Genomic DNA, 57671 nt, shown 5'->3' with positions numbered 1-57671 from the left:
TCGTCCCATTTGCTTTCAACTTGTCTGAAATAACTTTCAACTATGCTTGTTTCCATCGTCTTGTCTTCGTCGTTACTTTATAATTTTACGTTGATAGTACTCTTGTTGCTCAAGTAGATTCTATATTGAATAATTTTCTATGCCGTTGCTTGTGCCGGTTTGGCCTTCATGATTTTCTTTTGGTACAGGAGGCTCAGCCCGATGTAAAGCAGTGCTGCAATAAACCAACCCGGTAATCCAAGGAAAAAGATTTCAATACCGATATAGAGATTGATAAAGAGGCAGAGCAGTAGCGTAATGCCCCAGGTCAGGCCGGCTGTCCAGTTGAAACTGAGACCAATTTTTTCGGCAAGATTGCTTTGCAGGTTCATTTTTTGAAAAACCATGACATCCAGGAAAATAACCGCGCCCATTGGCATCAGCACCAAACCATAGAGGGCCACAAAATCGAGTAATTGCATTACCAGGGCAGGGAAACAAGCGGCAATGGAAGTAACCATACCGGTGAACAGGGTAACCTTCCAGCGTTTCCAGTTAGGGGTTACCGATTGAAAAGCGAGTCCTGCACGATATATAGTGGGGTTGGCAGTAGTCCATCCCGCAATAACCACACAGATGGCACCAGCCACACCTGCGCCATTATAAGCAATGATACCAGGCGCAATGGCGCCAGCGGCTGCAGCTGTCAAAATACCTGAAGCCATCCAGGCTATAAAATGGCCAAAAAACATTCCTGTGCCTGAGGCAAAACCATGCTGCCATTTTTTAGCAAATCGTAAGATGGACATATCCGCCATCCCGATGTGCATAGCCATGTTGGCAAACCAGGCAAAAAACATTACGTGCCAAAAAGTAAATTTACTTTGTCCTTCTGCCGGAACCCCTGTCCAAATTTTTTCCTGGGCCACCGTCCAAAAATCAGAAATGGAAGTTACTCCCAATTGAGGAAGGGTAGCCAGTGCGGCAGCAATAAATACCAACAGCATCCAAGGGAAAGCAACGTTGGCAAACCAAGCCACGTAATCGTAACCTAAAATAGCCACTACGGTAATCACCAATCCAACCAGAAAAACCGTAATAATCCAGCCGATACTTGTTGGCATCCAATCTCCCAATTCAGGCATGGGTATACCAAAAGGCAAGCCAATGGCCGTAGCAGCTACCGCTATCATGGCACCGGCTAAAAAGCAAAACATCAATGCATTTACCACATTATAAATCAAAGCCAGCTTTGAGCCGCAAATTTTCTTCATTTGCCAGTACAGGGTAAGCTTGGTCTTCACGGCTACGGGAGCACATAAAAAAGCCCAGCTTAATACGGCCAGGATATTACCCAGAATAAGTCCCCAAATTAATTCACCTGTAGCCACACCATGTGCTACAAATAAAGGACCAATCACAAACTCGGTGCCTGCAGTATGCTCTCCGGCATACATCCCTATAAAACCTTTCCAGCCTTTACGTTTATCATCCGGCACTGGTCGCCGTTCATATTCATCAATGTTTTTGAGGCGGGCGTCTAACCGCTGGAGAATATTATTCATACAACATAATTTGAACGAAACCCTTCGGTTTCTTTAGATTATTTAGCTGCCTGTGAGAGCAATGGCTCTTATTGGAAATTAGAAAGCCCTTTGGCCTAAACCAGACGTCAGGATGCTTTTTCTGCCAAACAAGACTCTTTACATCATAAGAGACAGCCAAAATTGGAATCTACTATGCAGATATAACTTTTTTCTGAAAAGAATTTGAACCCGTTTTGGGGGCGAGAACTGATAGAAATGTTCATCGTTTTTTCTTCATCCAAAATTCCAGCTTTGGCCCTATTTTATAAAACCCGAGTGGGTGGAACACGGATAATACTAATCTTGCAGATTTTGAAGATTACGGGCTGGGCTGCTTCCTGCTCGCCTGTTCAGAGGTATATAAAATGAAAGATGACTAGTAGTAGCACCTTTTAAGCCGTTTAATTTTTTAACTTGCCTTCGAGATAAGAATAGGTGAAACAGATAAATAGAAGTTTGTAAAGTCATCCCTACGAAAGCAGGGATCTAACTGTCGCGTTGAATCCAACTATTGATATCTGGCAAGCAATAAGATTCCGGGCCTCACCGACAAGTTTGTCGGGACATGTACGCCGCGGAATGACCAAAAAGCATATTCTATATCTATTCAAATATTGAACTGACGGTTATTTAGAAATAGTGACGTTTATATCCTCTGCACTGCTACCGGAAAGCCTGACAAATAGCTTACCTGACTCTTCGTCAAAATACCAGCCGTCTTCCTGCGATTCTTCTTGGAATACTTCAAAATTGGATATTTTACTCAATACTCGAGAATCCTCTTGCACCGATTCAGGAGCCTGCTTCGTGTGGATAAGCAGCTTATATGAACGCTCCGGAACCTGATATGAGCCTTCAGGGGCTTGAATATTCACAGTTGTTTTTAGGGATTGATCATCTACCGTTACGGTTGTGATGGCATATTCCCCGCTCTCATACTCCCTGCTTTTGCCGTCATCATCATAGATTTCATAAGAAGATTGACCATGCGGAAAAATTTCCAGGCTAAGCGTATCGGCCGGCTGTTCGCCCAGGTTCTCGATGCGGTTGCGCTGCGGAATGATTCCTCCTGCTTTTACAAAGATCGGCAGTTTGTCGAGCGGAGTCAGATACGCTACATGTTGCTTGCCGCTGTATTTTTCGCCATTCCAGTAATCATACCAAGTGCCCTCCGGCAGATACACGGTTCGGGTCTTGGCACCTTTGGTGGTCACCGGGGCCACCAGCAGGTTATCGCCAAACATATATTGGTCATCGATATCATAGGTATTGATGTCGTCTTGGTATTCAAGCACCAGGGCCCGCATAATCGGCTTCCCGGTGTTGTGCATTTTCCAGGCTTCACTATAGATGTATGGAATCATCCGGTAACGCATACGGTCATATTTTTTGAAGATGCGCTCTGCCTGCTCGCCATAACTCCAGGGTTCTTTGTAGCCAGGATGATCCATACCGAATAAGTGTGCGATAGGACTGAACATGCCAAACTGTACCCACCGGATATATAGCTCGGGGTCTGGCACGTGTTCAAATCCTCCCATGTTATGCGACCAGAACCCAACTCCTGAGAGCCCTATGTTCAGCCCGGCCCTTATGACAGGTTCAAAATACTGCCACTCGCTGGACCAGTCTCCCGCCCAAATGTAGGGGTAGCGTTGAATACCTGCATAGCCTTCGCGCGTGAGGTTGAAGCCGCGCATGTTGTTTTCATCCTGGAAACGCGTAAAGGGAGCTGATGTATAGGCAAGAGGAAACAGGTTATGCAGACGCTTAGCTTCGGGGCCGGTGGGACCTGTTTTGTCGCTTTCATTGGCTTTATTTCCAAAGGCACTGCCCTCATCCGTTTTAAAAAACATAGCCCCCTGCTCGATCACGATTCGCGCGCCATGCTCCCACCACCAATCCACGGCCACAGAATCAAAAACGTTAACAAATTCGCCGCCACCGGGTTCGGGATATACCACTCCGGCTTCCCTGGCCTGGTCAAGCAGGTTATATTTGTTTCCGTTGTCGTAACGTGGACGGACGTGCACCCCTACCATATTGTAGTCCATGGCATATAGACTGTCGAACATAGCTTCAGGGTTTTTGAAGGTATTGCGCCACTCAAAGGTGGTTGAACCATATCCGTTAGGACCGAATATGCGCCAGGTGGAATCGAGATGCAGTACGTCGGCTGGAATTCCTTTTTCTTTGAACTTTCTGCCCAGGTTAATCACGTAATCGTCTGAAGTATTTCCCTCATGACCCCAGGTTCCGCCGCTATAGGTTCCCACATTAAGTCCCAGCGTAAATTCGGGTACAAGTGGCGACTTTCCCGTGAGATCCGTGTATTGATCGAGTATGGCAGGAAATTCAGGACCATACATGAAGAAGTAATCGATCTGTCCGTTCTCCGCTTTAAAAGAGTAGACATTTGTATCGCTGTTTCCCATATCCCAGTGCGTAGTGTAGGGAGTGTGGAAGAAAATGCCGTAGCCTCTTGTACTCATAAAGAAGGGAACCGGTGAATAGTTGGCCTTCAGGATGTTGTATGCCCCAACGGTATGCGTAGGTCCGGTACCGCGTCCCACATCCAGCTCAATTTTTTTACCTCGTTGATCCACGAAATCCATCCTTTCTCCAAAACCAAAGAAATGCTCTTCCGGCAGGAGTTTTTTCTCAACCCAGACGGCTTCACCTTTTTTCATCATCCCACCACTTGATTGGGAAATCTCTTCTGTATTCAGTACTGTCCCACTCGGGGTCAAAAATGTTAGTTTCAGGGGCTCTTTTTGCACGCTAACTACTAAATCATCGGTTTTAAAACGGACTTCCTCCCCAGCTTCTTCAACACTCACATCTACCTGCGGCCAGTGGTTATCTACCAACATCCATTCCTTACCCACGGTCTCGAAAGATCGATCCCAACTGGTTTGTACCCGAACCATGGAGGGGGTATAAAATTCAAGTTGTAAGTCTGCATTCTCTCCGGAAAAAAGGACCGTATTTCCATCCCGTTCAAACTGCGACTGCAAGTTACCTATCGGGGTCTGGGCGCTGAGATTGGATGCCATTAATGCAACTATTACGATGAGTAGTAATCTAATCCTGCTCCTAAAACATGTTGAATGCATACAGCTGTTTATCCTTTTGTTATTAAGATTAAATGATGGCAATGTGTTTACCAGTTATCAATGTTCCCCCGCCTACCGCCCCGAATTGTTCGGGACACCAGCCGGTTGGTGTTCATTTAAGCGTGATAGCTAGCCAAGCTATTTAAAGCATCCCTCCCGGACAGGTCAATCCATATGGAACACTTCTTCCAAAGACTTTTCTACTGGAGAGTTGTCGGGGTTCACTTCCATAATGTCTTTCATATAGTCCCACCATTTTTTCATGATTGGCAGTTCCCGTAGCGACTCACCATCGAAATCATCTTCCAGCTTCTGCACGGCAAATAACGTGTTGGTTTCTTCATCCAGAAAAATGGAATAATCATGGATGCCGGCTTCGGTGAGGGCTTCTTCCAGCTCCGGCCAGATCTCATCATGGCGTTTTTTGTATTCTGCTTTAAAGCCGGACTTAAGTTTCATTTTAAAAGCGTTGCGGTACATGTGTTTTCTTTTTGGAGTGATAAATTTGTTACAATGATGATAAAATGGTAATAGTTTGGTAGGTAATAAGTAACCGCCCTTTGGCACGAACACCCTCCGCCGGTTTTGACAAGTCAAAACCAAGGCACCTTCCTCAAGGAAGGACTAACTGATATGGAATTCAATCTAAAAAACTTTTGCAGGCAACGTAGCTGTAATTCCTCCCCGGAAAAAGTCTCTCCTTGAGGAGAGTACGGCTTTAGCCGGGAGAGGTGTTGGCCCCATGGGTAATCCTCGTTTAACGTTGATACTTATAATTTTCGTGATGTACTTTGATAAAATTCATTGTTGAATATTCAATGTTCGATATTCAAATCCTTAGCGCACCGCCACGTCCCATACTTTCGAAAGCCGGTCTTTGCCTTCAGGTCCTTCTACCTCCAGCACTACCACATACAACCCGGGCTCCTCGTATTGATGAATCGGATGTTGTTCTGTGGATGTATTACCATCTCCAAAATCCCAATTCCAAGAGGTAATCTCTCCCTCCGATTCATCTTGAAAGGCCACCATACGCCGATCCATATCAATCACTTTGAAATCCCATGCGGCTTCTACCGGTGCTTTGAATTCAGGCTCCATCGTCATCAGGCGAAACATCACCAGCTCAGATGCCTGCCCGTACATAGTATGCTCGGCCGAGAGATTCCAAAAGCCATCCTGACCACCACCTTCGTCATAATCCAGCACGGCCCAGCTTAAGCCAATGAGTTTGTTCTCATACAGTTTGGATTTCACCGCGCGCCCTGGTCCTTCGGCACCGGCATAATCAAAGGGCGTGATCCAGAATTCAAGGGTCAGTTTACCGGAATCCCCGTGCTCAAAATTGAAATCATAGGCCGCATTGGCGTAGGGTAAGTCTTTAATCCAGGACTGAGGCCCCCACGCCAGCGTCCAGTCTTTGTCTACTGGCGGAGTGAAAATGTGATAGTTCTGGGCATGTACGCCGTGAAAGGAAAAGTAGGCATCCCATTTGCCAATGCGTGTGTTGGGGTGAAAGCGATCGATGAGCGGTCCGCCGGAAAGATCGGCATCCACTACAATTTCATAGGTATCGTTTTTGAGGCCGGTTTCATTGAAATGCCAAAAATCATCCTCGGCTTCATATAGAAAATACAGTCGGTTCATCCCTTCTACCCAACCCACTTTTACCTTTACAGCCAGAGTGCTGGAATCTGGTTCCGTGTAATTCCCATTGTCATCTACCAATTGATCGGTGCCAATCTCATAGCTGGCGGGCACCATATCCCAATCCGAAACATCACCATCAATCCGTGGAATCTGATCGGCAGGAAATTGGAAAATTTTAAAGGTGGTATCCGGCCGGCTTTGAGCCATCAAGGTGGTTTGCAGGACGGCTGCCAGAACCAGAAGTATGGGTAAAATTCGTTTGTGTGTCATAGATTTTCTTTTTTGCAGATGGCAATATAGCCTTTGGCACGAACACCATCCGCGTGTTTTGGCCAGCCAAAACCTGGCACCTTCCTCAAGGAAGGACTTATTCGAAGTGGAATTCAATCCCAGGGGTCTATGCATAAGTTTCTAATCTGTAATACATCCCCCAGAAAGTCTCTCCTTGAGGAGAGATCCATTCAAAAAGTTGTTCCTTTTTGAATGGTGAGAGGTGTTGGTGCCAAGGACAAACTGTTTCCATTAATCTCATTCCCATCAAAAGGAAACTTCATTCCGCCCCAACAACGGGACGAAATGAAGGTTGACCGCACATATAATTGTACTCTTTGTAAAGCTCAGGTTCGCCCTGCCCTTTGTAATAATCGAATGGAACGCTGATGACGCTGATTTAGCGGATGGCTATTGATTTTTGTGATACAATGAGATAATCATCATGAGACCATCTTCAGTTACATCACTCATATCACAATTAAACATTTTGCCCAACCTCCGGTATCCATTTGGTCTTTAAAAACATCCGGGCGGAGGTTCTATCTGGTTGCATTCTTTACCCCCGACTAAAGTCGGGGGCTATTATCTGTCATCCCTACGGGATTTTGGACTAACCCTCACTTCAACATTCAATGTTCTTTGTTGAATGTTCGATGTTCATCATCCAACCTACTTCTCGCCGTACACCTGCAGGCCGCTGTCGTTGATGGCAATATCGTGGTTGCGAGTCAGCTCCAGGATCTCGGCACCGGCCAAAATTACGGGACCATAGCCATGAGCCGCGTATACATTAATCGGACGGTGGTAATAGAACGCAGGATCAAAAGCCATACCGGTACCCACACAGGTTCCTTCTACTTGGCCAATTTCATTCACTTGATTGCTTACTGAATTCCAGGCCAACAGAACCATCGGACCGTAGGATTTTTCATCCACCCAATCGCGGTTAATTGCACGGGCGATGGAATAGGCATAAATGGCAGAAGCGGAAGTTTCCAAATAAGAGTCGGTTTTATCCAGCAGCTGGTGCCAGCGGCCTTCACCGGACTGATATTGTGCAAGTCCTTTAATGTGCGCCTGAAGCTGTTCCAGCACATCATCATATCCAGGGTGATCTTCCGGCAACACCGACAACAGCTCTACTTTAGCCATCAGCGCCCAACCATTAGCACGTCCCCAGTGGAAACGTGGTTTGTCTTCCATTGCCTGTACCCAGCCGTGGAAATAGATGCCTTTTTCTTCATCAAACATACGCTCCGCAAACTGGCGCACTTGCTTAACAGCATCGTCAAAATACTTTTGCTCGCCGGTGTGGTGGCCCATTTGTGCCAGCGCCGGAATACTCATGAACATATCATCCAGCCAAAGGGTATTGTCCTGTGGGCGGTTTCTTGCAAGCGTACCATCTTCCAATCTAAACTGTTCGTTGTGAATATAACCCACCAGGTTATTGACCAACCAGTCTAAATGCTCTGCATCGTTGTAACCGGCATCCATAGATTTAATCATGGCCGCACTCATTGCTCCTGCATCATCCAGTGCGCCGGGATGGATAAGTGATTCTACAGGTGTTTCCAATGTTGGATTTGCTTCCAGCTTTTCGCGATGGGCATTCACCACATCTGCTAAAAAATTAATCCGCTCGGTGGAGTATTCAGTGAAGGAATCATCCCCCGTTACTTCTCCGGCCAGCTGCATTCCGGCGTAGGTAACGCCCCACTCATAGCTCACGAGTCGGAAATCACCGGCTTCAAATTCGGTATCGCCGGTATACCCTTTGATATCGGTTACCTCATTTTCGGTGCCTTCTTCCAGTAACACCATGGGGGTGTTGGCATCCAGGTAATCGCGTACGCGAGTCAGCGTTTCTATGATTTGTTCTTCTGATGCCGCCTCATACTGCACCGGATAATCAGGTTGCAGCGCATGTAAAGGAGCCGTGGTATCGGTTAATGGTTCAGATTCCTGTTCTTCTTCTCCGGATTGTTGCCCGGTACATCCGGCCGTAATTCCTGCTACTAAGAACAGCGTTAGAATGGCCTTCCAAGTTGAATGGGATAATGAATAGTGCATGTTTAGCCTATTTTGTATTGATTAGTTTAAAAGGATTTGATGCGAAAGTACTACCAGGAAACGTCAGGTAAATCAACACCTTCAGGATGCAGCGGTACCATCATGATATCGCTGCTGGTTAACATACTGGAATTAAACAACAACCACTTGCCATCGGGACTGATGGAGTGATGGGAATGTGCCTCCCTTGTAAAAGGGCTTGGACCATTGGGTCGATGCCCTGCCGTAAGTAATTTCACTTCTTTCGTTTCCAGGTTGATACGATACAGATTTCCGTCAAAAGTATCACCTACGGCCCATTTCAGGTCTTCGGTGGCATCGGCATGCCAGTATCCGCCCTTGCCGGCCTGTTCAAGCCGTGTGACTTCATTGGTGCGAATATTCATCATAAAAATACCGGATGGCTGCTTTTGCAAGCGATCCAGGTGTCCCATCACATTAAAAATAATATGATCTTTATCGGCAAAAACTTCATGCGTTACCCACTCTTCTGCATTTTCTTCGTACAGAGGGCGGTGAGTTACTTCCCCATCTTCATCAACACTAACCGACCAAATTCGCTGTGGGGCATCGCCACCGGTTTCCCAGGAATACATGATCTCCCCTGAAACCCATTCATTGGCTTGCAGGTGATTGGCCCACATAGGCACTTCTAAATGTTTTGTGGTTTCCCCTGTTTCAAAATCAATACTATAAATAGCAGATTGTTGCGGTCCAAGTCGGGAAGCAAAAAACAGGCGATCCTCATCGGCATCCAGGCCCATTCCACCCGACTCGCGCACTCTTGGAGGCAAGGAAGCAACTACGGTTTCATAATGAGCCGGATCAGGGTTCACCTCATCGTTTTCACTGTCTTCAAGTAATCTTCCGAGATCAAATTCAATGAGTACGCCTTCCCTGATCTGGTAAGCATTATTCTTGGTCCAACCCAGATGCAAAAACTGGTTGTTATCGCCCGTGGTAATCTGCACAATTTCGAAGTTGTCCATAGACATAGCATAATACTGCCCCTCGGCCCTGCTGGAACGAAACACGAGGTATTCGCCATCCGGAGTCCATTGGGGATGATCTTGGTAAATCTTCGAGTTATGATGCCTTGAGGTAGTGAGTGCGATAATATCTATCCCGCTCACCTCATCTTTTATGGTAAGATGTTCTGACGGAAAGCGCTGCCCGAACACATCCTGCCCGGCCATATCAAAAGTATTATCCACATGGGCACGATCCGAATAATCGGTACCGGCTACTACCTGCGCGTTCAGGGATGAAGTAGCGGCCACAGCGAACCAAAGGCCCAGCAACAGGGCTCCCCCAATTTTGAGGACATCATTAAACCAACAATGGAATGAAGAAATGGGAATAGCTTGTTTTTTCATTATATATAAATTTTTGGGTGATTAGGCTTTGGTGACGTCCAACTTTATAATTATTGGTGTTATATCATAAGAGACATGCAGCTTGATATTCTACTTGTAAAAAATTGATACAACCGGCTTCCGGTGCGCTTGGTGCAATTCGATTACCACAAAGGAATCCCGGTGGGAAAACGCGGGCGACGGTGATCTGGTGGATTTTTCGCTGAATCAATTTAACCGAACGAATCAAATACCTACCCTTCCGCGATGATCTGTTTAATCCGTGTTATCCTCGTTCTAATCTGATATTCATCTTTGACAACATTTTGCCCAACCTCCAGTGAGCAAAGGTGCTTTTCGATCATTTGGACGAGGTTTGCATTCTCTGTTCATCTCACCCAGGGTTGAAACCCGGGGCTATTCATGGTGTTATCCCTCCGGGATTATTTTTCTAATCACAATTCAATTCATTTGGTCTCAAGCCTCGTTATGGAGGTCTTCCTTCTTTGAACTCGTTCCCAACGTCGCGTTGGGAACGCCTGTCAGAACCTCTGGTTCAAAATGGAGGGTTGATTTTATTTTTTTGTGGTTAACTTTCTATGAATTCCAGCATAAGCCCCACATTATCCACAAAATCCTGGGAATCTATTATCGTTGGAGTTTCCTTTTGTTGGCCAAATTTCAAGTGATAAAAATCCAACGTTTCACCGGACATTTGCTTTGTCCAAAGCCCGTTTTGTTTCTGTTCTGATAAGATCATCTGTATTTTATGAGATAAATTTTCATCACTTTTTTGTTCGTAGGTAGCATACAGCTTAAAACGATCTTCTGCACTTCCTTCAATCAATACCTCATAACGTTTCATTAAATCTGAGTCCAGGTAATCACCTTGCCAGCTGTAGCCTGAATGATATTTTAGTGCTTCATCCAAGTCAGAGGTTGTATTTCCAGCTCCCCCCATATACACCGGTTGATTTGTATGCGGATTATAAAACCGAGCCCAATTTCCATTTGGTAAACGAATCTCATTCAGCCATTCTATTGCGGCCATGCCTGACTTTAAATATTTTTTATCTCCTGTGGCTATGTACACTTCAATTAAAAAGTCAGTAACATCCACTGTTTCGGCAGCAGAAAGAGCAGCCGGTTCCCAGGGACGTGCCCCAACGGGCTCCCCATCTAATGTATATTGCTGAGCCCATCCCGTTTCTTTATGCTTTTTTTGAATATCGAGTAAATAATAAGCTCCCCGAATGCCCGCCTCATAATAAGTGCTATCTCCCAACACTTCTGAAAAGGTAAATAAAGTGCTCATCACGCTGGGCATGGCTGCGTCATTCAGCGTAATAAAACGGGTATAATTTTCCTGCAACGGGTATTTTTGAGGCCATCCTCCATTCGGGTACTGAGCATCAAGCATAAATTTAGCTGCTTTCCGAGCCGCATCTTTAAATCTTGAGAGATCTGTTTTCTGCCCTAAATCCAACAAGAAAAGTGCCGCTGACTGAGTAGTTCTGTCATCAAAAGTACCAGATCCATTTTCGTTTATATAAATATCTGCGCCTTCGATATTAGGTGGAAACCATGCGCCTCCCGATGAATCGTAATGCTGAAACCACGATGTATCTTGGCTAAAACGTCCCGGATAAAATTCCTGAGGAAACCCGCCATGAGAAAATTGTCCTTGAAGTAATGCATCCCCGGCCTGAATAGCTGTTTGTAAGTAAGATGAATCCTCCAAAACCTCAAAAGCTTTCAAAAACACTGAACCAATGGCCGGTGTGCCGGGTGGTTGTATGGTAATGATATCATCTTTCCGAAGTAACCACTCTCCAAAAGTAGCAGAACCATCGGTTGTCCAGGCCATTGCCCATCCCCCGTTCTTCTGTAATTTCTGCATTGCTTCCAGGGCTGTGCGTACCGATTTTTCCGTTTCGTATTGAGTAGTTCTGTCTACTTTCGTACATGACATAACGCAGAAGAATACGATTTGAATAATCAGGACATGCCGAATCCATTCGGCATTTTTACTATTTCCCATCATATTCACCTGCCTCAACCTCTTCCAATTCCGGGATCCATTTCCCGGCTAATTCCAGGGTTCCAATAACATTTAAAGCCCATTGGCTTAAATGACCGGTAGCCATATATTTTGGTATCTCATCGGTGGGATATGGCACTCCGGCCTCGTTGACTCTATCAAACTTCTCCGGAAAACGAATCAAACCCGTTCCATCTCCTCCTTCTTTAAACATTTGTTGCCACGCCAAACGGCCAAGTTCCGCGTCATTCTTTTTGTATGCGGCATAGGCAATCGCTCTAGGGGCAGCCATATCACCACCTCCGGTTCTCGCCCATTCTTCGCACAACTCTAACCATACTTCCCAAAATTCTGGTAGATCCAATAATGTCTCTAACTCAAAAGCCACTTCCGCACCGCCCATAATCATCACAAACTGCCCAACCGGCAACCGCTGATCCGGATCGTCATACAGCATCCCGGTTTCCGGATCATAGCCAAAGCTGATAGAAGTCAGTAAGCCATCCGGCATATTGGCCAAAGCCTTCATTCCGGTTTTTATTTTATCACGGTACTTAGTATTCCCGGTTCGTTCCCACTCGGTCATCCAGTTTCCGGCGGCAGCCAGCCAGTCAGGCCCGCTCCGTATATGTGTGGGATATGGGCTCTTCGGTAAAATTTTGCGAAGCGGATCCACTTCCAGAAGAGCATAATCAGCATCTTTAACTTGTGTCAATAGATCCCCTGTACGCTCATCGGTAGTGAGGTAGTAATAAAAACGTTTTAGTAGGGCCTGACTAATTCTCAGTTCTTTTGCGCTATCACCCCAATGACGTACATTATGCCGGGAACCAAGTCCAGCAAATCTCCCCAAATGATACACATCAACTTCTTGTGTATGACGAGTCATGGCTTCGGCCATTTTAAAAATGTCAGCCCGGCCCTTACGCAGGAAACTATACCAAAGCCAGACATCCGGACATTCTTCACTATTCATCCAGGCAAATCCCCCTACATCGTACTTCCACGTATTGCGGAACGGATCATAGGTATGCATAATGTCTCCGTAATCCCAAAAGCCATACCAGCGATGTTCCTCTGCCTGATTTTTGTAGAACGAAAACATCATATCCAACTGATCTTCTAACTTTCTCTTTACAGGATTCGAACGATCCGGAAGACTCCAATAACCAAAAGTGTTCGTTGAATAATAATATTCCGGTGTGCTTACTAATCTTGGGGGGTTGGAGAATGTATCTTCTAATTTCAACAGGCTTTCATTATCCGGCAGGTGATTAAATGCCATGAGCGTAATTTCTGTAGTACGGGCTACTCCATGCGCTTTGCTAAAGCCTTCTTCGTAGTCTTCATAAGATGCCGAAAGTCCGTGTCCCTTGGTATCATAATGCCGAAGATCCATAGCCGGGGCATCTGGCGACCACAACCAAACCATGAGTTTTGCTTCCTCTTTTTCTAAGTCCGTGACTTGCAACTGAGTGGGTGAGAGTTCCCAAAAATTCCTCATGCTTACAGCCAGTCCTCCTTTGGTATCTCCGGTAAAAACCATACCGCTTGAGCGTTCTCCTCTTGCAGATTTCACCCACGCTCCTTCCTGCCCGGTTCGCTTGGAAATAGTGTAGGCACCGTCATTTAACTGTGTAAGTTTAAAGTCATTCCAGATAGCAAGATCATCGATAAGTTTTCCATTGGGGAGCTCCTCTTTATTTGCAACCGTATTTCCTGAAACGTGGCGGGAATAAATACCTTCATCATTCGGCCTTCTTCCTGCTATCAACTGTGCCGGTTCAGAAAAGAGTCCCGTATCACCGGTAAACTTCGCCCAGCGATTATGTGTCTGTTCACGCATGGGCACCGAAAATTCTACTCCCAAACCTTTAATAAAGTCTTCTTTCTGATCTCCATCAAAAACAAAAGAATGAACCATTTTTACGGAACTTTGTCCTGCATAGAAATAGAGCCTAACCACAAATGGCAACCATTCTCTGTCTGACTTCGGCGCAACATGACTTCCTTCAACTTTAACTACCGCCCGAACCGGCCCGGATTGCTCAAGCGTAACCTCCTGGATTCGGCTTACGAATCGTTTCTGTTCAAGAATACCTTCACTCTCTAATCTTGAACGATCCTCATTAATGGCTATAAGCTGACCGTTTTTGCCAACCTGTTGTCCGTTTATTTTTAATGAAGATAAAAATGAAGACCCGTTTTTAGGGATGATGGCTTGTATGACACCAGTATTGATCTCAATTCCAGCCTTTGTTTCCTGGGCCAGAACGAGAGACTCACTCGTGGCAGAAGTACCCACAGATAGTTGAAATCCGTTGCCGGATGAGGGTGGGACTACAGCCGCCAAACCCGTCCATTTAATGGAACCATCCGGCCAGTAAGCCATCGGCCAGTTTTGTACCGGAATTTTTGTACCTGTGTTGTCGGTCAATGAAAAAGTATCACCTGGTTGTACTTCTCCTTTAGTGAAGGGCACTCCCCAGCTTACGCCGATATCTGTTTCAAAACTATTGTCCTCCAGCCATGTAAGTGGAACGCTCTTGCTTTGAGCTATAAGCTGACCATAGTTGCCAGCAAAAAATAAACAGACCAGCACAGAAAGAACTCTGACAGCTCTTTTCTGCGCCTTCATTTTTTTTGAAATTTTCATTAATAAATAACTAAGTAATCAGGTTCATTTAGGGATTCGGACGGGTAAATAAACGGTCATAATCCATCCATTTACTGTTCATGATATCGATCTTTTTCTTAAGCTGATCCGGTAGTTCCGGTGATAGCATCATGATCGTTTCTCATTCCGGTGTTGCTGCTGTATGAACCAATGGAGTGTCCGGCCTCAAGCAGCGCATGAATCTTATGACGATCTTGTAGGTCAAGGTGGTTGTATTTTTGCATGATAACTAAAATATACCACGCTTGACCAAAGACCATGTGGGGCATGCCCAAAGGTTATTTAATCGTGTTGTACTTATTACTTGAACTCAGGACTTTAATCCATTTTATATACTTCGGTACCAGCCAAAAGAAACATACCAAGGCCAAAATCTTCAAAGTCAGGCACAGAGTTATATGTTACTGGCTGACCGGCTGAAGGTTTATCTCCGGTCCCTTGTACATATCCCAGGAATCCATTGGGATGCATACAGTCTTCCACCAGGGTGTTCCATCCTTTGTAAATGGCGGATTCATATTTCTCAGCATCAATGAGCCCATTATTTACTCCCCAGGCCATTCCGTAAATAAAAAAGGCAGATCCGGTTAACTCTTTACCTCCATAATTTGTTGGATCGTGCAAGCTCACATTCCAGAGACCGTCTTCCCTTTGTACCTTCAGCAGTGCATTGAACATTTCCTTGAGCACACTTTTATATTCATCGCGATTTGGAGCGTCCTCTGGTAAATAATTCAGAGTGCGTACCAGTGCACCCACAACCCAGCCGTTACCACGGGACCAATACGTATTTTCACCATTGGGCTCTGTGTGTGGGGGTTTAAAAGAAGCATCCCGCCACCAAAGACCATCTTCCGGGTTGTAAAGTCCACCACCAACTTCATTTTTCATATGCAAATATAGCTCGTGCATTTTTTCATAATAGGCATCGTCGCCGGTTAAAGCGCCAAGCTGGGCAAAAAGTGGCATCGCCATGTAGGACGCATCGATCCAGTTCCAATCACTACCAAACCTACGCCCCTGTGTATCACCTTCCTCAATAAAAGCATCGATGGAGGTCTTCACATCGGCAATGTATTCTGTTTTGGTGGTATCGATTTTATATAAATCGATGTAGGTTTGTCCTGCAAGATGATCATTCCACATCTCTTCAGTGGGCAGTGTCCAGTTTTTCTTTTCTCCCCACTCTATAAGGTATTCAAGATGTCTTTGTTCATTTGTAGTCTTATACAAAGTCATTAATCCTGTAGCGTAAGTACTAAATGTCCATATATTGCTCTGCCATCTTCTTCCATCCGGGAAATCATCATCTTTTCCTCGAGGTGGTTGAATCAGGTCTGCGCCAGGATCGGGAAATTTATTCATAAAATAATCGTTGGCGGTGTTCATCGCAGTGACGATTTCTTCCTTGGATGGTTTTTCAGGAGTTTCGGTTTGCTTGGAATTACACGAAAATATCAAGAAACTTAACAGAAATAAAAATAATGACTTAATCATAGTTATAATTTTAATTGAATTTTTAATCTTTAGTGAATTTATCCATTTTAGTCATGTTTGGAATCATTATATAGAACCCTTTATGTTGTTTCATATATAACGTTTAGACCACGTTCTATGCCCTTTTAAAAAAAACCGTTGGTCTAATTTTACCACAACACAAACCCTTCCAATCAAGTACGTTTATCAACGAACCATTATTATGGATTTGGACGGGTAAACAGGCGGTCATAATCGGTCCATTTACTGTTCATGATATCGATTTTTTTCTTCAACTGATTGGGAAGATCCGGCGACAACACCATGAATGATTCTCCCTCAGGTGTTGCTGCTGTTTCAATGAGAGGAGCGTCTGTACTCATCAGGATTTCTCTTAACTGTACCGCATTATCAATTTCGTTTCGCGCGATGCGCATTAGCTCCTGACGCTTCCAGGAGTTTTTTGCCCCGAGCACAGGATTGGGCTCTGGCTCATTATCATCGTTTTTAGCCAATTCAAGTAATGCCTGGTAGCCTACCATATTGTCTACTGAACGGGTAAAGCTTTCAACTACCGCCAGTCGTTTGTCCAATAGTATCCATTCTTCCCTCTTCGACTCACTTTCAGCACCTTCAATTAACCTCGAAGCTGCCTGTCGGGCTTTATCTAAATCCGACCTCATCAGTTCCGTCACCCGTTGCACCAACAGGTGAGCCCCATATCCCTCATACATGAGCATGGCCTGAATATCGATCAGGTTATTGGCCTGTTCCTCCCCTTTGGCCTGAAATAAATACGGTTCGTAATAACTTTTTTCTTCTTTGGTCAGGTCTTCAGGAAAGGGAACCATCGGCCGGTTTACCCATCGGGCCAGAACATTTCCCATGCGAAAAACGGGACCAAAGTTCAGACTGGACAGGTGCTCTTCCGCATTATGGATGCTTTCCCATATGGTCATCAAATCATCTGCATGTTCTTCTCCGGCCATCTCACTGGCAAACTCCCTCAGGGTAACCATTATCTCAGCGCTATTTTGCGGAGAGGACTCCATCAATTTTTTCTGAAGCTTAAATTTGAAATCGAGTCCTGGCGCCTGGGGAAACTTGGCTCCCAAGGGCCAGCCCGCTTCTGCATTCTTCAGATCATTTATGATTCCTTCTGCAATGCCCATAGGATTTGGAACCCCTAACAGTGGCGGGTTGAAAGCATAGCCATCACTGGGTCGACGCCATCTTATACGCTCACCGTTGTTTCTATATCCTTCAACTGAAAAGCCATCCGGAAAACCTTTTGCAATTTCTTCAGGGTTATCAAAGGTATCCTCCATCCACTGCCGTGGGGGAATCCCGTACATATTCAATACAATGTCTTCGCCGGCTGCTTCCGCTCCTTCATTCAGGGCATGCATAAAATCACGAACGCGATCTTTCATCGGACGGTGTTTGCAAAATGTGGGTCCATTTTTACCGGGGTATAATCCCTCCGACCAACATAATCCTGAACCTGCATCGGTAGTCACAAAGGAAAAGACCTCAATATCCGGAAGGGTTTCAAGCAAACTCTGCATGGCTTCTTTGTACATCTCCAGCACTTCCGGGCGATCCACATCCGGAGAAAAACGAGCGGTGCGTGACCGGTTTACCTGATCTACGCGGGGGCCTCTCAGCTTCGGATAATCTTTAAAAAATGCTTCCGGCAACACATGCGGCTCATTCGTCCGGTAATAGCCTTTTAAATCATGGCGTTTTAAAATTTCCATTCGCGCTTTAAACAACTCGATGATCTCCTCAGCATACTCCATATCCATATAAGGCTGAAGCTTTTCCGGGGGAAATATTTTTAATAAGGAAGGCCGGAACACATACCAGGCGGGATAAGGATCATCCGGCGTATCAAACTGCCACATGGAAAGCGGGATATCATAAGTGATTTTAACGTGGGTGAAACCTGCTTCTTTGGCCTGAATAGCATAGGCTTCATATTCTTCAAGGCTGAGGTTCTGAGCTTTTACATTTCCCGTGGTGAATGTAATCCCCAAAAGAAAAATAAATCCTGCTAACAATCTGGTAAGCTTCTGCATGTTTTTTTGATTCGTTTAAGTTGAAATATTTGAAAAATAAAATGGTGAGATGCTCTAATACGCCGTAACGGTCTATTAGATAAAGAGACATGCAGGCCATGTTTCTACTTGGATTGGGTAGGACGGGAACGTATTCACCAGTTAACAAGAAACGGTTTTTCTGACCACCGGGGCATATAGCGGTATCCTCATGAAAGGCTGATGACGCAGATCAGGCGGATAATCACTGATCTAATTGTTTATCTCACAATCAAATTACCTTTCCGTGAGAATCCGCAAAATCCGTGTTATCTGCGTTCTATTCCCATATTTTCCTATGGTAACAATCTACCCAACCTCCGATTTATAAAGGCACTTTTAGAACATCTGGGCGGAGGTTTTTCCTTCTATTCATCTTTACCCCGGGTTGAAACCCGGGGCTATTTATGTTTCATCCCTTCGGGATTTGGAGGTAATTTTCATCTTCTCATTATCCAACCTTTCCGCCATGATCCGCAAAATCCGTGTCATCTGCGTTCTATTCCGATGTTGCCAATGGTCGGAAAAATCTGCCAATCTACGAATCACCAAACAGCCATTTAGGGATAACCTATATGGAACATTCAGTAGAGATGTTAAGTGATGGTCTCTATTAAGATGAATACAACTATCAATCCCACCTATGAAAATGAAAGACTCTCCTAAAGATATGGCTTTGAAAATGCTTGGTCTTTTTATGATACTGAGCTTCTTTTTTGTCTCTTGCACCACCAAAGAACAGCCCGTCACCATCACTGAAGATGCCGAAACCTACACGCTCGACAATGGCATTGTTACCGCCATGGTAGCCAAAACCTCCGGGGATTTGGTTTCTCTCAGATACCAAGACAAAGAAATGCTGGCAACCTGGTTAACTTCCAAGGGCGAACCCGACTTACAGCGTGATCCGCCGGGACAAAATTTTTGGGGGATGAACCGGGGAATGACCGACCATCAATATGGCTTTTGGTCGCATGATGCCATGGGGCCCAGAGGCACACAAGCAGCTATTCCGACCATCACCATTAATCCTGAAACCAATGGCGGGGAACGGGCTGAAGTTTCCATCAAAGGCATTTCCAAAGGACGTAAAATGGGAACCGGTCCCGGTGCCGATGCTGACGGACAGTTCATGTCAGATATTGAAATCCGTTACTCGCTGGGAAAAGGAGAATCCGGGGTGTATACCTATTCTGTTTTCACCCATCAGCCTGAATATGATCTGACGGTATTGGGAGAAGCCCGCTTTGCGGCAAAACTGAATGATTTCTTTGACTGGATGAGCATCTCTGAAAAACAAAATTTCTACTATCCGGTTGAAAAAAGATTTATTGATAAATATGTCCTCACTGTAGTACAGTCCGAAAACCGCGCTTTTGGCTGGTCCAGCACAACCGAAAATGTTGGTCTATTCTTTATCAATCCATCTATGGAATACATGAGCGGAGGTCCAACCAAAGTAGAATTCCAGGGCCATCGCGACACCAATCCTGTGGCGGCCCCAACCATATTGAATTACTGGAAAAGCAGTCATTACGGCGGCGCCACCTTAACGGTGGATGAAGGTGAAGCCTGGGAGAAAGTAGTCGGACCTTTTTTGATTTACGCCAATGCCGGGGATTCTCCCGGGGCGATGTTTACCGATGCCAAAAAACAAGCCGCAGCTGAAACTGAGAAATGGCCTTATTCCTGGGTGGATGGAGTGGATTATCCCTCTGCAGAAGAAAGAGCGACCGTAAAAGGAAAATTGGTCCTTAACGATCCCATCACCGACAACAATTTTTCAAATCTTTCGGTGGGACTTACCGCGCCCGAATATGAAGCGGTGTATCCCGCCGGTACCGGGAACCGTCGCCCGGTAAACTGGCAGCGTGATGCCAAGCATTACCAATTCTGGACGGATGGAAACGCGGATGGTACTTTTGAAATCGATAACGTGCATCCGGGAGAATATTCCCTTTATGCTTTTGCTGATGGCGTGCTTGGAGAATTTTTAAAAACCGATGTGGTTGTTACAGAAGGTGAGAACCTGGATTTAGGAAACTTAACCTGGACACCGGTACGTCATGGCGAACAAGTTTGGGAAATCGGTATTCCCAACAGAAATGCTTCCGAGTTTTTTAAGGGGGATGAATACAACAATCCCGAATCCCCGATTATGTATGCAGAACTGTTTCCGGATGATGTGCATTATACCATCGGGGAAAGTGATTTCAGGGAAGATTGGTATTTCCAGCATGTGCCGCATAATACCGATTCTGAAGCTGAGCCTTTGCCCTACCGGGGCGTTCCTGCCGAAGGACGGGCAACTCCGTACACCATCACTTTCGATATGCCTTCTGCACCTGAAGGAACCGCAACGCTTCGGGCAGCCATTTCTGGTAACGGGGCTGAAAAGATTGATGTAGAGGTGAATGGTAAACCGGCAGGGTCCATTGAAGATTTGATCCGGGACGGAGCCATTGCCCGGCATGGTAAACAGGGAATATGGCACCAACGAAGTTTAAGCTTCAATGCTGCATTGATGAAAGAAGGTGAAAACACGCTGACCTTAACCGTTCCGGCGGGCTCGTTGAATGATGGGGTGATGTACGATTATATACGCCTTGAGCTGGATGAATAGCGAAAAACCAAAGAAATTCGTCCGACCACTGAAAAGGCACATCCGATGAACCTCATTCTGAAATAACGAAGGCGCAGTATGCCTGAACCACACAGAAGTGGTCTGACGATTGGGTGGACGTAAAGTTGGGAAGCACAATAAAACGGGCTAACTGGCATTCAATCGTCAGACGAGCTACAGTCGTCGGAAGAGGACGGGGAACAGATAAACACTTTTTTATTTACGCCGCTTATTTTTCATCATCCAAATTGAAATGCTTTTCCATAAACTCCACATAAATATCCCAGTCTGAAGGATTTGGTCCATGCCCTCCTTCGTGCATGTAATAGCCAATGGTGTTCAGGATGGGGATTTCTGCCGGGGGCATTTCTTCTGTCTCCAAACCCTTTTCCCCAAACAATTCATACACCGGACCTGCTGCCAAAGCTGCTAAAAACTCACCTTTGGGATCCAGCCACAAATCCTGGTTGCCGGTTTGTAAAAGTACTGGTCGGGGGGCAATCAGCGAAAGCAGCAAGTGACCGTCAACCGGAATATGTTTAGGATAGTCTGCAAACATTTGAAAGTTTTCAGCAAATTGATAAGGGTATCGGCTTGGGGCTGTTAAATGTGCAATGGATTCCCCAAAGTCACGCCCATTCAGTGCCGCTCCTCCAGCGCCCGAACAGCAAGCTATCACCATATCAAACCGCTGATCGCGGGCAGCGGCCCAAAGTACCGTTTTACCAAGGCGGGAAGCTCCAGTTACGGCTATTTTGTTGGGGTCCACTTCCTCATCCGTTTCCAAATAGTCTACCACACGGCTTAGTCCCCATGCCCAGGCTGAAATTGCGCCCCATTCGTTGGGCGCGGGCTTTTGCTGTCCTTCCTTTAAATACAAATTCCGAACTCCCTTTTTCTTTGTAATCCCTTCGGGAAAATCGGGCTCAATATCCCCATAATACACCATAGCAACCCCTATTCCACGGGATAAAAACAGTACCAGTTGTTCATCAAAACTCCACCTTCTCGTTTCTTCCGTTACGGGAACTCTTTCTTGTGATTCCCGGTCCCAGTATTCACCCGGTTTGATGTTCGGATCATCCACGCGGCTTGAATTTGGCGTAAAGCCGAGGGAAATAATAACCGGAACGGGTTTTGGAACATCAGCTGGTAAGTAGATGAGCACATCCATTTCCGGTCCGTCTTTTTTTGCTGAAAAAGATACCGTCACTTGTTTTCGAATGGCTTTCCCATCCAGTGCAGGAGAGCCCTTTTCAAATACATCAAATGAAATATCTTTCCGGGGCTCGGGGGTAAATCCGTACTCAAACTGGTAAAATAATTCCAGCAATTCAGGGCGACGAACATTCATCCAGGTTTCCGCATCCTTCACTTTTTCACCATTGGCCAACGTCAATGGATCGTCTAATACATAACTCCCTGCTTTCGATTCATCATAGTTAACGGGAATGCCTGCCACGCTATCAGGCTTATTCCATTGGCCATGTACCGATGAATATCCTCCCGAAAAAAGAAAGGTTAATACAAGACATACGCATTTTATAACAGATCTTCTTTCAGGTTTCATGATATCTGAGGTAGTTGTTAGCTGTTGACTCTGTTTGGTATAGAAGCGATATAAACTTTCACCACATTTTGGATGTAAGCGTTCGTTATTTAATCAACATCATCTTTTTTGTTTGGGTAAAATCTCCGGCTTTGAGGGTGTAGATATACATTCCTGAAGAAAGTTCGGAAGCCTCAAAATTTACCTCGTAGGCCCCCACTGATTTCCGCTCATTCACCAAGGTCGAAATTTCTCGTCCAAGCATATCAAACACCTTTAATTCCACATGACTGTTTTCCGGAATCTGATAGCTGATTACTGTTGAGGGATTAAAAGGATTCGGATAGTTCTGGTTTAATGATGATTTATCCGGAATACTTCCCTCTTTTTCATTATGAACCGTGGTTGTATAGGTAGTTTCAATAGCGCCAAGATCAGGAGCACTGCTGTTAAATTCGAACCCAATATCCGTTCCTGAGTTTACAGCTCTGCTTCCTTCTGTTGGCCGCATAAAATCCACATCCGGCAAACTGCCGTCTTCTTTTCTTGGGGATGTAAGCAAATCGACATCCAGGCTTTCAAAATCAGAATCTGAAAGTTGTCCGCCCAACTCCCATGAGTTGGTTTCCAGCGTATTCTGGCTGGTATCGATATAGGCAAAATGTCTGAACCCAAAACCTTTCACATGACTTAAATTATTAATCAACACGTGATCGTAGCCATCGGTGTCAATGTTTTCATTATCCTCCCGGCTTGGACGATTCAGCATATTGAAGTTCACTCTGTTTTGAAAAGCCGAGTTGTTATACCAGTTATTCCCTGCCAAATGATGGTTGGCATAAAATCCATTTGCTTTATTTCTGGCAGCAATAGAAAATGTAATGGTATGGCTCGGAATAACTTCCGGGAGTCTGTCCTCAGCATCATGGGCATGCCCGCCCAGTTTAAACCCGGTACCGTCTCCCAGGCTGTTAAAATTAGTATCAAATCCGTTATAAAAGGCCCAGCTGCTGTCAATTTCAACAGCCGCATCTGCCCTGATTACATCAATCCCGTCATCACTATTAAACCAAACGCGGCAGCCTCTGATCACATTACCTACCCCTTCTGCATTGGGGTGAACGCCAATACCATCGTTGTTATCCCCAATTCCATTCTGAGAAACATTATCCCAATTCCGGTATGCATCAATATTTAAAAATAAATTATGGCCTCCGTTAAAGTGCCTCAACCCAGTCCCAACATTGTCGTGCAGGCTAAGATTCTCAAAAATATTGTGATTGCCTTCACTCCGAATAGCATAGGATTCCGTGTGTTCGGTAATCGTAGTCTGAATACCGGTCAGTTCCAATCCTTTGAGGTGTATGTAGTCCCCTCTTACAAAAATACCCACTACTCTTCGGTCTGCCGGTTTAACATTGGAGAAATCAAAAACCGGCGTTTCACCGGGGTATGCCCAGTAATTAATGCGGTTCCCTTCGGTTCCGCTTTTATCTAAAAAGGTAACGCTGGCGAAGAGATTTGAAACGACTTCGGAAATCTGATCTTCACCTACGTTATACGTACCGCCTCGTATATACACCGTATCGCCGGGTGTAGCCAGTTCCTGAGCTTTTTGCATGGTGGCTAAGGGAGTTTCAATGGAACCGTCATTTTCATCATTACCGGCAGGTGCAACAAAAATCTTAGTAAGCTCATTCTGTTCCTGGGCTACGGATGGATCGTACGATACATCTGAGGTTACAACAATATGGTCGAGTAAAGAATTGGGTTCCCTTCCAAAAAAATCAATTTGATGTACTCCGGTTGAATCTATTTCTAAAGTAGAATCAGCACGTTCCCAACGCCATTGCCCATGTGGACTTCCTGCTATTTGACCATTAACGTTACCGTTCAGTCCAAAGAAAAAAGAGTCGCTATCTCCACCTTGAAAGTAAACACGCGCCCAAACATAGTGTGTACCCGTTTCAATAAAATCAACATTGTAAGACAGTTTGATATTTAGATTTTCTGCGTTTTCTTCGCTTCCGTCTCCATCTGCCATATTTGCTTTCATGTAGCCTTCATCCAAATAATCAACAACGGCAGACTCCTGCGTAAAGGTATCACCAGCTTTGGTCCCTGAACCGGGCCGGTTATTCGAAAACTGTTCAGCCGGAATTTCTACCAGCCCACTTGTTTCTGATTGAATGAAATCTGCCTGATCCTGCGAAAAGACTGCAGTGCTTAGTGTAGCTAAAATGATAATCGTTGTAAGTGCCGGTAATTTCATCATTTATTTTTTTTAGGTGTGAATAAATATTCTAAAACTCGTTGTGAAGCTCCTGCTTCCCTGCCTTTGGTGGTATCCGAATAGAACGCTGTATTTGGCAACATTTTTGCTAACCTCCGATTACCAAATATGCTTTAAATGCATCCGGCGGAGGTTTCTTTCTTTTGGGTTTATCCCCCGCGCTTAAAGCCCGGGGCTATTCATATTTCATTCCTTTAGGATTTTTGAACGTTTCTCTACTTCAACATTGGGTATTCCTTGTTGAATGTTCAATGTTTACTACCGACTGGTTCAAGCGTCCCGCTTGGACCACAAGTGCTACAAGCGAGACGCTTGCAGCAGGATAATTTGGAGGTCGTTAGAAAGCTCCGGTTTTAAATATCGTTGTAAACAATATGTGATGCTCTGGCCAGGGCTCGTTACGAAGGTCCACCTTCGTTATGCATACTGCGAAACCCCAGCTTCCAATTCTCATTACGGCGCCCGGCGGGGCAGCTCATCCGATACCATTTCCAGAATCTGGATGGCATTGAGTGACCATTGCCCGGCAGTATTGGTGGTCACCCACCGGGCTTCAGTCACAGGGTTCAATACTTCCGGGGGCATAATTTCTTCGGTTTGCTGTGCAGCGGCAGCTCTCCTGGAAGTCAAATGCTCAATGGCGCGTTCCGCATAAGCCGGATTCCCGGTTTTATAATAGGCGTAAGCCGCCATGCGGTCAGAGCGTGCATATTGCCCGTCACTTCCCTCCGACCACGTTTCCATATCTTTGAGTATGACCTCTTTTGGAGCCCGGGCAAGGCGAGCATACTGCAGCCAGGCTTTCTTCCAGCCTTCATGATCCACCAATTCTGCCAGCTCCGTACCAACCTCTCCACCACCTTGTATGGTAGCCAGGTTATACCTGCCTTTCTCATCCGAAAGCTGGAACAACTCTCCGGTCTCAGGATCAAAGCCTACAACCAGGTTTTCTCCACTCATAAAGCCTAAGGAAAACTCCGAGATGGAATCCATGCCGTTGTATAGCAGCTCTTTCCATTTTTCATCGCCGGTCATTTCCCACATGGTCATCCAGTTACCGGCCAGGGCCAGCCAGTCGGGGCCCAGGCGGAGGCGTGCCGGGTAAGGAAATTCATCGGGGTTTTCGAGCGGCATGGCAATGCGCATGGGATCCAGCTTGGCGATGGCATCGGTAGCATCTTCGGTGGTCTGCCGGATTAAATCGCCCGTGCGTTCATCGGTGGTCAGATAGTAGAAAAAACGTTTGAGCGGCGCTTGCGATACGCGTACTTCTTTAGCTCCGCCTCCCCAGTGACGTACACTGTGCCGCGTTCCCAATCCGGCAAAACGTCCCATGTGGTACACATCCACTTCCTGCGTGTGGCGGGTCATGGCTTCGGCCATCCTGAATACATCCGCCCGTCCGGTTCGAAGGAAGCTGTACCACAGCCACATGTCGGTCATCAGCTCGGTGTTCTGCCAGGCCATCCCTCCAAGATCATATCTCCAAACATGGCGCTCCCAGTCATAGGAGTGAATAAAATCTCCATAATCCCAGAAACCATACCAGTTGTGCTGCTCAACCGAGGTTTGGTAGTAATCGATATAGGCATCCAGCTGGTCTTCAATCTGTCGTTTAAAAGGCGTGGAACGATCGGGCAGGCTCCACATTCCAAACATATCTGTGGAATGATAATATTCCGGGGAAGCTACTACCATAGCCGGTTTACTGCCCTCTTCCGCCATTTTTGCCATTTCGGCTTTTTCGGGAACCCCGGCCGTGGGGTACAACATCAACTCGCTGGTGCGCCCCACTCCATATGCGGTACTGAAACCCTGCTGAATGTCTTCATACACCGACTCCAGACCGTGCGGTTTGGTATCGTAATGACGCATATCCATGGCCGGTGCATCGGGCGACCACAACCACACATACATATCGGCAGCGGCTTCATTAGCATTTTGTATTTCCAGGGATGAGGGATACGACTGCCAGAAATCCTTGAGGCTCACAGCCAGTCCGCCGCTCACATCTCCCGCAAAAAACAATCCATTTGAACGCTTACCTGCTCCGGCCGGAATCCATGCGCTGTGGTCGTCGGTACGTTTTTCAATGGTAAAACCGTCGGCATTGGGTTGATTGAGTTTAAAATCACCCCAAACCGCCCAGTCGGATAAGTAATAGCGGTCACGGTCGGTGAGTTCGTTCTTATTGGGAATACGTTTGCCATCGAGCTGTTTTGGATACACATCATCGTCTGTATCTCCATCTCTTACATACCGGCCTCCCCGACCTATCATGGGACGAATAGGCTCAGCCCAAAGTCCATCATCCTGCCCGGAAAACCGAACGTGACGATTGTGCATTTCTTCCCTCATCGGCACTTTGAAGTGAATACCAGCTCCCCTGATAAAATCCTGATCCTGGTCGCCGTCATAAATTAAGGTATGTACCATCTTCACCGGCTTCCGATCCGCATAAAAATACAAGCGGACCACAAATGGAAGGAGTTCCTCTCCCGTTCGAGGCGCTTTATGGGTTCCTTCCAGCTTAACTACCGCCCGCACGGGACCTTCCTGCTCGATGGTTACTTTCTCCACTTTGCTGTTAAACTTTTGCTTTTCGGGACTATCCCAAGCGTTTAACTCCGGACCATCTTGGATAATCGCCACCAAGTTTCCATTGCTGGCTACGGTTTTGCCATCCACCTTCATGTACCGGATGACATCACCGCCCCATTTGGCAATGAGCACCTGTAGCGGTCCTGTATCGATTTCCCAGGTAGTATCACTTTCCCGAATCTTGATTTCTTGTTCGCCGCTTGCTGATTCCTGTCCCGCTTGCAGCTCAAAATTTGTTCCATGGGACGGAGCTGTAGACATCGCAAATCCGGTCCATTTTACCGAACCATCCGGCCAGTAGGCCATCGTCCAGCTTTGAACGGGAATGTTTTCTCCGTTTCCGCCTTGCAGATTAAAGGTTTCATCGGGTTGAACCTCGCCTCTTCCCCAGGGTACGCCCCAACTCACCCCACCGGCAACTTCAGGAGCACCACCAGAAAGCCATTTTAAATCTACAGCTTCGGGTTGATCTTGGGCGAAGGCCGGGTTCATCATACCAGTAGAAATAAATAGTAAGATGGGTAAGATGAAGTATTTGCAGCGGTTTTTCATGATTGGTTTTGTTTTAGGTGAAAGTCAAAGTTTTGGTCCTTAGTGCTCGTTACGAAGGTCCACCTTCGTGACGCCATCCGGGAAGCTTCAGCTTCCCGTGCTTTGGTAATATCCAAATGGAACGCGGATGACGCCGATCCGGCGGATACTCACTGATTTAGATTGTCATGTAATCCTATACTCTTTCCGCGATGATCCGCACGATCCTTGTCATCCGCGTTCTATTCCTTAGCATCAATATATGGCTACGTTATTGCCCAACCGCCGATAGCCAAACGGCCCTATAAACTGTCCGGGCGGAGGTTTACCTAATGTTCATCATACCCCGACTAAAGTCGGGGGCTATATTCTGTCATCCCTATCGGGATTTTGCTACTGGCCTGGTTCAAGCGTCTCGCTTGGACCAAACAACATCATAAACAGCATGTTCATGACGACTTGTAATTTTTGCCATTTCCATACCCTCAAAGAGGCTCGTTATGAAGGTCCACCTTCGTAACGCAGTCCGGGAAGCTCCAGCTTCCTCCGGAATTGGTTGCAACGGATTGGAACACAGCAAATTTGTTATTCAGCCGGAACCAGTCTATACACCCGGAAATCAGAATAAACGTGATGCGTATTCACCAGCCGGAAGCCAAACCAACCTTCGGTATAAGCCGGGAACCGGTCGGTGGTATAAGTCACCTCTTCCATGGTTCCATCCGCTAGTGCAACCTCTACGGTATCGCCTTCCTTTATCTCGTAAAACACCTTGCCATCCACCAGGTATTGTACTACATCATCAAAAACTACCAGCTGGATGGTGTGGGTTTTACCGGGTTGAATGAGAAAACTCTGCTGTCCGTCTCTGTACGAAAGAGCGATATGATCAACCGGATCTCCGTTTTCATCAATACGCGGATAGCGGCGAAAGCGGGTTGTGGTATTATCGCGTCCGCCCATGCTGGCGTAATAGCCCTGCAGGGTGTGGTACGATGGGAAGGCACCGGTATATTTGTCTGCATCAAACAAAGCCATGGGATTGCCCGGATGAGTGGCATGCCAAAACGTATTCATATCCCGGACCACCACGCCTAATTCATTTACGTAGGTTGATGGTGCTTTTACTTTATAGGTGATGGCAATATTACCTGAAAACTCGTTACGGTTCCAGACGGTGGCTCCCCGGCCGGGAAGCAGTACTTCCAGGTATCCATTAAAAAAATCGATACGCGGCTCTGAGGGGGCTTCGGTGTCTTCCACCTGTATCAACCAGTCATTTTCACTTTCAAAATTGTTTTGATAGATCAGCTCGCCCACTTCAAATAATCCCTCACCGTATCCTTTTACGGCCGGCTTCATCACTTTATCCTGATCTCCGCTTCGTGGCTCCACCGATTCAGCTTCTTCAGCCATCAAGTGTCCTACCGGATTCCGCTGCAGACCTTTCAGAGCCGAAACCACCATTTTGGCGCTAAATTTTGCCCCTTTCTTGGTAGAGTGTACTCTGTCTTCTACAAACAAAGCATCTACTTCTTCATCACTCATTTGCTCATACTCACTGCCAATGATGTCATTTAAATCTAAAAAGGCCACGCCCTCTGCGGTAGCAACCTGTTCAGCCCATTGATCATATTTTACCAGTTTACTGATTACGGTTCCGTTGGTAGGTACAGGTGAACAGATCATTGGAGTAGCACCTGCTTCCCTGATTTCGGAGACGTACTTCCGGAGATATTCGCCGTAGGTATACACCGTTTCTTCCTCTTTAGTGAGTTGGTTAAATAAATGGCGACTTTCATCCCCGATTCCATCCAGCACACCCCGGGCCCGGCTGGAGTCGTCTACAGGGCTGGCATCATTATGCCCGAATTGGATAAGTACTACATCGCCAGGTTTTAGCAATTCCTTTTGTTGATCCCAGTATCCCTGGGTAATGTAGGTTCGGCTGCTGCGTCCGCCTATGGCACGGTTAACCACATTTACTTTTCCATCATCAAACCATTCATGCAGAAAACTCCCCCATCCCCATTGGCCGTTGGCGCCGTCGCCAGCTCCGTTGCGTACGGTGGAATCACCTATTAAGTAAATAGACGGTAATTCGGAATTACTTGCTTTGGGAAGCTTGATGTCCCGTTCGTTAGCGTTTTGGGCAAATGCATTGTTTTGAGATATCCCACCGACTATCAAGAAAAAACCAAGAGCCAACATAAAAAAGTGAAAAGTATCGGATACCGTTTTTTCTTCTGAGTGGATTATTTCTTCTTTACGTCTCATTTAACAAAAAGTGTGGATTAGTAGATTGACATTTGGGGATCAGAAATATCGAAATAACTGAGGGTACAATTTCTTATTAATAAGAGACATCCAGCGGTTATTTCTACTGTACTAGCATTCAATCAATTAAGGGAAAGAAAGGAGAGTTCTGTACTATAAATGATCGATATATCATGAGAAGCTGCCGACGTATTACAGCTTGAGACCACACCGTAAAATTAGTCACTTGGAATTCAGATATGGTAAACTGAAAAACAAACGAGGAATCTCTGATAAGAAAAGGCTTAAATAAAAAAGAGTTTCTCCAAAACAAAGTTTGAAGAAACTCTTAATGTAGTTCTTAAATAAGGCTGGTTATTTGATAAGCATCATTTTCTTTACCTGGGTATAATCGGATGTTCTCAAGCGGTAGAAATAGATACCACTTGCCAGATTTGAAGCATCAAAGGTTCGTGAATAAGTACCAGAGGTCATTCGTTCGTTGACTATCGTGGATATCAATCGACCGTTTATATCAAACACCTCCAATTTCACATCTCCTGAAACAGGTAGAGAAAAACTAATATTCGTGGTTGGGTTAAACGGATTCGGGTAGTTCTGTAACTTGTAATCCTTAATTACAGAACCATCTTTACCTTCCGGATTAATACTTACACTCACATATTCATCCGGGTAGATGATATTTGGCTGCGGAGAGCCGTCCGGCATGTAATACCCAACATGTGGTGGCTGATTATAGGCCACATTTTGCCATGCGATACTGATCCTGTATAGAGGATCGTGCATCAGGGTATAGCGTCTCACATCTGAGGTATCAGAGGTGGTGAATATTCGCAGGCTGGTGTTATCGTCACTACGAAAGATCACTTCCTCCCTCCAGTCTCCAAACAGATCTACACTGAGATTCGGTGTGGCTTTAGTACCATTGTTTGATGAAAAACCATCTGCAGTAAATATCCGGCCGTTTTCCATATCATCGATATAGTTGCGGTCTAGTAATTCGCGGGTAACATCACCATCCCAGTAGATAACAAAATTGGCTGATGGTGGTGAAAGGTCTATTGGGTCCCCTTTCGCATTATATGCGCCTAAGCCCCATGCTTCTGCACCGCGATATTCAGCAGAAATATCCTCAGCCACCCCACGGCCAACATCGTCATCGCTGGGTACTTCCCAGATCATACTTCCGGTTCCGGCATTCCTGAACGACAGGCCTGGTCCGCTCCATTCATGAGGCATGAAGAATTCCAGTCCTGGAATGTCAGGATCCAGATCCCCCAAGTGCCCGGCATCGCCATGACCGTTTCGGGTGGTATACAATCCCGTACCGTCGTCATCGATAGCTGCAGAGCCAAACATTATTTCATCTTTTCCGTCTTCATCAACATCTCCTACGGCAATGTTATGGTTCCCCTGTCCGCCATATGGATCAGAGCTCCATGGGCCGGCTTCAAAGTTCCAACGGTTTGTTAAGTTCTCACCATCCCAGTCCCATGCTGCGACAACATATCCTTCATAATATCCACGGGACATGACCAAGCTTGGACTTTCCCCGTTGAAATATCCAACAGCGGCTAGATACCGTTCTGATCTATTGCCATAGCCATCGCCCCAGAAGTTTTCAGGGTTATTTTTGAAATCGTACTGAGGACTATACAATTCTGTTTGCAACTCTTTGCCGGTTGCTCCTTCAAAAATGGTCAGGTATTCTGGGCTTGGATATATAATCCGGCCAGTATTAGTAACATAACTCGCGGCATCATCATCGTCTGCGGCCGGCCCTGTACTGAGGTAATTTCCTTCCCCGTCCCTTGTTCCAGGAGCCGTCTTCAAAGCAACTTCTGCTTTTCCATCGCTGTCAAAGTCATACACAATGAACTGAGTATAATGTGCACCGGAGCGAATATTATCACCCAGTTCAATTCTCCACATACTCGTACCGTCTAATTCGAGGCCTTCCAAAATAGTTTGATCGGTGAGACCATCCTGTGCATTATCTTTTGCATTTGATGGATACCATTTCAAGACTAATTCGTATTCGTTATCGCCGTCCAGATCCCCAATCGACATATCATTGGGAGAATAGCTGCCCCCATGGGTACCATCGGCAGGAATATTCAGAGGAATATCAATGAAGGAATTTGCCCAAACGCTCGCAGTAGCCTCCGATTCAGATAGTTCTGTACCATCTTCAACTGGAATTACCGAGTAGTTAGCGTCTGCACTTCCATCAGCGTCTACATAATTTGTCCGGTCAGTAATCGGTTCACTGTTAACCAATGTTCCATCCCGGTAGATATTAAATCCGAGATCCGGCGCTTCTTTTCCAAGCAGACGCCAGGAGAGGTATATGTCGTCCCCTCGGTCGATGGCAATAAGTCCGCGGTCAATATCTTCCATCACTCTTGCAGGCAGTTCAGATCCTCCTCCGTTACCTTCAATGATTTCAAATGTGACCGTATCAGAACTTGCTAATGCCCCGTCATCATCTTCTGCTATCGCAAAAAATTCATAGGAACCCAGTTCATAAATACTCAAATCAATCTCGTATTCATAGGGACTGGATGTTGCAGAGCCAATCTCGTTACCATCCATATAAAAGGATACATTTGCAATTTCACCATCAGGATCGCTGGCTGAGGCAAGAGCAGTAAGCATACTGTTTGATTCGTAACTGACGCCGTCTGCTGGTCGGCTTAAGGTGATATTAGGTTCAAGGTTCGGTATCACAGGTACTCCATTTTCCGACTTGTACACGAGCCGTGGAGCTACTAACTCTCCGGCTTCTTTTGAGCTCATCGCATAAATATCAGAATTGTTTGAATACGTCCTGATTATCGCAAAGGTAACAAGCCCATTGTTATCATTTCTGATAAAGGCATCAAGCTTATCGCTGGGTTCGGAATACAAAAAGGTACCGGTGCTGTCAGCATAAACGGTAATTGTAGTCAGTGAATCCAAATCATCGTTGATAGCATAGCTACCATTTATAGCAGATTCAAACCCAGGGGCTGAATTATAGCTTATCGATCCCTCATCCCACTCATCTTCCGCCTCGTTTGTTAAACCGAAAATGGTGAACGATAACGTTTCATCGCTCATATTTTCTGCATAGGTAGGGTTAATCCCGATTACGGCACCATCCGGAGCGGCGCTAACACTACTTACATCAAACCGCAACATAGAAGCACGAAAGCGCACAGCTTCCCAATATCGAACTTCAAGGTCGGTCCGGTCTCCGCCGGTAAAACTACCTGCCCTGTTTTCATCGTTAAATAAAGTCACGTCGGCGCCATTTGAATCAAATGTGGTTACCATCTCTGATGACCCGGCTCCGCTGCCTCCTACAATATCAATTGTGACCGTATCGGAGCTTGCGGTCGCTCCATCATCGTCTTCGGCTATAGCATAAAACTCATAAGAGCCTGATGCATACATGCTTAAATCAATCTCAGATTCATAAGGACTCGATGTCACGTTGGCCACCGCGGTACCGTCCATGTAAAAAGAAACGCTTGCAATTTCTCCATCGGAATCGATAGCCGTTGCACGTGCGGTAAGCGTGCTGTCTGATTGATAAACCATGCCTTCTTCCGGGCTATTCAGCGTGATGGATGGCTCAAAGTTTGGTAACACCGGCTCCCCATTTTCAGACTGATACACAAGTCGGGGAGCAACCGACACGCCGGCCTCTTTAGAGTTCATCGCATAGTAATCAGAATTGGTCGATATCGTTTTTATAATCGCAAAGGTAACCAGCCCATTGCTATCATTGTTGATGAACGCATCGAGTTCAGTACTAGGATCAGAATATAGGAAAGCGCCGGTACTATCGGCATACACTGTAATCGTGGTTAGTGAATCCATGTTTTCGGTGAGGGCATACGTGCCATTTGCCGCCGATTCAAATCCAGGCGCTGAACTGTAGTTTACTGATCCTTCATCCCAATTATCCTGCGACTCATCGGTCATCCCGTAAATCGTGTAGGTCAAACTTTCTGCCCCCATTTTACCGGCATAGGTGGGATTGAAACCAATCACAGCACCATTGGGAGTACTACTCACATTGCTCACGTCAAATCGCAGTATTGAAGCCCGAAAACGTACTTCTTCCCAATAGCGAATTTCAAGATCGGATCTGTTTCCACCAGTATAATCCGCGCCTCTGTTATCATCATTATAAATGGCGGCGTCAGCTCCATTTAGTTCAAAGGTGGTGACCATTTCTGCATCACTACCCCCAATAGCTTCAGTAATCTCAAACATAACTGTATCTGAACTTGCTACCGCTCCATCGTTATCTTCAGCTATTGCATAAAATTCATGCGATCCCAAAGCATACATACTTAAATCGATCTCGTATTCAAACGGACTGGCATTCACAGAGCCTATTTCGGTATCGTCCAGGTAAAAAGAAACGCTCGCAATTTCTCCATCGGAATCGCTCGCCGAAGCACTTGCAGTGAGGGTATTGTTCGATTCGTAACTCGCTCCGTCAGTAGGGCTATCCAATGTAATGCTGGGCTCGGTATTCGGTAAAACCGGTTCTCCATTTTCGGATTGATATACCAATTTGGGAGCCACTGATTCCCCTGCTTCTTTTGGGCTAATAACATAGCTGCCTGATTCAGTCGAATAGGTTTTAACGATAGCAAAGGTAACGAGCCCGTTGGTATCGCTGTTGATGAACGCATCAAGCTCGGCGCTTGGCTCCGAATACAGGTAGGTATCAGTGAGATTGTTATAGACCGTAATGGTCGTCAGTGAATCCAAATCTTCATTGATGGCATACGTGCCATTTGCAGCAGCTTCAAATCCAGGCGCTTCATTATAGCTGAACGATCCTTCATCCCAATTATCTTCCGATTCATTGGTTAAACCGTAAATCGTAAAGGTCAAACTGTCTGCCCCCATACTACCGGCAGAGGTTGGGTATAGACCAAGCACTGCGCCATCCGGAGAGCTGTTTACGGCGTTTACATCAAACCGCACCATAGAAGCGCGAAAACGAACCTCATCCCAATATCGGATTTCAAGACTGCTTCGGTCTCCTCCGGGGAAATCTGCACCCCGGTTTTCGTCGTTATATAAAGTCCCGTCGGCTCCGTTGAGGTCGAAGGTTGTCACTACCTCTTGGGCCTGTGCATAGGGAAATATCCCCATAGCAATTAACAATAATGTTATAAATTTTATCTTCCTAATCATAGATCCCCTTTTTGCTCAAGTTAATAACTCACTCAAAAGCTGATACTTTTTTATCAGCTTTTGAGTGAGTTTCTCCAAACTTTGGTTTGGAGAAACTCTTGATGTAATACTCAGATGATGCTGATTATTTGATTAGCATCATTTTCTTGGATGAGATATGGTTCGTTCCACTTGCATCCGTAGCCTGTATACGATAAATGTACATTCCACTACTTAACTGGGAAGCGTCGAACCTTACTGAATGGGTTCCTGCTGATAAGCTACCCTCAGTAAATTCAAATACTTTTTGACCCAATACATTAAACACACTCAAAGTAACTTTTGATTGTGATGGCAATCCGAATTTAATAGTAGTAGCCGGGTTAAACGGATTCGGATAGTTTTCACTTAAGTAAAATTTATTGGGAATATTTGAGTTATTTGACTCAATGCTGGTTGGCAAGTTGTCCATGGTGATAAATGCAGACAAGCTATCACCTGGTTCGTACACAAAGGTTGCAGTTGTCATTGAATCCTCCAATGCAGCCAGGTAAGTGTCTCTGTTGGCCATATAGTCGGCTTTAGCATCTGGGAACCAGTTCAAGTCACCAAGCGGTAATCCATCTGTACCTACTAAATTCTCATTGGAATAACTCAAATCCATTTCGATAGGCCAGTTTTTATTAGGTGTACCATCCGCATTCCATGTGATAGGTGGGGTAATTCGCCAGTCTGAATAATTTGTTGCATCTGTCCAGTTAGCCAGATTCCATCCATTCATGCTATCAATTTTGGTTGGATTCACATCAAAATTGGGATCCAATTGCCAGTAGTTTTTACCAATGGTAAAGTTGTCGTCAGCACTAATAGTTGAGTCAACATCTACATTCCATAGATAACTTTGTCTAACATGAGCAGAGTCATCAGCTCTCATTGGGTTGATGGTATCTTCCCAATAGTTACTAATAGCTGGGTCCAGGTAAAAAGCATTAAAGCCCTGGTATATTGCAACCGAGTCAAGATTGTTTTTTACACCGGCATGTGTTTCAAACGTGGTGAAGGGAGCTTCGTAACCGTTTGTTCTTAAATCACGACCTCTCCAGCTCCAGTTGTAATAAATATTATTGGCCTGCTTGGCAGAAAACCAGTGAAGCTCATGACCATTAACTTGCTGATTAACAAGAGTATTGTGGATCTCGGTCATTTCTGAAGTAAAGAAGTCACCACCGTTACCAAATGTACGGGCTCCATTAAAGAGGGTGTTATTCTCGAAGGTTAATTCCAGAACTTCTGCATCAATACGGAAAGGCATGCCACCGAATGGAGAACCACCTCTTCGGTCCATGTTGATAAAGAGGTTGTTGGTGACGGTAAATTCCTCAAGTGCACCAGTACTTCTGGTAGTGTGATCTCTAATATCAGTGAAAACATTATTATCAAAGATCATTTTGTATCCGGCAAAGTTGCGAACAATAGACGAGATGTTAACATCATTTGGAAGCAGACCGGTGAATATAGCGTTTCGCAATTCAACACTTCCGCCTTCATTTAAGTTAATCATGTCTCTTGCGCTACCGTCAGCAGCTGGAAATTGGAAAAATACCGGTGGATCTTCCTGGTCGAAAATCCAGGTATCACCGTCGGGTCCAAGGATCTGCAGATCAAAGTTGGTTTCCAACGTTCCGTCAAAATAATAGTATTGACCGGCTTCAGCCAAGTAGGTTGTTTCAGTACGAGATCCATCTGCTGTGGTGTCTGCTGCAATCTGAGCATTGACCGCTACTGCAGGATCAAGTGTCACCTGTGCCGACACACTGGTGGCCAGCACAAGGATAAAAGCGGGTAAAAGTAGTATAAATTTCTTCATTATATATATACCTCTTATGGTTGTTTGTGTATTAAATTAGTTACGTATTTCGCTTCTATATTGATCTTTCACCTCCTGTTATTCAGCATGATTTAAATTAGACTATAAACTTTATTTAAAATGAATATCGAACGCCCAAGGCTGCTGTTCGTCCATAGTACTGCACATTGGATAGTTTTCTCCTGGTGCTGCTAAATTGACGATCTGGGGTATTAGTGATGTTATTTACATTCAAATAGGCTTCAAGTCCTTCTAACCAAGGAAGCTTTTGGCGAGCGGTAAAGTCCCATCTCTTGTAAGGCGCAGTGTAGGAATCAAGCTCATCATAGGTTGAGTTGATGCCACGTAAAATATTATCCGTGTACTGATAAGAGATTCTGGCAGAAAACCCTCCGAGATCATAACCTACGGTTAGGTTCAAAATATCATCCGGCTGGTTAAGTAATCTACCTGATCTTACGGTATCTACTGTTACATACTGAAAGAAAGGAGGATTTCCTCTTCTTTCTGTGTAATAGTTGGGATAATAGGTCTCAGATTGTATATGGGTATAATTAATGCTGAAAACCAGCCCCTGTAATACCTCTGGCAAGTACCAGAAATGGGTTTGCCACTCTAACTCAACCCCTTTTACATTGGAGGTTCTTTCTAAGTTCGTCCAGGTATTAATAGTGGTAGGATCTCCGTTCTGTGGTAAGCTAACCCGATTGTTAATCTTAGAAGCATCTTTTGTCAAATATTCAATAGGTACAATAAAGTTTTCTATGCTCTTATAGAAAACCCCTGCTGTAAATAACCCAATATGATTTTCATATATTGATAGGTATGCATCGTAATTATCGCTCGTAGAAGGCTTCAGACTGGGGTTACCCAAGTTTAAGCTCGGAGAAGCATAGGTATCAAAATATACATAAGGAGAGATGGCACGATAATCCGGATAGATGATACTTTCAGTGCGGGCTAAGCGTACATCTAACCAATCTGTTGGTTTAATGCGAACCTGCATTTGCGGAAACCAGTTTTCACCTTCGGTAACATCGCTTTCTATGGTCTCTGAGTTATAATAATTTTCACCAGGCGTGGTTAACCGACCAAATACAACGGTAGAATCTGCTGTATAATCGAAACCAAATTGCTCATATCTGATCCCGGGCTGCAAGGTGACATATTTACCAATATTTATTTCAGCCATTGCATAAAAGGCATGAAAGTTCCGGGTATAATCATAGTCATATACATTAGAACCTAACGGAGCTGAAAGATAGTAACCATTGTCTCTGGCTATCTGCTCCATCCTTTTCATTTTATCAATAGACGTTAAGTCATAGAATCTTTCCCCGGTGATTCCTTCATTCCCGGAAAGAAAACTTTCTACTTTATAATCCGGATCTCTAAACAGAGCATCGGGTATGTGCGAATCAGATTCCTCCAAGCCAAGTTCTGGCCATTCGACTTTTAAAAGATCAATAAAATTCCCAGCAAGACCTCCCCTGTCTGTATCAATATATAATACTTCCTCGTCATTGTCCCTGGTATTACGCTCATATTTACCACCCACCTTCACATAACCAGTTACATTATCAGTAAGATTAAAAGGTCTCTGTAAATTAAGTGCGGCCGCCTGAGCAGCTACATTCACATCCCGGCTAAATGAGCTTACACCGGTTACAATTTTACCTTCTGGTATTACAGTAACCGCATTCAGGAAATTAGTTGGATTCATTTGATTCAGATTAGCAGAGTCACTCCTCAACCCCTGTACTCCACCTGACTCGGGTCTAATATCAGATCTTAAATCGTTGGGAGTACGCTGCAACGAAATCGAATTAGACAGTGAAAAGTCCATCTGAATATCACCAAATTCGAATTCGCCCTGAAGCGCATTATTGATAACTGTGTTGGTAAATTCACCAGTTGTGGTCCAGCCTCTCCAGTCATAACCTGTTGTAAACGTATTGTTCTGGGTTACCTGATGCTGATTTAGGCTGCTTACAAAATTATTCAATATTAATGAACCGTTCTCAAGCTCATAATCCAATACAAGGCTTCCTCCGGCTCGCTGGCGGTTTGTAACCCTGTCATTGATCGTAACATTAGACAGATACAGCGGCACAAATCCGTCCTCTATATTATCTTCATTGGTATAATATCCACTACCCAATACATCGGCATTCCTGTTTTGATCATCCAGGAAACCAGAAACCTGCACCCCTAACTTGCTGTCAAGAAAACGATTGGTAACCAGACCTGACAGCCGATAATTGCCATACGTTTCTTCGGGAGTGTAAGCCATAGATGCATATCCCGATTGCATTGAAAAATTTGCATGAAAGCCTTCTTTCGCTTTACCTACTTTCAGGTTCACCGTACCACCTACCGCATCTGCGTCCATATCTGCCGTTAATGCTTTGGTAACTGAGATACCTGATAAAACATTAGGGGCTATCATGTTGAGATCCACACTGCGATTATTTGGGTCGGTAGACTGCATACGGACACCATTCACCATCACAACGTTATACTGGGGTGATAATCCGCGAATAGCTACTTTTTGGCCTTCACCACCACTTCTCACAACAGAAACACCAGATAGACGCCCAACTGATTCTGCTGCATTAATGTCGGGGATATCTTGAATTTTCTCCGCTGACACCACATTCGTAATAGTATTAGAAGCTAATTGCTCGTTAATGGCTCCCGCTTGTCCTGAAGCCTGGGCTGTAATATTTATTTCCTCACCCTCTACGGCAACACTTGAAAGACTAACATCCACTTCTACCGTTTCACCTGCAGTTACGGTAACAGGTATTTCCTGTTGTTGATAACCAATATATGCAACTAATAAAGTGTAGTCGCCCGGCGAAACCCTGCGAATAGTATATTCTCCTTCCACAGATGTGGCTGCACCAAGGCTGGTTCCCTCTATCATAACACTTGCACCAATCAAAGGCTCACCAGAACTTTCATCCGTAACCAAACCTGTGATTCTGCCGGAATTTTGTGCCTGTACCGCACCTGTTCCCAACACTAACAAAAACAGGAGTACCCATACAGGAAACGCCCTTAACGTATTAAAATAATTGTAGATAGTATGCATAGATTTAATTCTTTACATGAATAATTAATAAGCTCAGTTAAAAAGAATACCTGAAATGGATTTAAGTATTCATATTCTAAAGGTTTAATTAATGAATACTTACAACCACTCATTGAAATCAATTTCTTAGATAGACAGCTACTTTTTATTGCCTGATGACCTCCAATTACAGGTATCACCGTGAGATAATACCGCATAAATCACAAGATTAAAAAGCGCTTCCAAAATCTTTACACTTTCGCTTTTTGATTATGTTGTCTATCCGTTTTTTTTAAAGAGACACCGATAAATATTATCTACTCATTTTTGTAAAAAAAGATTACAGCTCTTTATGCAAAACATTGTTTAATCGATTTCGGTATTCCCAAAATTTTGCAAAACACGCTTCTATTTCAGCCGATACCTCAGTGTTGCCTAATCAAGTTTTTCCATATTTAATTAATCGTAGAAAATGTTTGTCAAATTTGTCCTTTTCATTCCACTCTTCATCTGCAGGTATTTCTGGATTATTGAAAGGCATGCTGATGATTTTTTTTGCTTTTCTCGTCAATTTCCAGTTCTTAACACTTTCTGCATGCCAATTTTGCCATTTCTTTGTTTCTGCTGATGAACTTGTTCCTCTCAGCCAACGCAAGAATGACTCATTGTTTATCAATTCATTTAAATCCTTTTCTTCATCGGTCAAAATAGTACCTCCTTATTACTAAAGAGGTCTTCATTCCATAAATCTACTCAAAATGAATCAGGCCATACCGATCTTCCAAACTAAACCTTTATAAATTCTTGCATTCGGCTAATGGCTTTTGAAATATGGTTGTATACACTTTGCTTATTTAGATTCATGACTTCCGATATCTCATTGTTTGAAAGCCCGCTGTAGAATTTTAAGTATATAGCTTCCTTCTGGCGCTTAGTAAGTGCTCGAAGCGCTACCATTAATTGTTCTTTTTTATGACGCTCGGTCTCAAAATGAATCAATAACTCTTCAATGTTGTAAATTTGTTCAAATGAATCCTGATTATAGTCGTGATTACGTTTAGTGCGGTTTCGCATTTTTTGCAGCCGGCGTAAAAGGATTCTGCGCAGTGATGAAAATAAATAGGATTTAACTGATTTTGCTTCGCTTAAATTCTGTCGCTTATCCCAAATATTCAGGAATAATTCCTGAATTCCATCTTTAACCAATGCATTGTCAGGGTAAATTTTATATCCGTACTTATAAAGATGCGAATAGGAATAGCAATACAGGTCTGAAAGTGCTTTTCTGTTTCCGCTGATTACTTCTACCCATAAATCTTCCCAGCTTGTGCTTTGACGGGTACTCCATTGATTAGGCTTCGTGACTTTTGCTAACATTTATAATCCTTCTGTTTCGTAGATCCAACCCTTAAGTTACTATTGATTTATCCCGGCAGTTGATCTCAATTATCCATAGCATAAAAGAAACCGAAATCTGCACTTGAACATTTGTTCACTACTGAATTAATGTTCTCACTCAATTTAAAAAATAATATTTCATTGTCAACAAGAAAGCGCTTTTAACTTTTTATCCCTCTTAAACTAATTAACCACTTGTACTTAACAGCTATACAATTTTATCTCACTTATGCTTTAAAAAATATTTATCGCAGAAATATGGGTTTGAAGTGTGCTTAACAAAAATTATTCGTACTTACTAAGAGGCCTGTAAAGCTTCATTTATCCTTACTCTTGGTTTATGTATTTTCAGGCTGGCTTTTTTATATGCCATCACACGGATAATTGTATTTTGAACGTTCTTTTATGATCAGAGCAAATAATTCAGTCGAAAAGCGGCTACTTACCAAAGTAAGCTCCATGTATTATGAACAGGAGTATAATCAACAGCAGATAGCCAATAGGCTGCACCTGTCACGTCCCAAGGTATCGCGACTGCTGAAACAAGCCCGCGAAGTTGGCATTGTTCAGATATCCGTAGTCTCTCCAACGGAGAATTTTATTGAGCTGGAAAAAAATCTCGAGGAAAAGTTTGGGCTCAAGGAAGTCCTGATAGTGGAAACGGATACACAGGCTTCCGGCAAAGTATTAAAGAAGCAAATTGGTACAGCCGCAGCCAACTACTTACACCGTACCATTTCCAACGGTGACACTATTGGGGTAAGCTGGGGCACCACCCTTGAAGCAGTAATAGATGCCCTGCCTCCCAAACAAACCGAAGATACACATATAGTACAAGCACTTGGTGGAGTAGGCCCCCCGGAAGATAAAGCTCATACCACTGATATTTCGCGGCGGCTCTCTCAACTACTGGGCAGCCGGCTTACTCTGCTTCCCGCACCCGGCATTGTTGGCAGCACCAATGCGAAAGAAGTGTTGTTGGATGACCGGCAGGTAAAAGTTGCCCTGAGCACCTTCCCTTCTATTAACAGGTTGTTTGTTGGTTTGGGTGCTATACAAACTAATCCCGTTTTGGATGAAGACAGCAAAGAAGTGCCCCCGGGACTTTATAAAGAAATTACCGCCTCAAAGGCTGTGGGCGACATAGCTTTGCGCTTTTTTGATGTGGAAGGAAACCCGGTTTCATCAACCCTCGATGACCTAACCATCGGCATTACCATTGATCAGATTAAAGCCATTGATACCGTAGTTGGCATTGCGGGCGGCGTAGAAAAAAGAGAAGTTATATTAGGTGCTTTGCGGGGCAAATTTATCGATGTACTGATTACAGATAGCAGAACCGCAGAAATGGTTTTAGAAGGATAGAGTCTTAGTTACTCTGGCTGGCGTTTCTGCATCCCCAGGGGGAATGGTAGGCTTGCTTTTCCTTCACCCCAAAAGCAGGTTGTTTGTGATATAATTTTGTTCCCCTTTCAGGAATGGGATTTGCCTTGAATGAATCTAAGAGAACACAGTCCGTATTGTCTCTGAAAAGTGTTTTCTGCTCAAAAGTTTGTAGATGCTCTTCATATGTTTCCGCGTAAGATGGTAGATATGTATGTATGGTTGGAATATCATAAACCCCTACCGTAACCCGTGTTTGAAGAAAACTTGACAGGTATTCAAAGGAATCAACCGCTATAGAGTCGGAAAGTGCTTCTGTAGAAACCTGAGACTGGCTTTCAAGTAACTGCAATTTCCGGCTACTCAAATGGGAAAGATGTAGGTTTCGGGGTGATGCAACCACATATTTTGCTTTATCATGCAATGACTCCATCATTAAAGGGTTGCCATTATTGCAGGTAGACAATACCAAGAGATCAAAGAAAGATTCAAAAAGCGGTAATTGGCTACTAAATAATTCGGTATCAAAACTCTGCTCAGGCCTAGATTGATGGTAGCTCAATGAAGTTTCTGAAGGAACTTCATGCCCAAAATAGAGCATCACCTTTTGGTTGTTACCCTTGCCTGTACTTTTATTTTGATAGATTTCTGCTTCCTTTCGAAGCCCGCCTCCTTCAGGCGAATATTTTCCCTGTTCTGCTAACCTGCCATTTTTGTAGTGATACCAACGTCGGTCTTTACGGGAAAACAGTCCTAATATCTTTTTTTCCCGTTTCTGATGAAAAATAAACACTTCTCCCTTTTTGGCTCCGGCAGCTACCTGCTTAGCTTCACTCAATACCTCTTCATCTGCCTGATATCTTTTACCATTTATATGATAGGAGTAACTGGCATCCGCGTGAATAATGTAGATAATGGAATATTCAGGTTTTGATTTTTGCCGTAGATCCATCGCCTTCTCAGACGCAGAGCAACCTGCCAAAACGGCCAAACAAACTATCCATGATATGAGATAGAATAACTGTTTCATAAAAAAAGCGCGGCACAAACCACGCTTTAAACCTTTATTTATTTTTTACTTAAAGTAATAACAGGATTAATACAATCAACAGTGCTGTGGTAAGGCTCAATGTAACCACCTTATCAGCCTGTTCCATTTCCTGTTGAATGAAATTGGCATAATCATTAAGCTGATTGCCGGGCACTTTGGCATAGCCATTGGTTCCGTTGAGTTCATTTTTACGGTCGGTCAGACTTTCTTTAAAATCTGCCAGCGCTTTCTTGTCAGAATCCGGAACCATTTTATTTGATTCCACCCGATCTACCGCTTTAATAAGATCATCCAGGGATTTATTCAACATTACCCGTTTTTGTTGTACATCGGATTCTTCCTGTACCTGCTCAACCATTTCATTGATATGCTTCTTCAGTTTCTCATGGGCATCAGCAGATTGAGCCTGAAGCGGAAGTGCAAAAGTCATCAATCCTAAAAACAAAAAACTTAGTATCGTTTTCTTCATTTGTCTGTTTTTATGTTAGTGTTTACAAGTCTAACTGTATTAAAGCCTGTAGGTTCCAACTTATTAACACTCTTTAATAACCTTTACTAAGTACTCATACCCCACCAGACTATTCTTTCCTTGCCATCTTTTTATCTCTAAGATCCATAACAAATTTAACAATGATTAAAAGGATGGTAAGTGGAATAATTCCCCATATCATTACCAGCTCAAAGGTATCAACTACGGCGTGTCCCATAGCAAGTAGCACCAGGTAACCTAGGTAGGAAGCATAATACAGTAAGAAACCGGTTGCCTCGGCACGTCCCAATTCTTTTCCTGGCCAAAATAACGGCAAGCAAGCTACTACCACTATAATCATCACCGGCATGTCAAAACGAATGGCTTCAGCAGATACACTCAATGCTCCCGGAGCAATCACGATGGTAAGCCCCAGCGTAAGTAGAATATTGTACAAGTTGCTGCCCAGCACGTTGGCTATAGCCGTATCCGAATCCCCTTTACGAGCGGCGGATAAAGAGGTAGCTACTTCTGGCAATGAAGTTCCTATAGATACGATGGTTAACCCGATAATCAATTCTGATACTCCCAAAACTTCGGCTATCGTTACCGCAGCATCCACCATCAGGCGCGAACCGGCCACAATCATGACCAGTCCCCCAAGTAGTAAAAACAGATATTTGGTGTAGAACCAAGTAGGACTCCCTTTTAGAATTTCCTGAGCTGCATTGGACAAGTCTTCCCCGGTATTTTTTTTGCGATCGCTTTTTATCTGGAAGTAAATAAACATGGAGTATGCTACTAAGGCCGCCAAAATGATAAATCCGTCTAAAGGTGTGAGCCATCCATCCATTGCCAACACATACATAAGCACACTGGCAGCAAGCACCATGGGGATATCCCGTTTAATCACTTTATTGGTGATAGCAAGCGGGGCCAGCACCCCGGTGATACCCAGAATCAGCAAAATGTTGGAGATGTTGCTGCCTATGATATTGCCCAGTACCAAGTCGGGTTGGCCGTCTGCCGCAGCCTGTAAGCTAATGGCCAGCTCTGGGGCGCCGGTGGCAAATGCCACCACGGTGAGGCCCATAATTAGCGGAGAAATCCTCCAGGCAATACCAAACTTATCAACGGAATTAAGAAAAAGCTCGGCTCCGGTAATCAATAAAACCAAACCAATGATGAAAAATACGATGGACATGCAGATGATTGTCTTTTTAATCTTTTAAAAAAGTAACAGCCTTAAAAGTACGATTATTATTGCTTCCTGTTGATGACTGAACTGATTTTTACAAACCTCTGGGTTTTCCTTCTACAAATATGCTGTCACTAACGGGGCTTTTTATGACCGACTAACAGGAATAACTCCAGAGGGGGAAGCATCCTTTGTTACAGCACTGTGACATACATGTAGTTAATCTAACGTAAATTCGATATGAAATTTATCATTGCTACATATGTTAGATATTTCGATGACAAGCCCGAACAGAAAGCCCCCGATGAGGGCAAACAATATTAGCCCCGGGTAAGCCTGTGTAGGCTACCCCGCTTGCGGGGGAGCTAGCAGGCGCAACCCGGGGTTCCAAAAACGAAACATCAAGCTTCGCCCCCGAAGGTGAAGCGTGTAATAATTGCAAACGAAGCTTGGGCACCCCATCCCCCAAGGCCATGGTTGGCCAACCCTCGGCAAGTATATAGAACTTAACACTCCACAAGCCTCGGGTTTTTTCTTTTGGGATAGTTTACCCAGGGTTGCATCCACATACGTGGATTTACCCTGGGCTATTATTGTTTGTCCCCATTCGGGGACTAAGAGAAAATGGCAATCTAATTATCTATCCTCTTCACTTTTACAGTAATTACGCCTGACTAAAAGCTGGGCCTATTGATTTTTTATGCTTATTAACACGCTTGCCAAAACAAACCCATAAAAAAATCCCGCCCAAAATTAATTGAGCGGGATTCTAAATCTTAGCCGAGATTTATGGGGAATGATGGATTACATCATGCCGCCCATGCCTCCCATTCCGGGCATACCGCCGCCCATTCCGCCTGGCATTCCGCCACCGCCGTTGTCATCATCATCGTCGCCTTTGCTAGGCTTGTCTGAGATCACAGCTTCGGTAGTCAGCATCAATCCGGATACAGAAGCAGCGTTTTGCAGAGCTGTTCTGGTTACTTTAGTAGGATCGATTACACCAGCTTCAATTAAGTCTTCGTACACTTCGGTACGGGCGTTGTAGCCGTAAGCGTCTTTGCCTTCCAGTACTTTCTGAACCACAATGGCTCCTTCCACACCGGCGTTATTGGCAATAGTACGCAGTGGAGCTTCAATAGCCCGGCGTACAATTTGGATACCTACGTTTTCGTCGTTGTTAGCGCCTTCGAGTTTGTCGAGGGCAGCAGATGCGCGTAGCAGCGCTACACCACCACCGGGTACAATACCTTCTTCAACGGCAGCACGGGTAGCGTGAAGGGCATCTTCAACGCGGGCTTTCTTCTCTTTCATTTCTACTTCAGAGGCAGCACCAATATACAGTACCGCAACACCACCGCTCAGCTTGGCAAGACGTTCTTGCAGCTTCTCACGGTCGTAGTCAGAAGTAGTGTTATCAATTTGAGTTCTAATTTGGTTAACGCGCGCCTGGATGTCATCATCTTTTCCGTTACCATCTACAATAGTGGTATCGTCCTTAGTGATGCTTACACGAGAAGCACGTCCAAGGAAATCAAGCGTAGCATTTTCAAGCTTGTATCCGCGCTCTTCAGAGATCACGGTACCGCCGGTCAGGATGGCGATATCTTCAAGCATTTGCTTACGTCGGTCGCCAAAGCCAGGAGCTTTAACCGCAGCAATTTTCAGCGATCCGCGCAGCTTGTTAACTACCAGCGTAGCCAGTGCTTCGCCTTCAATATCTTCAGCGATAATCAGCAGCGGATTGCCATTTTGAACTACTTTTTCCAGAATTGGAAGCAGATCCTTCATATTGGAAATCTTCTTGTCGAAGATCAGGATATACGGATCATCCAGTTCGGTAACCATTTTCTCAGAATCGGTTACGAAATAAGGAGAGAGATAACCGCGATCGAACTGCATACCTTCTACTGTTTCCAGGTAGGTTTCTGTTCCTTTGGCTTCTTCAACCGTAATTACACCGTCTTTGCCAACTTTTTCCATAGCGTCGGCAATCAGGTTACCAATGGTTTCATCATTATTTGCAGAAATGGTACCGATCTGAGCGATCTCTTTACGATCGTCAATATCACGGCTCATTTTCTTCAGGTCTTCAATAATGGTGTTAACCGCTTTTTCAATACCTGACTTGAGCTCCATTGGGTTGGCGCCGGCAGTAACATTTTTCAGGCCTTCGCTCAGGATTGCCTGGGCCAATACGGTTGCAGTAGTGGTACCATCACCGGCGTTATCGCTGGTTTTGGAAGCTACTTCTTTTACCATCTGAGCGCCCATGTTTTGAATCTTGTCGGACAGCTCAATTTCTTTGGCTACGGTCACACCGTCTTTGGTTACCGTAGGGGCTCCGAAAGATTTCTCAATAACAACATTGCGTCCACGGGGGCCAAGGGTAACTTTAACCGCGTTGGCCAGCTTATCAACACCCTTTTTCAGGGCATCGCGCGCTTCAACATCATAGTGAACTAACTTAGCAGACATAATTATTTATACTTTTTAGTTTAGATTTAAATTTCTTGAAGTGATTTAAAAGGGGCTTACGCGACAACTCCCAGGATATCAGATTCGCGCATAATCAGGTACTCTTCCCCTTCTAAAGTGATCTCGGTACCGGCATACTTTCCATACAATACTTTGTCGCCGTTGCTTACACTCATTTCAATCTTGTTACCGTTCTCAACTTTTCCGGCACCTACCGCTACTACTGTACCTTGTTGCGGTTTTTCTTTAGCCGTATCAGGAATGATAATTCCGGAGCTGGTTTTTTCTTCAGCAGGTTCTGGCTGAACCAACACGCGGTCGCCTAAAGGTTTGAATTTAGCCATGTGTATGACTCCTGTTCGTTTTTAAGTTAATAGTTAAATTTTGTCGGGCTTTTGCCCTTTCATTGTTCCGCCATGCGTAGTGCAACATCCGTACCAAACCTGTTAACCAATTTTTGGAAGGGCTTAAATCAGCCAAATAAATACTATTTACGCAATAGAGTCTATCGTTTTCAGGAAAGGCTGTCAGACTGGTTCAACTGCTCTGCCAACTTTGCATAAATGTCAGGCGCCCAATGCTCCGCTCTGTCATCAAAGTTAAAACCCTCGGGTAAGTCATCGTCTCCCAAAACCGGCTTCAGGGAATTGCTTAGTTTTTTTCTGCGCTGATTGAAGGCCGTGCGTACAATGGATTTTAGTTTCTTGTCAGCAAAAGGATAGTCGGGCTTGTCAAAGTGCAGTTTTACGACGGCACTGGTTACTTTGGGAGGAGGAGTAAATGATCTTGGAGCTACATCAAACAAAATTTCAGGAGAACAGAAAAGCTGGGTTTGCACACTTAAGATTCCATATTCTTTAGTAGCGGGTTCGGCTACCAAACGCTCGGCCACTTCCTTCTGCATCATCAGGATCGCTTCTGAAAACAACTCACGGTTTTCAAGCAGATCAAAAAGAATTTGTGAGGTGATATAATAAGGCAGGTTCCCCACAACGATATTCTTTTTATCCGGAGCTATCATTTCAGGCCATTTTACCTTCAGGACATCATTTTTGTGGATGACCACATTCTCTACTTCCTGCTCCAGTACCTTTATGGCTCGTTCGTCTAATTCAATAGCATGCACATCACTAAACTTTTCTGCCAGCCACTTCGTTAAAGCTCCGGTACCCGGACCTATTTCTATAACACGGTCTGCTTCCTCAGCTCCGATGGCATCCATAATTTGGTAGATGACCAGTTTGTCGTTAAGGAAGTGTTGGCCCAGACTTTTTTTAGTTTTGAAGGACATATATACAGTTAGCAGTTAGCAGTTAGCAGTTAGCAGTTAGCAGTTAGCAGTTAGCAGTTAGCAGTTAGCAGATGTAGAAGATTGGCACCCATTTTGCCAAAGGCAACCTTAATTCAACATTTAGCATTTATCATTCAAAATTGATCTATCATTTTAAATTTTGAATCTTGAATTGCACATTATCTATTCTGCCTTCATAACTGTAAATTAGTTCCGGATTAATTATCCTCATAGTGAATTCTCATACTTAATTACTTAATGAGCTTACTCGAAAAACTTGGATTGGGGCAAAAGAAAAAAGAACTGGCCCCGCTGATTGGTGATAAAAAGAAAAAGGAGCAAGAGCGTTATGCCTTGAAGCGTAACCCGTATATTCGGTTACTAATACTGCTTATCTTCATTATTATCAGTTCTTTTTCTTTACCACGAAATCCCGTTAAATCCGGCTTTAGTTACAGCACTGGTCAGCCCTGGCGAGATGCCGACCTGACGGCTCCTTTTACTTTTGCCATCAATAAAACCGCAGATGAGCTTGAGCAGGAACGACAAGAAATTCGGGGGAAAACTCCTCCTATTTTTCGGGTTGATCCGAACGTTCCCATCACCGTCCAAACCCGGCTGGATTCTATTTACCGGGAAATCCGTCCTGTGTTAGACTCTTATCATACCTGGCAATCTTCAAAACGGACAAGTACAGATAGCGTTTCCGAGGACAGTACGCAGTTTGCAATGAACATCAGTTCATCCAGTATCGACTTAACCGAATCGTCCTGGACACTGCTTTTGGAAAGCTATGACCGCGTGCAGCGTGAGAACCTTGCGCCCGGCCAGTTTGTGGGCGTAAGCGTAAAACAACAGCTTGAAATGCTGATAGACCAACTGATGCAACAAGGCATCATCGACCGAAATAAGAACAATCTTGAGTACGATAAAATTACGGTTCGAAATCCACGGCAAAGTACCGAACGCTCAGTCAATCTCAGCCGTGTGAGGGACCTCCGGGAAGCCAATGAATTTGTACAATTCCGCCTTAACCGGCTGTTGAATGAAGAGCAGGCGCGCCTTGCCATGGAGCTTTACAACAAAGTGATTAGCCCAAATTATCTGTTCAGTGAGGAGGACACCCAAAACCGCCTGCAGGATGCCCTTTCCTCTATCTCTGAAACCAAAGGAGCCATTGCCCAAGGCCAGGTTATCATTAGGCGGGGTGATATTGTTACCGAGGAGAAAGCAAATGTATTAGCCAGCCTGGCTGAGGCCCGTGCAGAAAACGCGAGCGATATTGAACGATGGGTACGTTTTGGTGGCCAGATTGTCATCATCATTGCCGTCACCTTTGTCTTCTTCATGTACATTTACCTGTACCGTAGATCTATTACCTCAAACAATTCCATGTTTTTGCTGGTCTTCCTGATTATGGGATTGGTATCACTTGGCGCCGGCCTGATCAACTATTTTGATATTGCAGACCCTTATATAATTCCGGTGGCCATTGCCCCTATTGTACTCACTATCATCTTTGATTCCCGTGTAGGGCTCGTCTCCTCCATAACGCTGGCGGCCCTCTTGGGGCTTGTTAATGGCAGCAGCTTTGAATTCGTAGTGGCCACTTTTGCGGCTTGTAGCCTCGGTGTTTTTTCTGTGAGGGATATCAAAGACCGCTCCCAATTTTTCTTTACCACTCCGGGTATCGTTTTCATCACTTACATCCTTGTAGTCGGCTCGTTTACGCTGGCCACCATGAGTGGATGGGAAGCTTTCGCCTCTGACCTGATGTACATCGCTATCAGCAGTGTATTTATCTTGTTCACCTACCCGCTGATTCTTCTTTTTGAGAAGGCTTTTGGCATCACCACCGACTTTACCTTAATCGAACTGGGCGATACCAACCAGCCGTTGCTTAAAGAACTCATGAACAAAGCTCCCGGTACTTTTCACCATAGCTTGCAGGTTGCCAACCTATCAGAAACGGCTGCTGCTGCTATTGGAGCCAACTCTTTGCTCTGTCGCGTAGGTGCACTCTACCATGATATTGGAAAAATGGTAAAACCAGAATATTTCGTTGAAAACCAAAGCAAAGGCAGCAACGAACACGATAAGCTGAAGCCACAAATGAGTGCCATGGTGATTAAGGCGCATGTGAGTGAAGGCGTAAAAATGGCCCAGGAATATGATTTGCCACAGGTGATCATCGACTTCATCAAAACGCATCACGGCACCTCTGTGATTCGATATTTCTTTGAAAAAGCCAAAGAAGATGAAGAAATGAAAAGCCGGCTGGAAGAAGATCAATTCCGCTATGATGGCCCCCTGCCTTCAACCAAAGAAACCGGCATTCTGTTACTCGCCGACGGAATTGAGGCGGCCTCCCGTGCTATGAAAAATCCGACTTACAGCAAGCTCGAGAATCTTGTAAACCGTATGGTAGATGATCGGGTGTCCGAAGGGCAACTCAGCCATTCTCCACTCACTTTCCGCCATCTGCAGGTGATTAAGGAAACCTTCTTAAATATCCTGGTTGGTGTTTATCATAGCCGGGTTGAATATCCTGAAGACAAAGAAAGAGAGAAAGAGATGGAGCAAGATCAGTCTCAGGAAAACAACAGCCCTCCTCAGGAAGACGGACAGGATACAAGTGAGAGTGATCAATATCAGGAACAAGAAGATCAAAACCGCGAGTAACCGTGGCTTTTAAGCAAGAGCTCGATCTATACCTGCAGTTCGTAAAACTGGAGAAGGGATTAACGGAAAACTCTGTTATATCTTACAAAAATGATTTAGAGCGTTACTTCCAGTTCCTCATTTCTCAGAAGAAGATTACTGACCTGGGAGGGGTTACTCTTCAGCACATAGAAGATTTTCTAAATTACCTGGTGGATGAGCAACTGCTTTCTACCAGTTCCCTGGCCAGGAATATTTCCAGCATTCGCGGCTTTCATGAATTTGCCGTAGTGGAAGGCATTACTAAAGCTAATCCGGCTGAACTTGTTGAATTGCCTAAGAAAGCCTCTAAGCTTCCTGAAGTGTTAGACCGTGATGAGGTTGAAGCCATCCTCTCAACCCCGGATTTAACCACCAACACCGGCATCCGCGATAAAGCCATTCTGGAAACTCTTTATGGTACGGGTATGCGGGTAAGTGAACTTACCGGACTGGAACAAGACCGTCTGATTTTTGAAATAGGTTTCATTCGGGTGATCGGTAAAGGAAACAAGGAACGTCTGGTTCCGGTAGGAGAAGTGGCCCAGGATGCCATATCCCATTACACGGAGCACGTGCGCCCACAGTTCTTCAACCCCGAGAAAGCACATAAAGCAAAAAATAAAGTATTCCTGAGCGTACGCGGAAGTGCGTTATCTCGCATGAGCATCTGGAACATCGTGCAAAAAGCAGCCGGTAAAGCAGAAATCAAAAAGAATGTATATCCACATATATTTCGCCACTCTTTTGCCACCCATTTACTTGAAGGCGGGGCTGACCTCCGGGCCGTACAGGAAATGCTCGGGCACTCTTCCATTCTCACTACCGAAATCTATACCCATGTAGATCGCTCTTTTTTACACCAGGTACACAAAGAATTCCATCCCCGGGCCTGAGCCTGAAATTTTTCTTTACATCTTCCGTTCCGCATTAAACCTTCAAAAGTTTATTTTAACGTCAAATTAAACAGCAATTATCTACAGTTTCATGCGCGTACTCCTTTTACTGCTCACCTTTGTTTTTACCTCCCATACTCTTTCCGCCCAGGTACTTACCTCAAAATCCTATGAAAATGGCCTGGTTGTTTCTGCAGAGAAACATGCTTCCGAAATCGGGCGTGATATTCTGAAACAAGGCGGAAATGCTGTGGACGCGGCCGTAGCCGTTCAATTTGCTCTGGCCGTAACCCTGCCCCGCGCCGGTAATATTGGCGGCGGTGGTTTTATGGTAATTCGCCTGGCCGACGGCGAAACTACCACCCTTGATTTCCGCGAAAAAGCCCCCCTGCAATCTTACCGCGATATGTATGTGCGCAATGGTGAAGTCGATTCGGATCTCAGTTGGGAAGGCATCCTGGCTGTGGGTGTGCCGGGCACCGTGGATGGCATGGTGAAAGCCCTGGAACGCTACGGCCGTATGCCCCTCGATGTGGTCATGGAGCCGGCCATACGTCTGGCACGTGAAGGCTATCGCTTGAGCTATACCCAAGCCAACGATCTGAACAATCATCGCGACACTTTTAAAAAGTACCAGGCTTCTGCCAAATATTTTACTACCGGGGATACCACCTTATTTAAAGAAGGCGACCTTTTTGTACAAACAGACCTGGCCACCACCCTGGAACGCATTGCCCGCTTCGGGCGAGAAGGTTTCTATTCCGGTCCCGTTGCCGATGCCATCGTTCGTGAGATGAAACGCTACCGCGGTATTATTGAGTATAAAGATCTGCGAGAATACGAAAGCGTTTGGCGGGACGCAGTTACCACTGAATTCATGGGCTATGAACTGCACATCATGCCGCCACCCAGCAGTGGTAGCGTGGCCATTGCTCAAATACTGGAAATGATAGAAGACTATCCGCTTAAAGAAATGGGGCACAATTCTGCTGAATATGTACATGTGGTAGCCGAAGCCATGCGCCGTGCCTTTGCGGATCGTGCCTATTACCTTGGCGATCCCGATTTTGTGGACATCCCCATGGAACAATTAGTCAGTGAATCCTATAATAACCAACGTATGGAGAGTTTCAGCGCGGATACCGTAACCCCATCCTCTTCTCTTTCGCATGGAGATATTCCCGGTTACAGTGAATCTTCCCAGACCACCCATTATTCGGTAGTAGATGCTGATGGTAATGCCGTTTCTGTAACAACCACACTAAATGGTTCTTTTGGCAGCCACGTATCGGTTAGTGGCGCCGGTTTTCTGCTGAATAATGAAATGGACGACTTCTCTGCCCAACCCGGAGAGCCTAATCAGTATGGGTTGATTGGGGCTGAAGCTAATGCCATTGAACCTGGTAAGCGCATGTTAAGCAGTATGACTCCGGCAATAGTTACTAAAGATGACAAGGTTGATATGATACTGGGCGCAGCAGGAGGTCCCCGCATTATCACCGCTACCCTCCAAAGTTTCTTGAACCGTGCGGTATTTGATATGCGGCCGATGCAAGCTACGGCTGCTGCACGTTTCCATCACCAATGGCTGCCCGAGGTTTTGTTTTTTGGTGATTTTGGACTAAGTCCTGACACCCGGGCTTTGCTTGAAGCCAAAGGACACCGGCTATTCCCCATGCCCGGAATTGGCCGTGCCCATAATATTTACCGAAATGATGACGGCCTGTGGACCGGAGCCCCCGATCCGCGTGCAGACGGAAGTGCAGAAGGATATTAGTTGAGTTCTGAGTTCTGAGTTCTGAGTTCTGAGTTCTGAGTTCTGAGTAAATTGTAGATTTCAAAATTACTTCCAAATCTTTGCTTGTTTAACCACGTCAATGCCGTGAAACAAATTTTGATTTATCGTTATCATCCTACATCTTCAATTAAATATTTAATTTGGCTTAAATTATAAGACAATACATTTTTAGAATATGGAACAGTCGTACGAATCTATTTCCTGGCAAGAAGATCACCTCGTAATACTTGATCAAACCCAACTTCCCCTCCGGGAAATTTATTCGGATATACATACGATCGGTCAGGTTTGGGATGCCATCAAAAAACTGAAAGTACGCGGCGCGCCAGCCATTGGCATTGCCGGAGCTTATGGATTGTATTTGGGCGTTCGGGAACTGGAATCCAAAAATTTCACCAGTTTTAATGTAGAGTTGAACCGCTGGATTGAATATCTGAAGACATCTCGCCCCACGGCCGTAAACCTGAGCTGGGCTTTAGAGCGTATCAATCAAACCGTATACGCCAATAAAGACAAGCCGCTGGATGAAGTAAAAAAGATCATGCTGCAAACCGCTAAAACCATCCACGATGAAGATAAGCGCGTATGCAAACAAATTGGGGAAAACGGGGCTGAACTGGTAGAAAAAGAAGCTAACATCCTTACCCATTGCAATACCGGGGCACTTGCTACAGGCGCTTACGGCACGGCCTTTTCGGTGATTTTGCATGCTCATCAGCAAGAGAAAGACATTCATGTTTGGGCAGATGAAACCCGCCCGCTATTACAGGGTGCACGCCTGACCAGCTGGGAGCTCAAAAAAGCTGAAATCCCTTTTCATCTTATCACCGACTCTTCAGCTGGGGCGTTGATGAACACCGGTAAGGTCGACATGGTGATTGTGGGTGCCGACCGCGTAGCAGCCAATGGCGACACTGCCAACAAAATCGGCACCTATTCCCTGGCCGTGCTGGCTAAAGAAAACGACATCCCATTCTATGTAGCCCTGCCACTTTCCACTTTCGATTTGGAAACCGAAACCGGGGAAGAAATTGAGATTGAAGAACGTGAACCGGAAGAGGTAACACATATAGCCAAATCTCCCATCACCCCAAAAAAAACCGATGCCTACAACCCGGCTTTTGATGTGACACCCAACAAGTACATTACCGGCTTCATCACAGAAAAAGGCATTGTTGAACCGGATTTCAAGGAGAACATTGCGGCACTTTTTAAGTGATATCTTTTTGAGGTGCGTTTAATATAGGATTGGCAGATTGTCAAATCCACTTTGTAGCTAGATAGCAGCAAACAGCTTTAATACCTCCTTGAAAGAAGCGAAAAGAGTGATTAGGGACACACCATCCAGCCCCCATTTCTCACTTTAATGACTACCCAAACCAAGTTTACTGGAAACGGAAAGATGGATACAGGCCAGGAAATTGTCCCTCTTTGGAGAGGGCATGCGGAATGAGCTTGCTCATGGAGCGAGGGAGAGGGAAGCCAAGGCCTCGGACCATGCCGTAAAATACGAAATTGCCACTGGCATTACCCTCTCTGGTTTTTCAGCAGCAAGGACGCTGCTTATAAACCGGTCTCTCAAAAGAGACACAGGATATGGGCATGAAAAACCAACGTGTCCATAAAGACGTAATTGGTTGCTAACCGTTATACCCTGATATTTGGTAACTATCCCACAAAAGCATTTTTATAGCCCGTTGGCTTATCCTATTTTATTGGCCACTCATGAAATGAAAATGTTCACTCACTCAATGCATCCACACTCATGAAGCGTAAAGCCACACAAGCCATTCGCACTCAAACCGAACGCAGTAAATTCGGGGAGCATGCCTCTCCCATCTACATGACCTCCAGCTATGTCTTCGAAAATGCCGAGCACATGCGGGCCATGTTTGCAGGCGAGGAAGACGGCAACGTATACAGCCGCTATTCCAATCCTACCGTAGATGAATTTATTGACAAAATCTGTCTGCTTGAAAACGCGGAAGCAGGCTGGGCCACCGCCTCCGGTATGGCCGCCGTATTCACCACTTTTGCCGCCCTTTTGGATGCCGGGGATGAAGTGCTGTCATCACGCTCGGTGTTTGGGTCTACCCACAAGCTGTTTACCCAGATTTTCCCCAAATGGAACATCCATACCAATTATGTTTCTGTAAATGATTTTGACGAGTGGGAAGAAGCCATCACCCCAAATACGAAAATTTTATACCTGGAAACCCCCTCCAATCCCGCTCTGGATATTGTAGATCTGGAAAAAGCGGGCGAACTGGCTAAAAAACACGATTTGATTTACGTGGTTGATAATTGCTTCACTACGCCAATCATCCAAAACCCTATTGATTTTGGGGCCGACTTAGTCATCCATTCAGCCACAAAGTACATTGACGGTCAGGGCCGCGGACTGGGCGGTGCGATGGCAGGCAAGCAAGAGCTTATTGATGAAATTGAAGCTTTTGCGCGTCACTCCGGCCCTTGTTTATCACCTTTTAACGCATGGATGCTCTCCAAAAGCCTGGAAACGCTGGAACTGCGTATGGAACGACATTCCAGCAGTGCATTGGAAATAGCAAAACGCCTGCAAGAGCATCCTTCCGCTGAGTGGGTGAAATATCCTTTCCTGGAAACTCATCCCGGTTACGAAACGGCTCAAAAACAGATGACGATGGGCGGAGGTATCGTCACT

General features: G+C 45.0%; 34 protein-coding genes (2 of these 34 running past the window's edge). 7 read left to right on the top strand and 27 right to left on the bottom strand.

Going from position 1 to position 57671, the window contains the following annotated elements; all coding sequences use genetic code 11:
- The 12 genes from FN815_RS06115 to FN815_RS06065 form a co-directional block, all read right to left on the bottom strand.
- Nucleotides 1–56: the start of a bifunctional rhamnulose-1-phosphate aldolase/short-chain dehydrogenase gene (locus FN815_RS06115; RefSeq protein WP_142453740.1), read on the bottom strand. Its footprint begins 2143 nt before the window's first position; only the first 56 of its 2199 coding nucleotides appear in the window; it begins with the start codon at nucleotides 54–56; the stop codon falls past the left edge of the window.
- A gap of 81 nt (nucleotides 57–137) precedes the next feature.
- The gene (locus tag FN815_RS06110; RefSeq protein WP_142453739.1) at nucleotides 138–1544 is read right to left on the bottom strand and encodes a purine-cytosine permease family protein; all 1407 of its coding nucleotides are present in this window, start codon (nucleotides 1542–1544) and stop codon (nucleotides 138–140) included.
- Nucleotides 1545–2191: 647 nt separating this feature from the next.
- Complete coding sequence (locus FN815_RS06105; protein ID WP_142453738.1) at nucleotides 2192–4621, bottom strand: glycoside hydrolase family 31 protein; 2430 nt, start codon at nucleotides 4619–4621, stop codon at nucleotides 2192–2194.
- Between the two features lie 225 nt (nucleotides 4622–4846).
- Nucleotides 4847–5161, bottom strand: coding sequence for an L-rhamnose mutarotase (rhaM, locus tag FN815_RS06100; RefSeq protein ID WP_142453737.1), 315 nt, complete (start codon nucleotides 5159–5161; stop codon nucleotides 4847–4849).
- 357 nt (nucleotides 5162–5518) lie between these two features.
- Entirely contained in the window at nucleotides 5519–6601 is a 1083-nt protein-coding gene (locus FN815_RS06095; RefSeq protein ID WP_221930258.1) for a PKD domain-containing protein, read from the bottom strand.
- A 672-nt stretch (nucleotides 6602–7273) separates the two neighbouring features.
- Nucleotides 7274–8677 carry a glycoside hydrolase family 88/105 protein gene (locus tag FN815_RS06090; protein WP_142453736.1) on the bottom strand — a complete coding sequence of 468 codons (1404 nt, stop codon included), beginning with the start codon at nucleotides 8675–8677 and terminating at the stop codon, nucleotides 7274–7276.
- A gap of 50 nt (nucleotides 8678–8727) precedes the next feature.
- A complete protein-coding gene (locus FN815_RS06085; RefSeq protein WP_142453735.1) occupies nucleotides 8728–10053 on the bottom strand; it encodes a TolB family protein in 1326 nt (441 codons plus the stop codon).
- Nucleotides 10054–10621: 568 nt separating this feature from the next.
- The gene (locus FN815_RS06080) at nucleotides 10622–12004 is read right to left on the bottom strand and encodes a pectate lyase (protein WP_185957187.1); all 1383 of its coding nucleotides are present in this window, start codon (nucleotides 12002–12004) and stop codon (nucleotides 10622–10624) included.
- A gap of 58 nt (nucleotides 12005–12062) precedes the next feature.
- Nucleotides 12063–14729, bottom strand: a complete 2667-nt coding sequence (locus FN815_RS06075) for an exo-rhamnogalacturonan lyase family protein (RefSeq protein ID WP_142453733.1) — start codon at nucleotides 14727–14729, stop codon at nucleotides 12063–12065.
- A 98-nt stretch (nucleotides 14730–14827) separates the two neighbouring features.
- Nucleotides 14828–14974 (bottom strand): hypothetical protein, encoded by a 147-nt coding sequence (locus FN815_RS18855; RefSeq protein WP_185957186.1) that lies wholly within the window; start codon nucleotides 14972–14974, stop codon nucleotides 14828–14830.
- 94 nt (nucleotides 14975–15068) lie between these two features.
- Nucleotides 15069–16247 (bottom strand): glycoside hydrolase family 88/105 protein, encoded by a 1179-nt coding sequence (locus tag FN815_RS06070; RefSeq protein ID WP_142453732.1) that lies wholly within the window; start codon nucleotides 16245–16247, stop codon nucleotides 15069–15071.
- A 200-nt stretch (nucleotides 16248–16447) separates the two neighbouring features.
- Complete coding sequence (locus FN815_RS06065; protein WP_142453731.1) at nucleotides 16448–18307, bottom strand: hypothetical protein; 1860 nt, start codon at nucleotides 18305–18307, stop codon at nucleotides 16448–16450.
- Nucleotides 18308–18968: 661 nt separating this feature from the next.
- Between FN815_RS06065 and FN815_RS06060 the strand changes: the two genes are divergently transcribed.
- On the top strand, nucleotides 18969–20948 hold the full coding sequence (locus FN815_RS06060; RefSeq protein WP_142453730.1) for a polysaccharide lyase family protein: 1980 nt from the start codon (nucleotides 18969–18971) through the stop codon (nucleotides 20946–20948).
- A gap of 229 nt (nucleotides 20949–21177) precedes the next feature.
- Here the strand turns inward: FN815_RS06060 and FN815_RS06055 are convergent, their stop codons facing one another.
- From FN815_RS06055 to FN815_RS06015, 9 genes are all read right to left on the bottom strand, one after another.
- Complete coding sequence (locus tag FN815_RS06055) at nucleotides 21178–22518, bottom strand: alpha/beta hydrolase family protein (protein WP_221930257.1); 1341 nt, start codon at nucleotides 22516–22518, stop codon at nucleotides 21178–21180.
- An 85-nt stretch (nucleotides 22519–22603) separates the two neighbouring features.
- Entirely contained in the window at nucleotides 22604–24772 is a 2169-nt protein-coding gene (locus FN815_RS06050; RefSeq protein ID WP_221930256.1) for a right-handed parallel beta-helix repeat-containing protein, read from the bottom strand.
- A gap of 471 nt (nucleotides 24773–25243) precedes the next feature.
- On the bottom strand, nucleotides 25244–27943 hold the full coding sequence (locus FN815_RS06045) for an exo-rhamnogalacturonan lyase family protein (RefSeq protein ID WP_142453729.1): 2700 nt from the start codon (nucleotides 27941–27943) through the stop codon (nucleotides 25244–25246).
- Between the two features lie 564 nt (nucleotides 27944–28507).
- Nucleotides 28508–30199, bottom strand: coding sequence for a DUF6250 domain-containing protein (locus tag FN815_RS06040; RefSeq protein WP_142453728.1), 1692 nt, complete (start codon nucleotides 30197–30199; stop codon nucleotides 28508–28510).
- Between the two features lie 354 nt (nucleotides 30200–30553).
- Entirely contained in the window at nucleotides 30554–35404 is a 4851-nt protein-coding gene (locus FN815_RS18850) for a rhamnogalacturonan lyase family protein (RefSeq protein ID WP_185957185.1), read from the bottom strand.
- A gap of 124 nt (nucleotides 35405–35528) precedes the next feature.
- Nucleotides 35529–37250, bottom strand: coding sequence for a T9SS type A sorting domain-containing protein (locus FN815_RS06030; RefSeq protein WP_142453727.1), 1722 nt, complete (start codon nucleotides 37248–37250; stop codon nucleotides 35529–35531).
- A 115-nt stretch (nucleotides 37251–37365) separates the two neighbouring features.
- Entirely contained in the window at nucleotides 37366–40347 is a 2982-nt protein-coding gene (locus FN815_RS06025) for a TonB-dependent receptor (protein WP_142453726.1), read from the bottom strand.
- Nucleotides 40348–40765: 418 nt separating this feature from the next.
- Nucleotides 40766–41032 carry a hypothetical protein gene (locus FN815_RS06020; RefSeq protein WP_142453725.1) on the bottom strand — a complete coding sequence of 89 codons (267 nt, stop codon included), beginning with the start codon at nucleotides 41030–41032 and terminating at the stop codon, nucleotides 40766–40768.
- Nucleotides 41033–41112: 80 nt separating this feature from the next.
- The gene (locus FN815_RS06015) at nucleotides 41113–41703 is read right to left on the bottom strand and encodes an RNA polymerase sigma factor (protein ID WP_142453724.1); all 591 of its coding nucleotides are present in this window, start codon (nucleotides 41701–41703) and stop codon (nucleotides 41113–41115) included.
- 426 nt (nucleotides 41704–42129) lie between these two features.
- Here FN815_RS06015 and FN815_RS06010 point away from each other — a divergent pair, with 426 nt between their 5' ends.
- Nucleotides 42130–43089, top strand: a complete 960-nt coding sequence (locus FN815_RS06010) for a sugar-binding transcriptional regulator (protein ID WP_142453723.1) — start codon at nucleotides 42130–42132, stop codon at nucleotides 43087–43089.
- A gap of 4 nt (nucleotides 43090–43093) precedes the next feature.
- On the opposite strand, the gene FN815_RS06005 is transcribed toward FN815_RS06010, so the two are convergent.
- The 6 genes from FN815_RS06005 to rsmA all read right to left on the bottom strand — a co-directional run bounded on the left by FN815_RS06005 (nucleotide 43094) and on the right by rsmA (nucleotide 49594).
- Nucleotides 43094–44059, bottom strand: coding sequence for a hypothetical protein (locus tag FN815_RS06005; protein ID WP_142453722.1), 966 nt, complete (start codon nucleotides 44057–44059; stop codon nucleotides 43094–43096).
- A 127-nt stretch (nucleotides 44060–44186) separates the two neighbouring features.
- Nucleotides 44187–44627 (bottom strand): hypothetical protein, encoded by a 441-nt coding sequence (locus FN815_RS06000; RefSeq protein ID WP_142453721.1) that lies wholly within the window; start codon nucleotides 44625–44627, stop codon nucleotides 44187–44189.
- 109 nt (nucleotides 44628–44736) lie between these two features.
- Nucleotides 44737–45831, bottom strand: a complete 1095-nt coding sequence (locus FN815_RS05995; protein ID WP_142453720.1) for a calcium/sodium antiporter — start codon at nucleotides 45829–45831, stop codon at nucleotides 44737–44739.
- A 798-nt stretch (nucleotides 45832–46629) separates the two neighbouring features.
- Entirely contained in the window at nucleotides 46630–48303 is a 1674-nt protein-coding gene (gene groL, locus FN815_RS05990) for a chaperonin GroEL (protein ID WP_142453719.1), read from the bottom strand.
- Nucleotides 48304–48359: 56 nt separating this feature from the next.
- Nucleotides 48360–48647 (bottom strand): co-chaperone GroES, encoded by a 288-nt coding sequence (gene groES, locus FN815_RS05985; protein WP_142453718.1) that lies wholly within the window; start codon nucleotides 48645–48647, stop codon nucleotides 48360–48362.
- A gap of 170 nt (nucleotides 48648–48817) precedes the next feature.
- Complete coding sequence (gene rsmA, locus FN815_RS05980; protein ID WP_142453717.1) at nucleotides 48818–49594, bottom strand: 16S rRNA (adenine(1518)-N(6)/adenine(1519)-N(6))-dimethyltransferase RsmA; 777 nt, start codon at nucleotides 49592–49594, stop codon at nucleotides 48818–48820.
- A 258-nt stretch (nucleotides 49595–49852) separates the two neighbouring features.
- Between rsmA and FN815_RS05975 the strand changes: the two genes are divergently transcribed.
- From FN815_RS05975 to FN815_RS05955, 5 genes are all read left to right on the top strand, one after another.
- Entirely contained in the window at nucleotides 49853–52276 is a 2424-nt protein-coding gene (locus FN815_RS05975) for an HD family phosphohydrolase (protein WP_142453716.1), read from the top strand.
- Nucleotides 52277–52278: 2 nt separating this feature from the next.
- A complete protein-coding gene (gene xerD / locus FN815_RS05970) occupies nucleotides 52279–53190 on the top strand; it encodes a site-specific tyrosine recombinase XerD (protein WP_142453715.1) in 912 nt (303 codons plus the stop codon).
- Between the two features lie 91 nt (nucleotides 53191–53281).
- Nucleotides 53282–54967 carry a gamma-glutamyltransferase gene (ggt, locus tag FN815_RS05965; RefSeq protein ID WP_142453714.1) on the top strand — a complete coding sequence of 562 codons (1686 nt, stop codon included), beginning with the start codon at nucleotides 53282–53284 and terminating at the stop codon, nucleotides 54965–54967.
- A 196-nt stretch (nucleotides 54968–55163) separates the two neighbouring features.
- On the top strand, nucleotides 55164–56207 hold the full coding sequence (gene mtnA / locus FN815_RS05960) for an S-methyl-5-thioribose-1-phosphate isomerase (protein ID WP_142453713.1): 1044 nt from the start codon (nucleotides 55164–55166) through the stop codon (nucleotides 56205–56207).
- Nucleotides 56208–56753: 546 nt separating this feature from the next.
- On the top strand, nucleotides 56754–57671 hold the 5' portion of the coding sequence (locus FN815_RS05955) for a trans-sulfuration enzyme family protein (protein ID WP_142453712.1). Its footprint extends 243 nt past the window's final position; the window shows 918 of its 1161 coding nt (coding positions 1–918); it begins with the start codon at nucleotides 56754–56756; the stop codon falls past the right edge of the window.

The organism is Gracilimonas mengyeensis (genome assembly GCF_900182705.1).
GTDB lineage: Bacteria > Bacteroidota > Rhodothermia > Balneolales > Balneolaceae > Gracilimonas > Gracilimonas mengyeensis.
The sequence above is the reverse complement of the archived record's forward strand: the minus strand, read 5'-3'. Positions and strand labels throughout refer to the sequence as shown.

Coding starts and splice junctions, on each gene's coding strand:
- FN815_RS06110 (WP_142453739.1), bottom strand. CDS start 1,544: ATGAATAATATTCTCCAGCGGTTAGACGCCCGCCTCAAAAACATTGAT.
- FN815_RS06105 (WP_142453738.1), bottom strand. CDS start 4,621: ATGGCATCCAATCTCAGCGCCCAGACCCCGATAGGTAACTTGCAGTCG.
- rhaM (WP_142453737.1), bottom strand. CDS start 5,161: ATGTACCGCAACGCTTTTAAAATGAAACTTAAGTCCGGCTTTAAAGCA.
- FN815_RS06095 (WP_221930258.1), bottom strand. CDS start 6,601: ATGACACACAAACGAATTTTACCCATACTTCTGGTTCTGGCAGCCGTC.
- FN815_RS06090 (WP_142453736.1), bottom strand. CDS start 8,677: ATGCACTATTCATTATCCCATTCAACTTGGAAGGCCATTCTAACGCTG.
- FN815_RS06085 (WP_142453735.1), bottom strand. CDS start 10,053: ATGAAAAAACAAGCTATTCCCATTTCTTCATTCCATTGTTGGTTTAAT.
- FN815_RS06080 (WP_185957187.1), bottom strand. CDS start 12,004: ATGTCATGTACGAAAGTAGACAGAACTACTCAATACGAAACGGAAAAA.
- FN815_RS06075 (WP_142453733.1), bottom strand. CDS start 14,729: ATGAAAATTTCAAAAAAAATGAAGGCGCAGAAAAGAGCTGTCAGAGTT.
- FN815_RS18855 (WP_185957186.1), bottom strand. CDS start 14,974: ATGCAAAAATACAACCACCTTGACCTACAAGATCGTCATAAGATTCAT.
- FN815_RS06070 (WP_142453732.1), bottom strand. CDS start 16,247: ATGATTAAGTCATTATTTTTATTTCTGTTAAGTTTCTTGATATTTTCG.
- FN815_RS06065 (WP_142453731.1), bottom strand. CDS start 18,307: ATGCAGAAGCTTACCAGATTGTTAGCAGGATTTATTTTTCTTTTGGGG.
- FN815_RS06060 (WP_142453730.1), top strand. CDS start 18,969: ATGAAAATGAAAGACTCTCCTAAAGATATGGCTTTGAAAATGCTTGGT.
- FN815_RS06055 (WP_221930257.1), bottom strand. CDS start 22,518: ATGAAACCTGAAAGAAGATCTGTTATAAAATGCGTATGTCTTGTATTA.
- FN815_RS06050 (WP_221930256.1), bottom strand. CDS start 24,772: ATGATGAAATTACCGGCACTTACAACGATTATCATTTTAGCTACACTA.
- FN815_RS06045 (WP_142453729.1), bottom strand. CDS start 27,943: ATGAAAAACCGCTGCAAATACTTCATCTTACCCATCTTACTATTTATT.
- FN815_RS06040 (WP_142453728.1), bottom strand. CDS start 30,199: ATGAGACGTAAAGAAGAAATAATCCACTCAGAAGAAAAAACGGTATCC.
- FN815_RS18850 (WP_185957185.1), bottom strand. CDS start 35,404: ATGATTAGGAAGATAAAATTTATAACATTATTGTTAATTGCTATGGGG.
- FN815_RS06030 (WP_142453727.1), bottom strand. CDS start 37,250: ATGAAGAAATTTATACTACTTTTACCCGCTTTTATCCTTGTGCTGGCC.
- FN815_RS06025 (WP_142453726.1), bottom strand. CDS start 40,347: ATGCATACTATCTACAATTATTTTAATACGTTAAGGGCGTTTCCTGTA.
- FN815_RS06015 (WP_142453724.1), bottom strand. CDS start 41,703: ATGTTAGCAAAAGTCACGAAGCCTAATCAATGGAGTACCCGTCAAAGC.
- FN815_RS06010 (WP_142453723.1), top strand. CDS start 42,130: ATGATCAGAGCAAATAATTCAGTCGAAAAGCGGCTACTTACCAAAGTA.
- FN815_RS06005 (WP_142453722.1), bottom strand. CDS start 44,059: ATGGATCTACGGCAAAAATCAAAACCTGAATATTCCATTATCTACATT.
- FN815_RS06000 (WP_142453721.1), bottom strand. CDS start 44,627: ATGAAGAAAACGATACTAAGTTTTTTGTTTTTAGGATTGATGACTTTT.
- FN815_RS05995 (WP_142453720.1), bottom strand. CDS start 45,831: ATGTCCATCGTATTTTTCATCATTGGTTTGGTTTTATTGATTACCGGA.
- groL (WP_142453719.1), bottom strand. CDS start 48,303: ATGTCTGCTAAGTTAGTTCACTATGATGTTGAAGCGCGCGATGCCCTG.
- groES (WP_142453718.1), bottom strand. CDS start 48,647: ATGGCTAAATTCAAACCTTTAGGCGACCGCGTGTTGGTTCAGCCAGAA.
- rsmA (WP_142453717.1), bottom strand. CDS start 49,594: ATGTCCTTCAAAACTAAAAAAAGTCTGGGCCAACACTTCCTTAACGAC.
- FN815_RS05975 (WP_142453716.1), top strand. CDS start 49,853: ATGAGCTTACTCGAAAAACTTGGATTGGGGCAAAAGAAAAAAGAACTG.
- ggt (WP_142453714.1), top strand. CDS start 53,282: ATGCGCGTACTCCTTTTACTGCTCACCTTTGTTTTTACCTCCCATACT.
- mtnA (WP_142453713.1), top strand. CDS start 55,164: ATGGAACAGTCGTACGAATCTATTTCCTGGCAAGAAGATCACCTCGTA.